57 protein-coding genes, 1 pseudogene and 1 riboswitch (1 of these 59 running past the window's edge) are annotated in these 55,367 nt (G+C 63.7%); of the genes and pseudogenes, 43 read left to right on the top strand and 15 right to left on the bottom strand.

What is annotated here, in order from left to right:
- The 12 genes from ACT6VE_RS13165 to ACT6VE_RS13110 all read left to right on the top strand — a co-directional run.
- On the top strand, positions 1-899 hold the 3' portion of the coding sequence (locus ACT6VE_RS13165) for a YcaO-like family protein (RefSeq protein ID WP_444799044.1). The gene continues 286 nt to the left of window position 1, outside the view; 899 of the gene's 1,185 nt are visible here — the last part of the coding sequence; its start codon lies off the left edge, out of view; its stop codon occupies positions 897-899.
- Positions 896-1,603, top strand: coding sequence for a TfuA-like protein (locus ACT6VE_RS13160; protein ID WP_444799043.1), 708 nt, complete (start codon positions 896-898; stop codon positions 1,601-1,603). Before ACT6VE_RS13165 ends, ACT6VE_RS13160 begins: the two co-directional genes overlap by 4 nt.
- Before the next feature lie 115 nt (positions 1,604-1,718).
- Positions 1,719-1,943, top strand: coding sequence for a hypothetical protein (locus tag ACT6VE_RS13155; protein ID WP_444799042.1), 225 nt, complete (start codon positions 1,719-1,721; stop codon positions 1,941-1,943).
- Between the two features lie 332 nt (positions 1,944-2,275).
- Positions 2,276-2,713, top strand: coding sequence for a YqaA family protein (locus tag ACT6VE_RS13150; protein WP_444799041.1), 438 nt, complete (start codon positions 2,276-2,278; stop codon positions 2,711-2,713).
- A 53-nt stretch (positions 2,714-2,766) separates the two neighbouring features.
- Entirely contained in the window at positions 2,767-3,312 is a 546-nt protein-coding gene (locus tag ACT6VE_RS13145; protein ID WP_444799040.1) for a sigma-70 family RNA polymerase sigma factor, read from the top strand.
- The gene (locus ACT6VE_RS13140; RefSeq protein ID WP_444799039.1) at positions 3,299-4,072 is read left to right on the top strand and encodes an anti-sigma factor family protein; all 774 of its coding nucleotides are present in this window, start codon (positions 3,299-3,301) and stop codon (positions 4,070-4,072) included. Before ACT6VE_RS13145 ends, ACT6VE_RS13140 begins: the two co-directional genes overlap by 14 nt.
- Positions 4,073-4,100: 28 nt before the next feature.
- Positions 4,101-4,817: a Bax inhibitor-1/YccA family protein gene (locus ACT6VE_RS13135; protein WP_444799038.1), complete on the top strand. Its 717-nt coding sequence runs from the start codon at positions 4,101-4,103 to the stop codon at positions 4,815-4,817.
- Positions 4,818-4,951: 134 nt separating this feature from the next.
- Positions 4,952-5,068, top strand: a riboswitch (TPP riboswitch).
- Between the two features lie 93 nt (positions 5,069-5,161).
- Positions 5,162-6,985, top strand: coding sequence for a phosphomethylpyrimidine synthase ThiC (gene thiC, locus ACT6VE_RS13130; RefSeq protein WP_444799037.1), 1,824 nt, complete (start codon positions 5,162-5,164; stop codon positions 6,983-6,985).
- A 2-nt stretch (positions 6,986-6,987) separates the two neighbouring features.
- Complete coding sequence (gene thiO, locus ACT6VE_RS13125; protein WP_444799036.1) at positions 6,988-7,968, top strand: glycine oxidase ThiO; 981 nt, start codon at positions 6,988-6,990, stop codon at positions 7,966-7,968.
- Positions 7,965-8,162: a sulfur carrier protein ThiS gene (thiS, locus tag ACT6VE_RS13120; protein WP_444799035.1), complete on the top strand. Its 198-nt coding sequence runs from the start codon at positions 7,965-7,967 to the stop codon at positions 8,160-8,162. Before thiO ends, thiS begins: the two co-directional genes overlap by 4 nt.
- A gap of 1 nt (position 8,163) precedes the next feature.
- Positions 8,164-8,937 (top strand): thiazole synthase, encoded by a 774-nt coding sequence (locus tag ACT6VE_RS13115; RefSeq protein WP_444799034.1) that lies wholly within the window; start codon positions 8,164-8,166, stop codon positions 8,935-8,937.
- Complete coding sequence (locus tag ACT6VE_RS13110) at positions 8,934-9,539, top strand: thiamine phosphate synthase (protein ID WP_444799033.1); 606 nt, start codon at positions 8,934-8,936, stop codon at positions 9,537-9,539. Before ACT6VE_RS13115 ends, ACT6VE_RS13110 begins: the two co-directional genes overlap by 4 nt.
- Here the strand turns inward: ACT6VE_RS13110 and ACT6VE_RS13105 are convergent, their stop codons facing one another.
- Positions 9,540-10,373 carry an amidohydrolase family protein gene (locus tag ACT6VE_RS13105; RefSeq protein ID WP_444799032.1) on the bottom strand — a complete coding sequence of 278 codons (834 nt, stop codon included), beginning with the start codon at positions 10,371-10,373 and terminating at the stop codon, positions 9,540-9,542. It abuts the gene before it with no gap.
- Between the two features lie 138 nt (positions 10,374-10,511).
- Between ACT6VE_RS13105 and ACT6VE_RS13100 the strand changes: the two genes are divergently transcribed.
- Complete coding sequence (locus ACT6VE_RS13100; RefSeq protein WP_069060988.1) at positions 10,512-10,721, top strand: TOBE domain-containing protein; 210 nt, start codon at positions 10,512-10,514, stop codon at positions 10,719-10,721.
- Here ACT6VE_RS13100 and tsaA read toward each other — a convergent pair.
- Positions 10,718-11,239 carry a tRNA (N6-threonylcarbamoyladenosine(37)-N6)-methyltransferase TrmO gene (gene tsaA, locus ACT6VE_RS13095; protein WP_444799031.1) on the bottom strand — a complete coding sequence of 174 codons (522 nt, stop codon included), beginning with the start codon at positions 11,237-11,239 and terminating at the stop codon, positions 10,718-10,720. The genes ACT6VE_RS13100 and tsaA overlap by 4 nt on opposite strands.
- A gap of 129 nt (positions 11,240-11,368) precedes the next feature.
- Here tsaA and ACT6VE_RS13090 point away from each other — a divergent pair, with 129 nt between their 5' ends.
- Entirely contained in the window at positions 11,369-11,926 is a 558-nt protein-coding gene (locus ACT6VE_RS13090; RefSeq protein ID WP_444799030.1) for a PadR family transcriptional regulator, read from the top strand.
- Positions 11,926-12,213, top strand: coding sequence for a DUF2218 domain-containing protein (locus tag ACT6VE_RS13085; protein WP_444799029.1), 288 nt, complete (start codon positions 11,926-11,928; stop codon positions 12,211-12,213). Before ACT6VE_RS13090 ends, ACT6VE_RS13085 begins: the two co-directional genes overlap by 1 nt.
- Here the strand turns inward: ACT6VE_RS13085 and ACT6VE_RS13080 are convergent, their stop codons facing one another.
- Positions 12,214-13,095, bottom strand: coding sequence for a helix-turn-helix domain-containing protein (locus ACT6VE_RS13080; RefSeq protein WP_444799028.1), 882 nt, complete (start codon positions 13,093-13,095; stop codon positions 12,214-12,216).
- Positions 13,096-13,187: 92 nt separating this feature from the next.
- On the opposite strand from ACT6VE_RS13080, the gene ACT6VE_RS13075 reads away from it, so the two are divergent.
- The 9 genes from ACT6VE_RS13075 to hpaI all read left to right on the top strand — a co-directional run bounded on the left by ACT6VE_RS13075 (position 13,188) and on the right by hpaI (position 22,271).
- The gene (locus tag ACT6VE_RS13075) at positions 13,188-14,747 is read left to right on the top strand and encodes a 4-hydroxyphenylacetate 3-hydroxylase N-terminal domain-containing protein (protein WP_444799027.1); all 1,560 of its coding nucleotides are present in this window, start codon (positions 13,188-13,190) and stop codon (positions 14,745-14,747) included.
- A 10-nt stretch (positions 14,748-14,757) separates the two neighbouring features.
- On the top strand, positions 14,758-15,270 hold the full coding sequence (locus ACT6VE_RS13070) for a flavin reductase (RefSeq protein ID WP_444799026.1): 513 nt from the start codon (positions 14,758-14,760) through the stop codon (positions 15,268-15,270).
- Between the two features lie 73 nt (positions 15,271-15,343).
- Complete coding sequence (locus ACT6VE_RS13065) at positions 15,344-15,730, top strand: 5-carboxymethyl-2-hydroxymuconate Delta-isomerase (protein ID WP_444799025.1); 387 nt, start codon at positions 15,344-15,346, stop codon at positions 15,728-15,730.
- Positions 15,731-15,740: 10 nt separating this feature from the next.
- A complete protein-coding gene (gene hpaE, locus ACT6VE_RS13060; RefSeq protein ID WP_444799024.1) occupies positions 15,741-17,258 on the top strand; it encodes a 5-carboxymethyl-2-hydroxymuconate semialdehyde dehydrogenase in 1,518 nt (505 codons plus the stop codon).
- A gap of 60 nt (positions 17,259-17,318) precedes the next feature.
- The gene (hpaD, locus tag ACT6VE_RS13055; RefSeq protein ID WP_069060981.1) at positions 17,319-18,299 is read left to right on the top strand and encodes a 3,4-dihydroxyphenylacetate 2,3-dioxygenase; all 981 of its coding nucleotides are present in this window, start codon (positions 17,319-17,321) and stop codon (positions 18,297-18,299) included.
- A gap of 62 nt (positions 18,300-18,361) precedes the next feature.
- Positions 18,362-19,762, top strand: coding sequence for a pyridoxal phosphate-dependent decarboxylase family protein (locus ACT6VE_RS13050; RefSeq protein WP_444799023.1), 1,401 nt, complete (start codon positions 18,362-18,364; stop codon positions 19,760-19,762).
- A 9-nt stretch (positions 19,763-19,771) separates the two neighbouring features.
- Positions 19,772-20,650, top strand: a complete 879-nt coding sequence (locus ACT6VE_RS13045) for a fumarylacetoacetate hydrolase family protein (RefSeq protein ID WP_444799022.1) — start codon at positions 19,772-19,774, stop codon at positions 20,648-20,650.
- Positions 20,647-21,450: a 2-oxo-hept-4-ene-1,7-dioate hydratase gene (gene hpaH / locus ACT6VE_RS13040; RefSeq protein WP_444799021.1), complete on the top strand. Its 804-nt coding sequence runs from the start codon at positions 20,647-20,649 to the stop codon at positions 21,448-21,450. Before ACT6VE_RS13045 ends, hpaH begins: the two co-directional genes overlap by 4 nt.
- A gap of 14 nt (positions 21,451-21,464) precedes the next feature.
- The gene (gene hpaI, locus ACT6VE_RS13035) at positions 21,465-22,271 is read left to right on the top strand and encodes a 4-hydroxy-2-oxoheptanedioate aldolase (protein WP_444799020.1); all 807 of its coding nucleotides are present in this window, start codon (positions 21,465-21,467) and stop codon (positions 22,269-22,271) included.
- Positions 22,272-22,274: 3 nt separating this feature from the next.
- Here the strand turns inward: hpaI and ACT6VE_RS13030 are convergent, their stop codons facing one another.
- A complete protein-coding gene (locus ACT6VE_RS13030; protein ID WP_444799019.1) occupies positions 22,275-23,756 on the bottom strand; it encodes an aldehyde dehydrogenase in 1,482 nt (493 codons plus the stop codon).
- 52 nt (positions 23,757-23,808) lie between these two features.
- The gene (locus ACT6VE_RS13025; protein ID WP_444799018.1) at positions 23,809-25,254 is read right to left on the bottom strand and encodes an APC family permease; all 1,446 of its coding nucleotides are present in this window, start codon (positions 25,252-25,254) and stop codon (positions 23,809-23,811) included.
- A gap of 204 nt (positions 25,255-25,458) precedes the next feature.
- Between ACT6VE_RS13025 and ACT6VE_RS13020 the strand changes: the two genes are divergently transcribed.
- From ACT6VE_RS13020 to ACT6VE_RS13005, 4 genes are read left to right on the top strand one after another with little or no spacing between them, the layout of a single operon-like run.
- Entirely contained in the window at positions 25,459-26,250 is a 792-nt protein-coding gene (locus ACT6VE_RS13020; RefSeq protein ID WP_444799017.1) for an IclR family transcriptional regulator, read from the top strand.
- A complete protein-coding gene (locus ACT6VE_RS13015; RefSeq protein ID WP_444799016.1) occupies positions 26,247-27,509 on the top strand; it encodes a Tm-1-like ATP-binding domain-containing protein in 1,263 nt (420 codons plus the stop codon). Before ACT6VE_RS13020 ends, ACT6VE_RS13015 begins: the two co-directional genes overlap by 4 nt.
- A complete protein-coding gene (locus ACT6VE_RS13010) occupies positions 27,506-28,150 on the top strand; it encodes an HAD family hydrolase (RefSeq protein ID WP_444799015.1) in 645 nt (214 codons plus the stop codon). The genes ACT6VE_RS13015 and ACT6VE_RS13010 overlap by 4 nt, the downstream gene beginning before the upstream one ends.
- Before the next feature lie 17 nt (positions 28,151-28,167).
- Entirely contained in the window at positions 28,168-29,523 is a 1,356-nt protein-coding gene (locus tag ACT6VE_RS13005) for an aspartate aminotransferase family protein (protein ID WP_444799014.1), read from the top strand.
- 3 nt (positions 29,524-29,526) lie between these two features.
- Here the strand turns inward: ACT6VE_RS13005 and hpaR are convergent, their stop codons facing one another.
- Positions 29,527-30,030 carry a homoprotocatechuate degradation operon regulator HpaR gene (gene hpaR, locus ACT6VE_RS13000; RefSeq protein ID WP_444799013.1) on the bottom strand — a complete coding sequence of 168 codons (504 nt, stop codon included), beginning with the start codon at positions 30,028-30,030 and terminating at the stop codon, positions 29,527-29,529.
- A 131-nt stretch (positions 30,031-30,161) separates the two neighbouring features.
- On the opposite strand from hpaR, the gene ACT6VE_RS12995 reads away from it, so the two are divergent.
- The 4 genes from ACT6VE_RS12995 to ACT6VE_RS12980 all read left to right on the top strand — a co-directional run bounded on the left by ACT6VE_RS12995 (position 30,162) and on the right by ACT6VE_RS12980 (position 34,825).
- Entirely contained in the window at positions 30,162-30,878 is a 717-nt protein-coding gene (locus ACT6VE_RS12995) for a fumarylacetoacetate hydrolase family protein (RefSeq protein WP_444799012.1), read from the top strand.
- Between the two features lie 99 nt (positions 30,879-30,977).
- A complete protein-coding gene (locus ACT6VE_RS12990; RefSeq protein WP_444799011.1) occupies positions 30,978-32,645 on the top strand; it encodes an amidohydrolase in 1,668 nt (555 codons plus the stop codon).
- 181 nt (positions 32,646-32,826) lie between these two features.
- Positions 32,827-34,257 carry an amidase gene (locus ACT6VE_RS12985; protein ID WP_444799010.1) on the top strand — a complete coding sequence of 477 codons (1,431 nt, stop codon included), beginning with the start codon at positions 32,827-32,829 and terminating at the stop codon, positions 34,255-34,257.
- Positions 34,258-34,378: 121 nt separating this feature from the next.
- Complete coding sequence (locus tag ACT6VE_RS12980) at positions 34,379-34,825, top strand: pseudoazurin (RefSeq protein WP_444799009.1); 447 nt, start codon at positions 34,379-34,381, stop codon at positions 34,823-34,825.
- 56 nt (positions 34,826-34,881) lie between these two features.
- On the opposite strand, the gene ACT6VE_RS12975 is transcribed toward ACT6VE_RS12980, so the two are convergent.
- Positions 34,882-35,805 carry a cation diffusion facilitator family transporter gene (locus tag ACT6VE_RS12975; RefSeq protein WP_069060965.1) on the bottom strand — a complete coding sequence of 308 codons (924 nt, stop codon included), beginning with the start codon at positions 35,803-35,805 and terminating at the stop codon, positions 34,882-34,884.
- Between the two features lie 228 nt (positions 35,806-36,033).
- Here ACT6VE_RS12975 and ACT6VE_RS12970 point away from each other — a divergent pair, with 228 nt between their 5' ends.
- A complete protein-coding gene (locus ACT6VE_RS12970; RefSeq protein WP_444799282.1) occupies positions 36,034-36,624 on the top strand; it encodes an ankyrin repeat domain-containing protein in 591 nt (196 codons plus the stop codon).
- Positions 36,625-36,699: 75 nt separating this feature from the next.
- Positions 36,700-37,536: a bifunctional allantoicase/(S)-ureidoglycine aminohydrolase gene (locus ACT6VE_RS12965; RefSeq protein WP_444799008.1), complete on the top strand. Its 837-nt coding sequence runs from the start codon at positions 36,700-36,702 to the stop codon at positions 37,534-37,536.
- 38 nt (positions 37,537-37,574) lie between these two features.
- On the opposite strand, the gene ACT6VE_RS12960 is transcribed toward ACT6VE_RS12965, so the two are convergent.
- Positions 37,575-38,768, bottom strand: coding sequence for a cyanate transporter (locus tag ACT6VE_RS12960; RefSeq protein ID WP_444799007.1), 1,194 nt, complete (start codon positions 38,766-38,768; stop codon positions 37,575-37,577).
- Between the two features lie 107 nt (positions 38,769-38,875).
- On the opposite strand from ACT6VE_RS12960, the gene ACT6VE_RS12955 reads away from it, so the two are divergent.
- Complete coding sequence (locus ACT6VE_RS12955; RefSeq protein WP_444799006.1) at positions 38,876-39,769, top strand: LysR family transcriptional regulator; 894 nt, start codon at positions 38,876-38,878, stop codon at positions 39,767-39,769.
- Here the strand turns inward: ACT6VE_RS12955 and ACT6VE_RS12950 are convergent.
- Positions 39,757-41,268 carry a malonate--CoA ligase gene (locus ACT6VE_RS12950; RefSeq protein WP_444799005.1) on the bottom strand — a complete coding sequence of 504 codons (1,512 nt, stop codon included), beginning with the start codon at positions 41,266-41,268 and terminating at the stop codon, positions 39,757-39,759. The two genes, ACT6VE_RS12955 and ACT6VE_RS12950, sit on opposite strands and share 13 nt — an antisense overlap.
- Positions 41,269-41,454: 186 nt before the next feature.
- On the opposite strand from ACT6VE_RS12950, the gene ACT6VE_RS12945 reads away from it, so the two are divergent.
- The 4 genes from ACT6VE_RS12945 to ACT6VE_RS12930 are packed head-to-tail and all read left to right on the top strand — an operon-like array spanning position 41,455 to position 42,634.
- Positions 41,455-41,661, top strand: coding sequence for a hypothetical protein (locus ACT6VE_RS12945; RefSeq protein ID WP_444799004.1), 207 nt, complete (start codon positions 41,455-41,457; stop codon positions 41,659-41,661).
- 13 nt (positions 41,662-41,674) lie between these two features.
- Positions 41,675-42,052 carry a CBS domain-containing protein gene (locus ACT6VE_RS12940; protein WP_444799003.1) on the top strand — a complete coding sequence of 126 codons (378 nt, stop codon included), beginning with the start codon at positions 41,675-41,677 and terminating at the stop codon, positions 42,050-42,052.
- Positions 42,053-42,069: 17 nt separating this feature from the next.
- Positions 42,070-42,330 (top strand): DUF982 domain-containing protein, encoded by a 261-nt coding sequence (locus ACT6VE_RS12935; RefSeq protein WP_444799281.1) that lies wholly within the window; start codon positions 42,070-42,072, stop codon positions 42,328-42,330.
- Between the two features lie 28 nt (positions 42,331-42,358).
- Positions 42,359-42,634 carry a DUF2934 domain-containing protein gene (locus ACT6VE_RS12930; RefSeq protein ID WP_444799002.1) on the top strand — a complete coding sequence of 92 codons (276 nt, stop codon included), beginning with the start codon at positions 42,359-42,361 and terminating at the stop codon, positions 42,632-42,634.
- A gap of 81 nt (positions 42,635-42,715) precedes the next feature.
- Here the strand turns inward: ACT6VE_RS12930 and glgX are convergent, their stop codons facing one another.
- Positions 42,716-44,800, bottom strand: coding sequence for a glycogen debranching protein GlgX (glgX, locus tag ACT6VE_RS12925; RefSeq protein WP_444799001.1), 2,085 nt, complete (start codon positions 44,798-44,800; stop codon positions 42,716-42,718).
- A 292-nt stretch (positions 44,801-45,092) separates the two neighbouring features.
- Between glgX and ACT6VE_RS12920 the strand changes: the two genes are divergently transcribed.
- Both ACT6VE_RS12920 and treY read left to right on the top strand, forming a co-directional pair.
- The gene (locus ACT6VE_RS12920; protein WP_444799000.1) at positions 45,093-45,464 is read left to right on the top strand and encodes a CBS domain-containing protein; all 372 of its coding nucleotides are present in this window, start codon (positions 45,093-45,095) and stop codon (positions 45,462-45,464) included.
- Between the two features lie 73 nt (positions 45,465-45,537).
- Entirely contained in the window at positions 45,538-48,159 is a 2,622-nt protein-coding gene (gene treY, locus ACT6VE_RS12915) for a malto-oligosyltrehalose synthase (protein WP_444798999.1), read from the top strand.
- Between the two features lie 27 nt (positions 48,160-48,186).
- On the opposite strand, the gene ACT6VE_RS12910 is transcribed toward treY, so the two are convergent.
- The 5 genes from ACT6VE_RS12910 to ACT6VE_RS12890 all read right to left on the bottom strand — a co-directional run bounded on the left by ACT6VE_RS12910 (position 48,187) and on the right by ACT6VE_RS12890 (position 53,827).
- A complete protein-coding gene (locus ACT6VE_RS12910; protein ID WP_444798998.1) occupies positions 48,187-49,818 on the bottom strand; it encodes an FGGY-family carbohydrate kinase in 1,632 nt (543 codons plus the stop codon).
- Between the two features lie 63 nt (positions 49,819-49,881).
- Positions 49,882-50,610, bottom strand: a complete 729-nt coding sequence (locus ACT6VE_RS12905; protein WP_444798997.1) for an SDR family oxidoreductase — start codon at positions 50,608-50,610, stop codon at positions 49,882-49,884.
- Between the two features lie 24 nt (positions 50,611-50,634).
- Positions 50,635-51,885 carry a sugar ABC transporter permease gene (locus ACT6VE_RS12900; protein ID WP_444798996.1) on the bottom strand — a complete coding sequence of 417 codons (1,251 nt, stop codon included), beginning with the start codon at positions 51,883-51,885 and terminating at the stop codon, positions 50,635-50,637.
- A complete protein-coding gene (locus ACT6VE_RS12895; protein WP_444798995.1) occupies positions 51,882-52,703 on the bottom strand; it encodes an ATP-binding cassette domain-containing protein in 822 nt (273 codons plus the stop codon). Before ACT6VE_RS12895 ends, ACT6VE_RS12900 begins: the two co-directional genes overlap by 4 nt.
- Positions 52,704-52,780: 77 nt before the next feature.
- Positions 52,781-53,827, bottom strand: coding sequence for an ABC transporter substrate-binding protein (locus tag ACT6VE_RS12890; RefSeq protein ID WP_444798994.1), 1,047 nt, complete (start codon positions 53,825-53,827; stop codon positions 52,781-52,783).
- Positions 53,828-54,107: 280 nt separating this feature from the next.
- Between ACT6VE_RS12890 and ACT6VE_RS12885 the strand changes: the two genes are divergently transcribed.
- Positions 54,108-55,127, top strand: a complete 1,020-nt coding sequence (locus ACT6VE_RS12885; protein WP_444798993.1) for a LacI family DNA-binding transcriptional regulator — start codon at positions 54,108-54,110, stop codon at positions 55,125-55,127.
- 57 nt (positions 55,128-55,184) lie between these two features.
- Positions 55,185-55,367: pseudogene (locus tag ACT6VE_RS12880) on the top strand (IS481 family transposase); the annotation flags it as partial.

The following is a 55,367-nucleotide window of genomic DNA, read 5'->3' as shown; positions in this document are numbered from 1 at the left end:
TCGCCACGGCCGGCGACGCCTGCCTGCCGCTCGACATCTTTGTTGCCGCCAACCGGGCATTCTTGACGGAAGACGAAACGCTCGAATGGTTTGCCGGCCATGATATCGTGACGGGCAAACGTGTCTGGGTGCCACGCGAAGCCGTGTGTCTCGACAGGACCGATACTGCGCCACGCTTCTGGCAATCCTCCGACGGCCTCGCTTCAGGCAACAGCGAGACCGAAGCCATTCTGCACGGCCTGCTTGAACGTATCGAGCGGGATGCCGACCGCCTCTGGCGCCTGCTGCCTCGAGCAAGGCGGCTCGCAACCGCCATCGACCCGACGGCCTTCGCCGACCCGGTCGTCGATGCGCTGGTCACCCGTTTCGGTCATGCCGGACTGGATCTGCGTCTTTTCGATATTACCAGCGACATTGCCATCCCGACCTATGCCGCCATGCTGGGCGACACCGGCCTTCTCGAAAAGAAACAGCCGCTCTTCCACGACGCGACGATCGGCTATGGCACGCATCCTGTCGCCGGGCGGGCCATCATCCGGGCGCTCACCGAAGTCGCCCAGTCGCGCCTGACCTATATCAGCGGCGCACGGGACGATCTTTTTGCGGAAACTTTTGTTCGCCCCCTGGCGGCAGAGACGCTTGCCCTGTTCGAATCATCGCCCAGCCCGGCAAAGACCTACACTGCACCGCAGGGCGACGCCGCAGCCCTCCTGGCCTATTGCCTGGAGCGGCTCACGGCATCCGGCATTTCACAAATCGTCGCCGTGCCCCTCGGCGACGCTTCGCTTCCCATTTCCGTGGTCAAGGTTGTCGCGCCTGCTCTGGAAAATCCGGAAGGCGCGCGCCGGCACGCCCTTGGGTCCCGCGCTTTGTCCCGCATGTTGTTCGGCACCCCATGAAAATTCTCTTCGTCGGTCCCAGCCTTCCCGACGCCGCCGCATTCTGCGGCGATGCAATCCATGCCCTCCCTCCCGCCGCGCATGGTGACGTCTTGCGCGCGGTGAGAGACGGCGCAACAGCGATCGGCATCGTCGACGGCAATTTCGAGCATGTGGCTCCCGTCTGGCACAAGGAAATCCTCCACGCGCTCGATCAGGGCGTGGCGGTCTATGGCGCCGCCAGCATGGGGGCTTTGCGCGCGGCCGAATGCGATGCCTTCGGCATGATCGGCGTCGGGCGCATCTATGAGGATTACGCCGCAGGCCGCCGGGTCGACGATGCGGATGTCGCCCTTCTGCACGGCCCCGCCGAGCTGGGTTATCCCGCACTTTCCCTTCCGCTCGTCAATGTCGACGCCACGCTGGATCGGCTGGAGGGTCTTGATAAGTCTATCATATCAACTTTTCGTGATGTTGCCGCGGCACTCTTTTACAAGAACCGGACCTGGCCTGCGATCATCAAGGCCGCTGGAAGGGCAGAAGATCGCGCTCAGATCCTACAACTTCTCCATGCAGCGACCGTGAACCAGAAGCGCGCGGACGCGCTCGCCCTTGTCCGTGCGATGGTGGATTTTTCCCCTCAAACCCCTGCAAAACGCGGAGACTGGTCATTCAGGGCAACCACGCTTTGGCGGTCTGTCGCCGATCAACCGGAAAAGCAATAGAACGTGCAATTTCCCATTCCGCGTGTGTCACGCTCAAGTCACGCGCAGAGCCCGAGAGTCACGCCTATACTCGCTGTCAGGGGTACAGAGTGAGCGTTGCTCCGGGGGCACGGACATGAACATCGACACCATTGAAATGGAAGACCGCGGTACGGAACTGCTGGCGCTGGCGCGTCTCGTCGCGTTTGCGCTGGAATCGGCCAAGTCGCTGGATGCCGAAGTCGTTGAATTCTGCCTGGACAAGGCGCTGAGAGCGGTGCTGGACCAGATCGACGAACCATCCCGCATGATGCTGACATCCAGTGACATCATGCTGATGAATCGTTCGGCACTCTGCTGAACAAAAGAGATCGGCCGGTCCGCCGGCCGAAGCCAAACCGCCGCCCTCCTCCGCGGCGCTGATCGTGCGCGCGGCCCGAACCTGCGGGCCGCCGCCGATCTTCGAGATCCATAGCCTGACACGCCGTCCATCCAGCCCGCGCGCTGGAAATGGCAATCCGGTCTTTTCCCGGCAGCCGGGAACCGTTACGCAGGAGCCGCAAGACGGCCATCCCGGCGTCTGGAACGGAGAACGGCATGTTCGGTTCAACGGCCATCATCCTCAACAAGGCACTCCATGCCCTGGCACCCCTGGTGTGCGCGGTGCTAAAGACGCGTCGGTCTGCATAGGCGGTGAGCGCTCTTGCAGCCTATGGCAGCCTCTTCCTTGCAGCATTCGTCGCCGCGACAATCCTGCCCGCCCAGTCCGAGGCGGTGCTCGCCGGATTGCTGGCCACCGGCCGCCATTCGCCAGTAATCCTGGTCCTTGTCGCCGGCATCGGCAATGTGCTCGGTTCCGTCGTCAACTGGCTGTTCGGCCGCAGCGTGGAACGCTTCCGCGATGCCCGCTGGTTCCCCGTCAGTGCGAAAAACCTCGATCGCGCAGGGCAGTGGTATCGCAGATATGGCTGGTGGAGCCTGCTTCTGAGCTGGCTGCCCGTCATCGGCGATCCGTTGACGGTCGCGGCCGGCATCATGCGCGAACCGTTCCCGCGTTTCCTGCTCGTCGTCTCCATCGCCAAATTCGGCCGCTATATCGTGCTCGCCGCGCTCGTTTTGCACTGGCTCTGAATTTTTTTCGTCGGCGATGGAATGAGAGCCACGCAGCGCTCGTATATTGGGACATGAACGGAAAGACACCCGGCTTCAACGTGATCGGACAGCTTGCGGCGCTTCGGCGCTATGCGCTGTCGCTCGTCCGCAATCCGGACGACGCGGAAGACCTCGTGCATGACGCGCTGGTGAAGGCCTATGAGCGCCAGTCCACCTTCCGCACCGGCGCGAATGTGCGCAACTGGCTTATGTCGATCCTGCACAATGCCCATATCGACCGCTTGCGCCAGCGGCATTCGCAAAAGCGCCGCCACGACGCCGCTGCCGAGATGGCGGAAACATCCTCGCCGGCAAACCAGGACCATTCGGTGCGCCTCACGCAGTTGCGCAACGCCTTCTTCACCCTGCCGGAGGAGCAGCGCGAAGCCCTGCACCTCGTCGCCATCGAAGAGCTTTCCTACCAGGAAGCAGCCGATACGCTCGGCATTCCGGTCGGCACGCTGATGTCGCGGGTCGCCCGCGCCCGCCAGCGGCTGCGGGCCTTTGAACAAAACGGCGCCGCCGCGCCGGTCACGCATCTCAGAATCGTCGGAGGTACTGGCGATGACCAGCAATGACCCCATCCTCGAATCCGATCTCAACGCCTATGTCGACGACCAGCTTACCGTCGGCCGACGTATCGAGGTGGAGGCCTATCTTTCGGAACGGCCGGAAATCGCCGCCCAGACCATGAAGGATCTTCGCGTGCGCGACGAACTGCGCCTGGCGCTCGCCGACCACCGCACGGTGACCCGGCAGGCAACGCGCGAAGCCGCGCGCCTGCTTGAGCGCGCGCTGTCGCGCCGTCGCATCTTCTCGGTCTTCCGCCGCGCCGCCACCATCGCGCTTTTTGTTGCCGCCGGCTGGATCGCGCATGCGACGCTCGGGCCGTTCGGCGCAACGGAAGTCATTGCCTCCACGCCACCGCCGGCCTTTGTCGAAGAGGCCGTCAGGGCGCACAAGACGACGCTGCTGCGCGACTCCATGGCTTCGCAGCCCGAAATCGAAATTTTCGATCCGGCCGAGATTCGCTCGGCGACAGCCATCGTGCTGCCGAACCTGCCGAAAGGCTGGACCGTGGTCGATACCCAGGTCTTCCCATCCGCCTACGGCCCGAGCGTCGAACTGGTGCTTGAACCCCGCAAGGGCGAACGCCTGTCGCTTTTCGCCGTGCGCCCCGGCTCCTTTGCCGTGCAGCACGTCCTGCTCTTCCACGCCGACAATGCCCGGGCCGCCTACTGGCAGATCGGCGAGGTCGCTTATGCGCTGGTGTCGGAAAGCCGGAAGGCCGACGACCTGGCGGAAACCGCGCGGGATCTCTCGCGCACGCTTTACTGATCAACCGTTCCACCGAAGGAGACCCATGATGGAACCCGTACAACAGCGATTTGGCTACGGCGCACAGGCGCAGTCGGCCGCCCTCTTCGACGAGGGCCTGCGCAAGCACATGCTGCGCGTCTACAACTACATGGGCGCAGGCCTGGTCATCACCGGCCTCGTCGCCTTCATCGTCGGCTCGACGCCGGCGCTTTACGTGCCGATCTTCTCGTCGCCGCTGAAGTGGGTGGTGATGCTGGCGCCGCTCGCCTTCGTCTTCTTCTTCTCGTTCAAGATCCAGACCATGTCGGCCAGCACGGCACAGATGATGTTCTGGGCCTTCTGCGCCGTCATGGGCCTGTCGCTCGCCTCGGTGTTCCTCGTCTTCACCGGCACGAGCATCGCGCGCACCTTCTTCATTGCAGCCACGATGTTCGGCACGACGAGCCTCTACGGCTACGTGACGAAGCGTGACCTGTCGAAGTTCGGCTCGTTCCTGATCATGGGCCTGATCGGCGTCGTCATCGCCTCGATCGTCAACATCTTCCTCGGTTCGAGCGCCCTGCAATTCGCGATTTCCGTGATCGGCATCCTCGTGTTCGTCGGCCTCACCGCCTGGGACACCCAGAACATCAAGTCGCAATATGCCGAAAACATCGACCAGGAATCGCAGCAGAAAATGGCCGTGTTCGGTGCGCTTTCGCTCTACCTGAACTTCGTCAACATCTTCCAGTTGCTGCTGAATTTCACCGGCGAACGCGAATAGTTTTCGCACTGATTTCAAAGGAAACGGCGGGGCAAAACCCCGCCGTTTCTGTTTGTGCGCACCGCAACAAAACGTAAGAAAAAACTTACATATTTTACCGTGTTGACAAATCGCCCCGTAGCGTCTTTGCTTAAGGCATTCACCAGGGGGGTCCCGACAAGGGGCTGAGATTCTGCTAGCTTTCGCAGCGCAGTGACCCGTTGAACCTGATCCAGTTCATACTGGCGTAGGGACGGTGCAAGCGCTGTTTTGACAGGTGGTCCGACGTCCGGATTCCGTGTCGGCGTCTTTCCATCATTCCGGCTCTAGGACTGGGTCTCCAAACGAAAACTTGGAGCCTCACGATGAATATTGCCGCCCAAAAGCTTACCCCCACCGTCACCACCGGCGCCCTGCCCGCCTCGCGCAAGATCCACATCGCCGGCGAACAGCACCCGCATATCCGCGTGCCGATGCGCGAGATTTCCCTGCACCCGACCTCCGGCGAGCCGCCGGTCGTGGTCTACGATGCCTCCGGCCCCTACACCGACCTCAGCCATGTCGTCGCAATCGAAGGCGGCTTGCCGCGGCTACGCGAAACGTGGGTTTCAGCCCGCGGCGACACTGTGGGCTATGAGGGCCGCCACATCCGCCCGGAAGACAACGGTTTTGCCACCGGCGAACGCCTGACGCCGGAATTCCCCGTCCGCAACCATCCCCGCCGGGCGACGGACGGCAAGGCGGTGACCCAGCTTGCCTATGCCCGCGCCGGCATCATCACGCCGGAAATGGAATTCATCGCCATCCGCGAAAACCTCGGCCGCAAGGCGGCAAAGGAGGCGCTTGCCCGCGACGGCGAGAGTTTTGGCGCACACATTCCGGATTTCGTCACGCCGGAATTCGTTCGCCAGGAAGTCGCGAGCGGCCGCGCCGTCATCCCCGCCAATATCAACCATCCGGAAGCCGAGCCGATGATCATCGGCCGGAATTTTCTGGTGAAGATCAACGCCAATATCGGCAATTCCGCCGTCACTTCTTCCATGGCGGAGGAGGTCGAAAAGATGGTCTGGGCGATCCGCTGGGGTGCGGATACCGTCATGGATCTCTCCACCGGCCGCAACATCCACAATATCCGCGAATGGATCATCCGCAATTCGCCCGTTCCGATCGGCACGGTGCCGCTCTACCAGGCGCTGGAAAAGGTCAATGGCATTGCCGAGGACCTGACCTGGGAAGTCTACCGCGACACGTTGATCGAACAGGCCGAGCAGGGCGTCGACTATTTCACCATCCACGCCGGCGTGCGCCTTCCCTACATCCCGCTCACCGTCAATCGCGTTACCGGCATCGTCTCGCGCGGCGGCTCGATCATGGCGAAGTGGTGTCTCCATCACCATCGCGAAAGCTTCCTCTACGAGCATTTCGAGGAAATCTGTGACATCTGCCGCGCCTATGATGTCACCTTCTCGCTCGGCGATGGCCTGCGCCCCGGCTCGATTGCCGACGCAAACGATGCGGCACAGTTTGCCGAACTTGAGACGCTCGGCGAGCTGACAAAGATCGCCTGGGCGAAGGACTGCCAGGTCATGATCGAAGGCCCCGGCCATGTGCCGATGCACAAGATCAAGGAGAACATGGACAAGCAGCTGCAAGTCTGCGGCGAGGCCCCGTTCTACACGCTTGGGCCGCTGACGACCGACATCGCTCCCGGCTACGACCACATCACATCGGGCATCGGTGCGGCGATGATCGGCTGGTTCGGCACCGCCATGCTCTGCTACGTCACGCCGAAAGAACATCTCGGCCTGCCGGATCGCAACGACGTGAAGGTCGGCGTCATTACCTACAAGATCGCGGCGCATGCCGCCGATCTCGCCAAGGGCCATCCGGCGGCAAAACTACGCGACGACGCATTGTCGCGCGCCCGTTTCGAGTTCCGCTGGGAGGACCAGTTCAACCTCTCGCTCGACCCGGAAACGGCGCGCTCCTTCCACGACGAGACGTTGCCGAAGGAAGCGCACAAGGTGGCGCATTTCTGCTCCATGTGCGGCCCGAAATTCTGCTCCATGCGCATCTCGCACGATATCCGCGCCGAAGCGCAGAAGGAGGGGCTGGAGGCAATGGCCGCAAAGTTCCGCGAGGGCGGCGACCTCTACATGCCGCTCGGTCAAACGCCGGCCGGAGAATGACCATGCGCGTTCTCGTCAAGGGGGCCGGCGTTGCCGGCCTGACGGTCGCCTGGCAGCTCTATCGCCACGGCTTCGACGTCACGATTGCAGAGCGCGCCGGAAAAGTCGGCACCGGCGCCTCCGGCTTTGCCGGCGGCATGCTGGCACCGTGGTGCGAGCGGGAAAGCGCCGAGGAGCCAGTGCTGACGCTCGGACGCATGGCCGCCGACTGGTGGGAGGCCGCCCTGCCCGGCCATGTGTACCGTCGCGGCACCCTGGTCGTCGCTGGCGGCCGCGATGCCGGCGAACTCGACCGTTTTGCCGGCCGCACCAGCGGCTGGGAATGGCTGGACGATGCAGGGATCTCGGCTCTCGAGCCGGATCTCGCCGGCCGTTTCCGCAAGGCGCTGTTCTTCCGGCAGGAGGCGCATCTCGATCCTCGCAAGGCGCTTTCCGCGTTGACCGCAGGCCTTGAAGAGGCGCGCATGCGTTTCCTCTTCGGCGCAGCCGGCGAGCCAGCCCGCTACGATCGGGTGATCGACTGCACGGGTGCTGCCCGGATCGGCCGCCTTCCGAACCTTCGGGGCGTGCGCGGAGAAATGCTGTCGCTCGAAAGCGACGAGATAACCCTCTCCCGCCCCGTCCGCCTACTGCATCCACGCCATCCGATCTACATCGTGCCGCGCGACAAGGGCCGCTTTATGGTCGGCGCGACCATGATCGAAAGTGAGGATACCGGCCCCATCACCGCCCGTTCGCTGATGGAGTTGCTCAATGCCACATACGCGCTCCACCCCGCCTTCGGGGAAGCGCGGCTTGTGGAAACAGGCGCAGGCGTGCGTCCTGCCTACCCCGACAACCTGCCCCGTGTGACGGAAGACGGCGACACTCTCCACGTCAATGGCTTCTACCGGCACGGCTTTCTGCTCGCCCCTGCCATGGCGGGCGAGGTCGCACGGCGGCTTCTGGCAGAACAGAGACAACCGGAAAGGCGGGCATCATGACCTTCATCATCAATGGCGAGGAACAGCAGGTTGCGGCCGCCACACTCGCCGACCTGCTCTCCACCCTCGACTACGAGGGCGAATGGCTGGCGACGGCGGTGAACGGTGAGCTGGTGCACCACGAGGATCGCGCCGGCTTCACGCTTGGAGACCGTGACCGCATCGAAATCCTGTCACCCATGCAGGGAGGCTGATGTGTTGAAGCTTTATGATATCGAGGTTCAATCCCGCCTGCTGCTCGGCACCGCGCGTTATCCTTCCCCCGCCATTCTGGCCGAGTCGGTGCGGCGCTCCAAAACGGAAATCGTCACCGTATCGCTGCGCCGGGAGACGTCCGGCGGCAAGGCGAGTGGCGCCTTCTTCGAGCTGATCCGTGAGCTCGGCGTGCGCGTCCTGCCCAATACCGCCGGCTGCCACAGCGTGCAGGAGGCTGTGCTGACGGCGAAGATGGCGCGGGAGGTTTTCCGCACCGACTGGATCAAGCTGGAGGTGATCGGCCATCACGATACGCTGCAGCCCGATGTCTTCGGCCTCATCGAGGCGGCCCGCATCCTGAGTGGTGAGGGTTTTCAGGTCTTTCCCTACACGACCGACGATCTCGTCGTGGCAGAAAAGCTGCTGGAAGCCGGCTGCCGGGTGCTCATGCCCTGGTGCGCGCCGATCGGCTCGGCCATGGGGCCGGTCAATCCGATGGCGCTGCGCACGTTCCGTGCACACTTTCCGGATGTGCCGCTGATCGTCGATGCCGGCATCGGCCGCCCCTCGCACGCCGCCCAGGTCATGGAACTCGGCTACGACGCCGTGCTCCTCAACACCGCCGTCGCCGGCGCCGGCGATCCGGCCGCCATGGCCGAAGCCTTCGCGCTTGCCATCGCGGCCGGCCACCTCGCCCACGCTGCCGTCCCGCTCGAGCCGCGCGACATGGCCGTTCCCTCCACCCCCGTCATCGGAAAGGCCGTCTTCTCATGAAGCTCGACCCGTTCTACCTCATCGTCGACAGCGCCGACTGGATCGAGCGCCTCGTGCCGGTCGGCGTGAAACTCGTGCAGCTGCGCATGAAGGATTTGCCGGAGGACCGGCTGCGCGCGGAAATCCGGCGCGCAAAAACGATCTGCGCCGAACACGGCTGCCAGCTGATCATCAACGACTATTGGCGGGTCGCCATCGAGGAAGGCTGCGATTTCGTGCATCTCGGCCAGGAGGATCTGGTTACAGCCGATCTCGCCGCCATCCGCGCCGCCGGCATGAAGCTCGGCCTTTCCACCCATGACGAGGCCGAACTCGAAATCGCGCTGGCGGAAAAACCCGATTATGTGGCGTTGGGGCCGGTCTGGCCGACGATCCTGAAAAAGATGAAATGGGCACCGCAGGGCGTCGAACGGCTCAGGGACTGGAAAACACGCATCGCCCCTCTTCCGCTCGTCGCCATCGGCGGCCTTAACCCGGGTCGCCTCTCCGCCGTTTTCGAAAACGGTGCCGACAGTGCGGCCGTGGTGACCGACATTACGCTCAATGCCGACCCGGAGGCGCGCACACGCGAATGGATCGAGCGTACCGCGCGCTGGCGCTGATCAAAGCTTCCAGAGGCGTTTGGCATTGTCCGCGAAAACGCGCGCCTTATCCTCCAGGCTGACGCCGGAGAGCAGCGCCTGCGTCGCGCCGATCCAGGTGGAGAGCCCGCCGCCGAGCGTGCAGACCGGCCAGTCGCTGCCCCAGACCATGCGGTCGAAGCCGAAACTGTCCGCAACATGGGTAAAATAGGGTTTGAGATCCTCTAGCGTCCAGTTTTCCGCGCCATAGGCCGGAATGCCGGAAAGTTTTACCGTCACGTTCGGCCGGCGCGCAATCTCCGCGACCGGTCCCTTCCACACGTCAAAACCACCGCCCTTGATGTCCGGCACGCCGCAATGGTCGAGCACGAAGGAGACATCGGGGGCGAGGTCGGCCAAGGCGATCGCCTTTTCGATCTGGTGCGGCAAGACGCAGAGATCGAAATTGAGCCCGGTTCCCGCCAGTCGCTTGATGTTTTCCCGAAACAGCACGCCCTCGGAAACATCATCCGGCACGACGTGCAGCACACGGCGGAAGCCGCGCACGAAGGGATTGGCAAGCACCGTTTCCAGATAGGCCGGGAAATCCTGCACCTCCGGCCGGCAGGCGGCGATGGCGCCGACGAGCAGACTGCCTTCCTCCCGCGCGAGCGCTTCGACCATCTCTGTTTCCCGCGGAATATCGCTCTCCGCGACATCGACTTCCATATGCAAAGCGGCGACGATGCCGACCCTGCGCGCTTCGCGCGCATAGATTTCTTGCGTGAAATCGGCATCGAGCGGCGGCACGCTGGCGAGCCACGGATAGGAGAGCCGATCCCGGTAGATGAGATGCAGGTGTGTATCGATGATCATCCGGGCCTCCTCCAAGAATGGCAAAGACTGCCACATAAGAATGATCCATTCAAATACGAATTGCCGATCTGATTGAGTCTCACCCTTCCAATCCCGCGCCACCCCCCTAGTTCTCCCTGCAGGCATAGGAGAAACAAGATGAAGATCAGCGCACGCAACCGCCTCAAGGGCAAGATCGTCGAAGTCGTTCTCGGCGCAACGACCGCCCATGTCCGTATCGATGTCGGCGGCTCGATCATCACCGCGGCGATCACCAACGATGCGGTGAACGATTTAGGCCTTGCCGCCGGGCAGGAAGCCTATGCGGTGATCAAGGCGTCGGACGTTATGGTCGCCATCGACGATTAGTCGTCGATCTTCTTGCACATATGCACCTGGCCGGTCTCGTAATCGCCCTTCTGCGGCGGTGCGATCGGCTTGAAAAGTGTGCGGTCGGGCTTGAGGTCGATGAGCGGCGTGCCGTCGAGGCAATCGAGGCCACGCACGAAGAGACGATTTCCCTCGATCTTCTCCAAGGCGACGATCGACGTGCCGATCGGATTGGGCCTGACGGGCGAGCGGAGCGAAAAGGTGCCGTGCACCTCGCCATTCGAGGCCGGACTTTGCAGCACGAGGTCGCGGCGCGACTGGTGCAACCAATAGAGCACCTCCAGCCGCTCGAAGCGCTCGACACCCGCAAGGGCCTGCACCCAGGGCTCGAAAATCTCGATCGTGCAAACCGGCCCGTCATGACGCCCCTGCCGCGGCGTTTCCATGCGCGAGGTCCATGGCGTCGAAATCCGGCCGATGAAGACGAGTTCCGCATCCACGGCGGCTGGTGGTGTGACCACGACCTCGTTTTGACGAATTTCGTTTAGCCGGACCATGCAAATCTCCATCGCTATATTCTTTAAGATACGACGATAACGACTGCCGAAATCTTTTTAAAGATATAAATCTCGATATATCTTGATTTTCGATATATCGAGATTTATATCGGCAATATGAGACACAGAATGGGATGCGGCCCTCACCGCCATTTTTCACCGCCCGACGATCACTCGGGTTCCCACCATCGCGGCCGGCACCATGGCCCTGGCCGAGGCGGCCGCCATGGCGGGCGCCTGTTCGACTATGGCGAACTGCGCCTGCTGCTGCTTGCCATCATCGCGGATGCGCCGAGCCACGGCTATGAGCTGATCAAGACCGTCGAAGACCGCTTCGGCGGCAGCTACACCCCAAGCCCGGGCGTCATCTACCCGACGCTCTCCTGGCTCGACGACATGGGCTATGCCGTGATCGAACCGGCGGAAGGCGGGCGCAAGCGCTACAGCATCACGCCGGAGGGGAAAGCCTTTCTCTCCGCCAACCGCGCCGCGATCGACGAACTCATGGCCCGCGCCGGCAAGGGACCGGGAGGTCGCGAAGGCGTACCGGCACCCGTCGTGCGCGCCATGGAAAACCTGAAACTCGCCATGCGGCTGCGCCTGCGTGGCGGTGACCTGAGCGAAGAGGCAGCCGAAGCCATTGCCGCCGCGCTCGATCTTGCCGCAAAAACCGTGGAGAAGAGCTGATGACGACGGCCAGCAAAACCGCCATTCCGACTGAACATGCCAGCCGCTACCTGCAGCAGCTCTGCAAGCACTTTGCCCACAAGCGGCCGGTGACCTTCGATGAACAGGCCGGAGAGATTTCCTTTTCGGTCGGCGATTGCCGGCTGAAGGCGGTCGGCAGCGCGCTGCACATCGATCTCACCGCACCGAGCGCGGACGACATGGAGCAGCTGAAGGACGTGGTCATCCGCCATCTCGTCCGCTTCGCCTTCCGCGAGGAACTCGCCGTCGACTGGCAGGATGCCTGATCAGCCGGCGCCGGCAGCTTCCGAGTTCTGCCGGCGCCAGTCCGTTGGCGAAAGGCCCATGCGCTTGCGGAAGAAGCGGGAAAAATAGGCCGGGTCCTCGAAGCCGATCTCCCGGCCGATATCCTCCATCGGGCGGATGGTGAAGCGCAACAGGCGCTTGGCCTCCAGCAGGCGCCGCTCCAGTACCATCTCCTTCACCGTCTGGCCGAAGACAGTGCGCGCCGCCTTGTCGAGCAGGTGCGGCGTCGTCGCCAGCCGCTCGACATAGCGTCCGACCGGCCAGTCCTCGCGGTAATGGCGGTCGATCGCCCGGCGCAGGTCCAGCCCCAGCGCCACCACAGGCGATGCCGCCTCAAAGCCGACATTGCCGCCAAGCCGGGCCATCAGCGACAGCACGGCGCCGACGAGGCTTGCCAGCATCCGCTCACTTGCTGCGGCGCCGCCGCGATATTCCTCCATCACCATGTCGAGCAGCGCGCCGATCCGGCTCCAGCCCGGAGCGCCCGCCTCACCGGCAATGAGCACCGGTGCGTCGAGCGCAAGATCGACCTGCGGCCCAATGGCCCGCAGCAGGTCGTCCGAAATCGAAACGACAATGGCATCCGACTGTTCGCCGACATCGAATCCATGCACCACATTGCTCGGCACGAAGCTGATCGCCGGAGCGGAAAAATTCCAAGTGCGATCTTCGACCTGATAACGCCCTCCCCCGGCGAACCAATAGGTGACCTGCCCCATAAATGGATGTTTGTGCGGCGCGACGCGGCCGAAATGCAGGCTTTTTCGCTCCATGACGGTTTCGACATGCAGGAAGCCGACGTCGAGCGCGCGGCTCGGCTCGCCATAGACAAAGAAGGTGGGGACGTCGCTGCGGTCCTTCATGCCGGAAAAAGTACCAGCGAATTGCCCGGTTTGTCCATGGCCATGCCCGCCTCCCCGACCTAGCATTTGTCAGGATTTTGAGGAGGATCACCATGCGTGCGGAAGACCATCGTAGCGACAAGACCCGGCCGTTCACCGGCGCCGAATATCTCGCCAGCCTCAGGGACGGACGCGAGGTCTATATCAACGGCGAGCGCATCGCCGACGTCACCAGCCACCCCTCGATGCGCAACTCGGCGCGTTCCATCGCCCGCATGTACGATGCGCTGCACGATCAGAAGCGTCAGGAACGGCTGACGTCTCCCACCGACACCGGTTCCGGCGGCTACACGCACAAATATTTCCGCGTCGCCCATTCCGCCGCCGATCTTGTCGCACAGCAGGGCGCCATCGCCGACTGGGCGCGCATGTCCTATGGCTGGATGGGTCGCACCGCGGACTACAAGGCCGCGCTGATGAACACGCTCGGCGCCAATGCCGACTGGTACGGGCCGTTCAAGGACAATGCACTTTCCTGGCATAAACGCGCGCAGGAAAGTGTGCTCTTCATGAACCACGCCATCGTCAACCCGCCGATCGACCGCCACAAGCCGGCCGATGCGGTGAAGGACGTTTTCGTGCACATCACCAAGGAGACCGATGCCGGGATCTACGTCTCCGGCGCCAAGGTCGTCGCAACGTCCTCGGCGCTGACGCATTACAATTTCCTCGCCCAGAGTTCGGCGACCGTCACCGAGGACCCGTCGCTCTCCGTCATGTTCATCGTGCCGATGAATGCGCCGGGCGTGAAGATGTTCTGCCGCACCTCCTACGAACAGACGGCGAGCACCGCGGCCCATCCTTTCGACTACCCGCTCTCCTCGCGCTTCGATGAAAACGACGCGATCCTCGTGCTCGACAATGTCTTCATCCCCTGGGAGGACGTGCTGGTGCTGCGCGACGCGGCGAAAATCCTCTCCTTCCATCCGGCCTCAGGCTTCATGCACGGCTATTGTTTCCAGGGCTGCACACGGCTTGCGGTGAAGATGGATTTTCTGGCCGGCCTGCTCGCCAAGGCCTTGCGCGCCACCGGCGGCGATGCCTTCCGCGGCAACCAGGCGATGCTCGGCGAGGTGATCGCCATCCGTCACCAGTTCTGGTCCTTCTCGAACGCCATGGCCTACAATCCCATCCCCTGGGCGAACGGGGCGGTGCTGCCGAACCTCGAAGCCGCACTTTGCTACCGCACGTTCATGTCGGAGGCCTATCCGAAGGTCATCGACATCGTGCGCCGCACGGTCGCCTCCGGCCTCATCTACCTGCCCTCCTCCGTGAAGGATTTTGCCAATCCGCAGATCGACCGCTATCTCGCGCAATATGTGCGCGGTTCGAACGACATGGGCCATATCGAGCGCATCAAGATCATGAAGCTCTTGTGGGACGCGACCGGCACGGAATTCGGCGGCCGCCACGCACTCTACGAGCTGAACTATGCCGGTGCGCCGGAAGAGGTGCGCCTCCAGGTACTGAAGGGCGCCGAGCGCGGCGGACGGCTGAAGGAGATGGAAGCGCTCGTCGACCAATGCATGGCCGACTACGACGAGAGCGGCTGGACGGGGGATACCTGGCTGCCGCCGCAGGGTGGCGACGCTGTCCGCGACGCGGCCGAATGAGGGCCGCGCCATGGACACCCATATCTCGAAAACCGAGTTCCGCAACGCGATGGCGCGGGTCTGCGCGCCCGTCAATGTGATCACCACCAAGGGAGACGCCGGTCGCGGCGGCTTTACCGCCACCGCCATGTGCTCCGTAACGGACGAACCGCCGACGTTGCTCGTCTGCATGAACAGCCGGTCGGCCCAGACGCAACTGTTCATCGAGAACCAGCGCTTCTGCGTCAATGTGTTGACGCAAGAGCACAAGGCGCTCGCCGCCTCTTTCGCAGGACAGCAGACGGACATGGCGGCACGTTATGCCGATGCCAACTGGACGGACCTGCCCTCGGGCAACCAGGCGCTGGCGGACGCCATCGTCTCCTTCGATTGCCGGTTGACGGAAGCCCGGCTCGTCGGCACCCATAACATCTTCATCGGCGAGGTGGTGGACATCCGCTGCCGGCGCGACGGGCATGCACTGCTCTATTTCGATCGCAACTATGTGCATGTGCCGACGCAGACGGGAAGCTTTGGCGGCTGACACGCGACAGAAGCCTCTTGACAAACGGCCATATATTTAACACGTTAAATAAAAAGCTGCACCGGGAGGAACGATGCCGCACCTGATCGTCGAATACTCGGCCAATCTCGAAGGCCGCACCGATCTCGACGCGCTCTGCGCGGCGCTGTTGGAAACGGTGCTGGAAACCGGCCTTTTCGAGGTCGGCGCGCTGCGTGTGCGAGCCCTTCGCTTCGATCACTATGCGATTGCCGATCGGCTGCCGGAAAACGCCTTTGTCGATCTCAACTTCCGGATCGGCAAGGGCCGCAGCGCGGAAGAGAAGAAACGCACCGGCGAGGCACTCTTCGCTACGGCAAGCCGGCTGCTCGCCCCCCTCTTCGAGACGCCGCACTTCGCGCTTTCGCTGGAAATCCGCGAGATCGACGCGGAACTGAGCTGGAAGAAGAATGCCATTCATCCGCGCCTGCGCGGCAAGTAACGGGACTCCCATGACGAAACTTCAGGAAAACATCACGAAGGCGGAGGCCTACCTCGCCCGCTTCAAGCAAAACGGCGTGCTGAACCGCATAGCCGGCGAGGACGTGCCGGCTGCGGATGGCGCTACCTTCGAGACCATTTCTCCCGTCGACCTGAAGCCGCTTGCCAAAGTGGCGCAGGGCAAGGCCGCCGACATCGACCGCGCCGCCAGGGCCGCCAAGGCCGCCTTCGCCGACTGGGCGACGATGCCGGGCGATGCCCGGAAAAAACTGCTGCACAAGATCGCCGATGCGATCGTTGCGCGCGCCGAAGAAATCGCCTTCGTCGAATGCATGGATACCGGGCAGTCGCTGCGCTTCATGGCGAAAGCCGCACTGCGCGGGGCGGAGAACTTCCGCTTCTTCGCCGACCGCGCGCCGGAAGCGCGTGACGGCAAGACGCTGCGCACCGAGGGCCAGGTCAACATGACGACCCGCGTGCCGATCGGTCCGGTTGGCATCATCACTCCGTGGAACACACCCTTCATGCTCTCCACGTGGAAGATCGCGCCGGCGCTCGCGGCGGGCTGCACCATCGTGCACAAGCCGGCCGAGTTCTCGCCGCTGACCGCGCGCCTGCTCGTCGAGATCGCCGAAGAGGCCGGCCTGCCGAAGGGCGTGTGGAACCTCGTCAACGGTTTTGGCGAGGATGCCGGCAAGGCGCTGACCGAACACCCGCTGATCAAGGCGATCGGCTTTGTCGGTGAAAGCCGCACCGGTTCGATGATCATGAAACAGGGCGCCGACACGCTGAAGCGCGTGCATTTCGAACTCGGCGGCAAGAATCCCGTCATCGTCTTTGCCGATGCCGACCTCGAACGCGCGGCCGATGCCGCCGTCTTCATGATCTATTCGCTGAACGGTGAGCGCTGCACCTCCTCCTCCCGCCTGCTGGTGGAAGAGAGCATCTATGAGACGTTCACCGCACTCGTCGCTGAAAAGGCGAAACGCATCACGGTCGGCCATCCGCTCGATCCCGAAACCGTCGTCGGCCCGCTGATCCATCCGGTGCACGAGAAGAAGGTGCTGGAATATATCGCGATCGGCCGGGAGGAAGGCGCCACGGTTGCCGCCGGCGGCGAAAAATTCGAAGGGCCGGGCGGCGGATGCTACGTCTCGCCGACACTCTTCACCGGCGCAAACAATGCCATGCGCATTGCGCAGGAGGAAATCTTCGGCCCGGTGCTGACGGCCATCCCCTTCAAGGACGAAGCGGACGCTTTGGCGCTCGCCAATGACGTCCAGTATGGCCTCACCGGCTATCTCTGGACGGCGGACGTCACGCGCGCCTTCCGCTTTACCGATCATCTCGAGGCCGGGATGATCTGGGTGAATTCGGAGAATGTGCGCCACCTGCCGACGCCCTTCGGTGGGGTCAAGAATTCCGGCATCGGCCGCGATGGCGGCGACTGGTCCTTCGACTTCTATATGGAGACGAAGAACGTCGCCTTCGCCACGAGCGCCCACGCCATCCCGAAACTCGGCGGCTGATCGCCCAAAGACAAGACTGCGCCCGTCCTCGTTTGCCGAGGCGGGCTTGAGGAGGACCCCATGCCCGTACCCCAGCCTAATCTCTACCCGCCCTTCAACATCATCCGGCTCAGCCACGTCGAGTTTGGCGTCACCGACCTCGCAAAATCCCGCGCCTTCTATGTCGATACGCTCGGCCTGCAAGTGACGGACGAGACGGCGGACACGATCTACCTGCGCGCCATGGAAGAGCGCGGCCACCATTGCATCGTGCTGAAGAAATCGGAGAAGGCAGAAGCCCGCGACCTCGGCTTCAAGGTGTTCGACGACGAAGACCTCGACAAGGCGGTGCATTTCTTCAAGGGCAAGGGCCTGCCGGTGGAATGGGTGGAGCGCCCCTACCAGGGCCGCACTTTCCGCACGCGCGATCCGCATGGCATTCCGCTGGAATTCTACACGAAAATGGACCGCCTGCCGCCGATCCACCAGAAATATGCGCTCTATCGCGGCGTCAAACCGCTGCGCATCGATCATTTCAACTGCTTCTCGCCGAATGTCGACGAAAGCGTCGCCTTCTACAACGAGATCGGCTTCCGCGTGACGGAATATACCGAGGATGAAGAAACGGGCCGGCTTTGGGCGGCCTGGACGCATCGCAAGGGCGGCGTGCACGACATCGCGTTCACCAACGGCCGGGGCCCACGCCTGCATCACACCGCCTTCTGGGTGCCGACACCGCTCAACATCATCGACCTGCTCGACCTGATGGCGACGACCGGCTGGGTCGCCAATATCGAGCGCGGCCCCGGCCGACACGGCATTTCCAACGCCTTCTTCCTCTACATCCTCGATCCGGATGGCCATCGCATCGAGATCTACTGCTCGGACTACCAGACGGTGGACCCGGACCTCGAGCCGATCAAATGGGACCTGAAGGATCCGCAACGCCAGACGCTGTGGGGGTCTCCGGCGCCGAAATCCTGGTTCGAGCACGGTAGCCTGTTTGCCGGCACCGAGGTGTCGGATTCGCAGCTCAAGGCGCAGCCGATTATCGCCCCCTGACGGGCATTGCAATCGGGCGCCCGAGCGCCGAGAAGAGTGCAGCGCCGTCAAGGGAGTGAGACATGGACAGCGAAGAATTCCGCCAATGGTCGCGTACGGTTGCCGATTGGGGCGCCGATTATCGCGCTGGCCTGCGTGATCGGCCGGTGCGCGCGCAGACCAAGCCGGGCGACATCATCAAGCAGATCGCCGATGCGGCCCCGGAAGCCGGCGAAACGATGGAGACGATCTTCGCCGATTTCGAGCGCATCATTCCCGATGGCCTCACCCATTGGCAACATCCGCGCTTCTTCGCCTATTTCCCGGCCAATGCCGCCCCGGTCTCGGTGATCGCGGACTATCTTGTCACGTCCGTCGCCGCCCAGTGCATGCTGTGGCAAACATCGCCGGCCGCAACCGAGCTGGAAACCCGCGTTGTCGACTGGCTGCGCCAGGCGCTCGGCCTGTCGGACGGTTTTGCCGGCGTCATCCAGGATTCCGCCTCGACCGCGACGCTGGCCGCCGTGCTGGTGATGCGCGAAAAGGCGCTCGACTGGAAGGGCAATAGCGAGGGGTTGTCGGCACACAAGGCGGTGCGCGTCTATGCGTCGAAACAGGTGCACACCTCCATCGACCGGGCGATCTGGATATCAGGCATCGGCGAGGCGAATCTCGTGCGCATCCCGACCAAGGGGCCGCTGAACGGCATGGACCCGGATGCGCTCGATGCCGCGATCAAAGCGGACATTGCTGCTGGCCACATCCCGGCCGGCGTCATCGCCTGCACCGGCGGCACCTCGATCGGCGCCTGTGACCCGATCCGCGACATCGCGGCGGTCGTGAAGGCCCATGGCCTTTACCTGCATGTCGATGCCGCCTGGGCGGGCTCCGCCATGATCTGTCCGGAGTTCCGTGACCTCTGGGACGGTGTCGAGGCGGCGGATTCCATCGTGTTCAACCCGCACAAATGGCTCGGCGCCAATTTCGATTGCTCGGTGCAGTTCATCCGCAGCCCGGCCGACCAGGTTCGCACGCTGGCCATCCAGCCGGAATATCTCAAGACCCACGGCCATGACGGCATCATCAACTATTCCGAATGGTCCGTGCCGCTCGGCCGCCGTTTTCGCGCGCTGAAACTGTGGTTCCTGCTGCGCTATCATGGGCTCGAAGGCCTGCGCACGATGATCCGCAACCATGTGACGTGGTCGGAGGAACTGGCGAAGCGGTTGGCCGCCGAGGCGGATTTCGAGATCGTCAGCCAGCCGGTGCTCTCGCTCTTCTCCTTCCGCCACAAGGGTGGCGGGGATGAGCACAACATCGCGCTGGTCAACGCCATCAACGACGACGGCCGCATCTACCTGACGCAGACGCGCGTCGACGGCCGCATCGCCATCCGCTTCCAGGCGGGACAGTTCGAGATGATCCGCGACGACGCCGACACCGCCTTCACGGTGATCACCGAGATCGCCCGCACGTTGAAATAGGAGACAACCGTGACCGAACGGCCCCGCCTCGCCGGCTTTTCCCATCAGGGCATCCTGAAATACGGGCTCGTCAAATCCGATGGCATCGTCGACCTTTCCGCCCGCCACGGTGAACGCTGGCCGACATTGCGCGAGGTGATCGAGGCGGGTGCCCTGGCCAGCCTGGCGGAGGAGGCGGCGTCGCTTCCCGCCGACCATGCGTTCGCCGACATCGTCTACGAAATCCCTCTCCCCGCGCCGGAAAAGATCATCTGCGTCGGCGTGAACTTTCCGGACCGCAACGAGGAATACAAGGACGGCCAGGCCGCCCCTTCCAATCCCTCCCTGTTCATCCGCTTCCCGCGCTCCTTCACCGGCCACGACCGCCCGCTGATCCGCCCACCGGAAAGCCCGCAGCTCGACTATGAGGGCGAAATCGTCATCGTGATCGGCAAGGGCGGCCGGCGCATTTCGGAAACCGATGCGCTGAACCATATCGCGGCCCTTTCGCTCTGCAACGAGGGCACGATCCGCGACTGGGTGCGGCACGCAAAATTCAACGTCACGCAGGGCAAGAATTTCGACGCGACCGGCTCCATCGGCCCCTGGCTGGTGCCCTATACGGATGAAAGCCAGCTGGCCGATATCAAGCTCGAAACCCGCGTCAACGGCGAGGTGCGCCAGAGCGACCGCACCAGCCGGATGATCTTCTCCTTCCGCAAGATCATCAATTACATCTCCACCTTCACGACGCTGGTGCCGGGTGACATCATCGTCTGCGGCACGCCGACCGGCGCCGGCGCACGCTTCGAGCCGCCGATCTGGCTGAAGCCCGGCGATGTGGTCGAGGTCGAGGCCGAGGGCATCGGCCTGCTGCGCAACACCATTGCCGACGAGGTTCAACCATGATGACGCCGGACGACATCCGACTTGCCGCAGAAAGCCTCGACGCGGCCGAACGCACCCGCGTCCAGATCGGCCTGCTCTCGCTGAAACACCCCGCGATCAGCATGGACGATGCCTATGCGATCCAGGGCGCCTGGGTGAAGAAGAAGATCGCCGACGGCCGCAAGGTCATCGGCTGGAAGATCGGCCTCACCTCCAAGGCCATGCAATATGCGCTGAACATCGACATCCCCGATTCCGGCGTGCTCTTCGACGACATGGTCTTCGAGGACGGCGCGACGGTGCCGGCAGGCCGCTTCATCCAGCCGCGCGTCGAGGCCGAGATCGCCTTCGTCATGAAGGCGCCGCTGAAAGGCCCCGGCGTCACCGTCTTCGATGTGCTGAACGCCACCGACTATGTGACGCCCGCACTCGAAATCCTCGACACCCGCATCCTGCGCGTCGATCCCGAGACGAAGAAGGCCCGCACCATCTTCGACACGATTTCCGACAATGCCGCCAATGCCGGCATCGTCATGGGCGGCCGTGCAGTGCGGCCTGGTGAGATCGACATGCGCTGGATGGGCGCCATCGTCAGCCGCAATGCGGAGGTCGAGGAAACCGGGCTCGGCGCCGGCGTGCTCAACCAACCGGCCCGGGGCGTCGCCTGGCTCGCCAACCGGCTGGCGCAATACGGAGACGGTATCGAAGCGGGACAGATCGTGCTGGCCGGCTCCTTCATCCGCCCGATCGAAGCCCGCCATGGCGATACGATCGTTGGCGATTTCGGTCCCTACGGCACCGTCAGCCTGTTCTTCGCATAGAAGGAATTTGCCCCATGCCCGCTCCAAAAAACCGCTTCAAGCAGGCGCTGAAGGAAGGCCGTGCGCAGATCGGGCTCTGGCAGGCGCTCGCCAATGCCTACACGGTCGAGATCTGCGCGGACGCCGGCTACGACTGGCTGTTGCTCGACGCCGAGCACGCACCGAACGACGTGCCGCTGCTCGTCTCGCAGCTTCAGGCGATGAAGGGCACGGCGAGCCATGCCGTCATCCGCCCGCCGATCGGCGAGACCTGGATCGTCAAGCAGCTGCTCGATATTGGCGCCCAGACCCTGCTCATCCCGATGGTCGACAGCAAGGCGATGGCGGAGACGATGGTGAAGGCCTTGCGCTATCCGCCGCATGGCGTGCGCGGCGTTGGCGCAGCCCTTGCGAGAGCCTCCGCCTTCAACCGCACGACGGATTATCTCCAGACCGCCAATGACGAGGTCTGCCTGCTGCTGCAGGTCGAAAGCCGCGCCGGCCTCGACGCGCTCGATGATATTGCCGGCACGGAGGGCGTCGACGGTGTCTTCATCGGCCCGGCCGATCTTGCCGCCGACATGGGCTTTCTGGGCAGGCCCGGTGCGCCGGAAGTACAGGCCGAAGTGGAGAAGGCACTCCTCAAGATCCAGTCGCACGGCAAGGCGGCGGGCATCCTGATCGGCGATCTCGGCCTCGCCAAACGCTACCTCGAGCTTGGCGCCACCTTCGTCGCCATCGGCAACGACGTGACACTGCTCGCTAATGCCACGACGAAGCTGCTCGCCGATTTCCAGGCCGCCGAGCCGGCCAAGGCCCCGGCGACCGCCAAGGTCTACTGATCCTCAGAGCTGGATCCAGGCGGTCTTCAGCTCGGTATATTTGTCGAGCGCGTGCAACGACTTGTCATGGCCGTTGCCGGATTGGCGCATGCCGCCGAGCGGCACCGTATTGTCCGCGCCGCCATAGGTGTTGACATGCACGACACCGGCCTTGACCTGCCGCACCATGCGGTGGGCTCGGGAAAGGTTGCCGGTCCACACCGCCGAGGCGAGACCGTAGTCCGTGCCATTGGCGATCCGCACGGCCTCCGCTTCGTCCTCGAAGGGAATGACCGACAGGACCGGGCCGAAAACCTCCTCGCGGGCGATGCGCATATCCGGCGACACGCCGTCGAAGATCGTCGGTTGGAGGAAATAGCCGCCCGTCTCCTCAAACAGCCGCTTGCCGCCGGTCCGCAACGTCGCGCCCTCGCGCGCGGCATCCTCGATGAAGGCGATGTCCTTCAGGAGTTGCGCCTCACTCGATACGGCACCGGCTTCGGTTGCCAGATCCAGCGGATCACCGAGCTTCATCGCCTCGGTGATTGCGACGAGACGGGCGGTGAACTCCGCGTGGATCGATTTTTCGACCAGCAGCCGTGAGCCGGCGACGCAGACCTGTCCGGCATTGCGAAAAATTCCGTAGGCCGAGGTTTTTGCCGCCTTGTCGAGGTCCGGCGCATCGGCGAAGACGATGTTCGGCGACTTGCCGCCAAGCTCCAGATAGACCCGCTTCAGGTTGGAGCGGGCGGAATATTCGAGCAGCCGCCGGCCAACCGGGCCGGAGCCGGTGAAGACCAGCACGTCGACATCCATGTGCAGGCCGAGCGCCTCGCCCGCCACCTGCCCGCGACCGGTAACGACATTGAGAACGCCGTCCGGTAATCCCGCCTCGGCGCAGAGTTCGGCAAGGCGCAGCAGGCTGAGCGAAGCGATTTCCGCCGGTTTCAGCACCACGGAATTGCCGGCCGCAAGCGCCGGCGCGATCTTCCAGGCGCCGATCATCAACGGGAAATTCCACGGCACGATAGCGCCGACCACACCCACCGGTTCGCGATGGATGAGGCCCAGCACGTTTTCTGCCGTGGGCGCGATCTCGCCATAGACCTTGTCGATCGCCTCGGCATAGTAGCGGAACGTGCCGGCAGCGCTGCCGGGCTCGGCCTTCAGCGCCATCTGGATTTCCGTGCCGTTGTCGCGCACGCCGAGCACAGCCAGTTCCAGGGCATGTTTCTCGATCAGCTCGGCAACGCGCAGCAACACCTTCCTGCGCTCGGCGGGGGCTGCGCGGGACCAGACGCCCTTGTCGAAGGCCGCCCTAGCCGCCCGCACCGCACGATCGACATCCTCCGCCCCGCCATCGGCGATGCTGGTCAATTCCCGGCCGTCGAGGGGGGATATCGTCGGCAGGCGGCGGCCGTCCGCCGCATCGGCCCAGGCGCCGCCGATGAAGAGTTTTCCCGGACTGGCGGGGCGCTGGCGTTCCTGGTCGATGCGGTCCTGCATGGTCTTCCCTTTCCTTCGGGCGGGCGGCTCGGAACAGCCGCCCGCGATCTTGTCAGTTTGCCTGGCCGAGGCCAAGGCGGGCATAGGATGCCGGATCGGCGCCCTTGAGACGCATGGCAAGCACCAGGCCGAGCAGCGCGGCCAGCAGGACAAGGCCCGGCAGGATGACCGCAAGCGCTCCGCTGGCGCCGGCAAGATCGCCGAAATTGCGCACGATCGTGACGATGACGGCCAGCAGGATGAGGCCCGTGACGGCCGGCACCACCTTTGTCGTCAGCGCATTCTTTTCGAGCCCCGGATTGCGGCTGAAGAAGACGACGATGGCGAAGGCCGTCATCGCCATCAACACGATGACGCCGAGCGTGCCGACATTGGTCATCCAGGAAAACAGTGCCAGCACCGGATCCTGCCCCGTGACCGCAAAGAGCGCGATGACGGCAACGGCAATCGCCGTCTGGACGAGCGAGGCGACATGCGGGCTCTGGAAGGCCGGATGGGTGACGCCGAGGCCGGCAGGCAGCAGCCGTTCGCGACCGGCGACATACATGTAGCGTGCGACACCGTTGTGGAAGGCCAGAACGCCGGCAAACAGGCTGGTGATCAGCAGGATGTTCATGATCGGCGACAACCAGGCGCCGACATAGCGCTCGGAAATCACGAAGAGGAAGGTCGTCGGATCAGCCAGGCCCTGCAGTTCCGGCAGGAGCTTTTCGTAACCGGCGGCATTCACCATCAGCCAGGAGGTGAACATGTAGAAGACGCCGATCAGCAGTACCGAAGCATAGGTGGCGATCGGGATGGTACGGTGCGGCTCGCGTGCCTCTTCGCTATAGATCGTCGTCGCCTCGAAACCGATGAAGGCGGCGAAGCCGAACAGCAGGCCGATTGCCGGCGAGCCGGAGAAGAAGGCATCCGTACTGAAGGGCGCAAGCGAAAGACCGCTGTCTCCGCCCGTGCCGATCACCGCGAAATCGATGACCAGCACGACGAGATATTCGAGCACGACGAGCACCGTCAGGATCTTGGCCGAAAGATCGACCCGGCGGTAGCCGAGCACCGCGACGGCGGCGATGCCGAGGAACGTATAGACCCACCACGGCAGGTCTATGCCGAGGCCAGCGAAGAAGCCGGCGGTGATGGCGCCGAACAGGCCGAAAATACCGATCTGCATGGCATTGTAGGACAGGATGGCAATGAGCGCCGCCGCCCCGCCGACATAACCGCCGAAACCCTGCGTCGTATAGGCGTAGAAGGCCCCGGCATTGCGGATATGCCGCGCCATGGCGACATAGCCGACGGCAAAGAGCAGCAGGATGACCGTCACCGCCAGGAAGGTGGCCGGCATGCCGGCGCCGTTGCCGAGCAACATGGCGAGCGGAACACCGCCCGCGACCGCCGTCAGTGGTGCGGCGGCGGAAACGACGAGGAAGGTCACGGCCAAAGCGCCGAGACTGTCCTTTCTGAGGCGGTTGTCGCCCGATGAAATGCTGTCTGTCATGATACGTTCCCCTTCATGCAGTGGTGAAGCGCGACCGGAACCTCCTTTCCGGGCGCGGGGGCCGATTGGCCAAAACGCTGCAAAAATGTCCGGTTTGCCGGATCTGATTTCGGTTCAAATATTAAACCGGTGGTTTAAATATAGACTTGCAAACTTGCCTGACTGCTGTCAAGTTATTTCGCATGTTAAGTAATTGGAGGGGTCGTGAGCACTGTCGCAAAGGCCCTCGCGCTGCTGAACCTGGTGGCCGCCGAGGAGGAGGAAAAGGGACTTTCCGAGCTTGCCCGGCTCGCCGGCATGGACAAGGCGACGACGCGGCGCATGCTGGTGGAACTGGAGGCACACGGCTTTCTGGAACAGGACACCGTGACGCGCCGCTACAGGATCGGTGCTACCCCGGTGCGGCTCGCCCGCATTCGCGAGGCCCGCGTGCCGCTGCTGCGCGCCGCCATTCCGTTCGTAAAGGAATTGGCGCAAGCGACCGGCGAAACCTGCCATCTCGCGGAATTTTCCGGCGGCGCACTGCATTCGCTGCATGTCGAGGATTGCCCCAAGGCGCACCGTGTTATCGTCGATGTCGGCATCATCCTGCCGCTGCACGCCACTGCTTCCGGCCTCGCCTTCCTTGCGCCTTTGCCGCACGATGCCGCCGAGGCCTTGCTCAAGGAACCCCTCGAAGCCTTCACGGATGCCACCGTCACGGATCTCGCAACGCTTCGCCAGCGCCTCGACGAGACCCGCAAACGCGGCTGGTCGATCAACCGCAACGGGCTCGAAGCCGGCGTCGTCAGCGTCGCGGCGGCCGTGCTCGGCGCCGATCGCCGGCCCATTGCCACACTCGCCATCGCCGCACCGGACGTGCGCATCGACGCGCCGCATCTTGAGGAACTGGGCCTCCAGGTGGCGGACGCCGCCAGCCGGCTTTCGGCGCGATTGAACGGAAACGAGGGTGCACCAAGCGCCCCGCTCAAAATGATCAGGGGAATGAGACCATGAGCGACGAACCCAAGGTGCCGAACATCCTCGTCTTCGGCACCGGCGATACGAAGGCCGACGAGTTGCAGTTCATGGCGGAGGTGATCCGCACCGCCGGCGGCCGGCCGGTGCTGGTCGATGTCAGCGTGCTTGCCGACCCGCCCTACCAGCCGGATTTTTCACGCCACGACATCGCCGCAGCAGCGGAAACGACGATCGAAGCGATCGCGACGAGCGGCGACGAATACAGTGCCATGGCCTTGATGGCCAAGGGGGCCGCAACACTCACCCGCAAGCTGTTCGACGACGGCAAGGTGGACGGCGTCATCCTGCTCGGTGGCTCCATGGGCACGGACCTGGCGCTGGATGTCGCCGCCTGCCTTCCGCTCGGCGTGCCGAAATTTGTCGTCTCGACCATCGCCTATTCCCACCTCATCCCGCCGGAACGCATCGCTCCCGACCTGATGATGATCCTCTGGGCCGGCGGGCTGCATGGCCTCAACCCGATCTGTAAGTCCGTGCTTTCACAGGCCTGCGGCGCCGTCGTCGGCGCCGCCCGGTTCAGTGTCCGCCCGGCGGGCGACCGGCCGCTCATCGGCATGACCTCGCTCGGCTCGAGCTGCCTTAAGTATATGAAGCACCTCCAGCCGGCGCTGGAAAAACGCGGCTACGACGTCGCCGTCTTTCACGCCACCGGCATGGGCGGGCGCGCCTTCGAGGCGATCGCCGCCGAGGGCGGTTTTGCGGCGGTCTTCGATTTCTGCACGCAGGAGGTCAACAACCACCTGAACGGCACCTGCGTCACTTCAGGTCCGGATCGACTGGAAAATGCCGGCCGGCGGGGCATCCCGCAGATCGTTGCGCCCGGCGGTCTCGACATGGTGGACCTCCAGGCCTGGCACGACCTGCCTACATCGCTTGCCGACCGGCCGTACCACGCGCACAACCGCCTGCTCGGCTCGGTCACAACCGACAATGACGGCCGCCGGGATATCGCCCGCGTCGTCGCGGAAAAACTTGCGGCTGCGGCGGGCGAAACGGCCTTCATCCTGCCTGCCGGCGGCATTCAGGAATGGGACAAGCCGGAGGAGCCGTTGCACGATCCGGATGGGCTTGCGGCGCTCATCGAGGCGTTCCGTTCGGCGCTACCCGCATCGGTCGTGCTGCACGAGATCGACGCCCATATCAACGACCCTGCCTTTTCAACGAAAGCGCTGGAAATTTTCGACGGCTGGGTAGCACGCGGCGTGGTGCCGGGTGGAAAGGCGGAAGCGGCATGACGAAAGCGCTGATCCTCGATTTCGGCGGCGTCGTCACCCGAACGCTGTTCGAAACGCATGGCGTTACCGAGCGCGCTCTGGGGCTCGCCCCCGGCACGCTCACCTGGAAGGGACCGTTCGATCCATCGACCGACCCGCTCTGGCAGCGCATGCAGAACCGCGAAATCACCGAGCGCGATTACTGGATGGAACGCACCCGCGAGACCGGCCGGCTGATCGGCGAGGACTGGACGGACATGAAGACCTTCGTCCAGCGTGCCCGCGGCGCCGAACCGGACCTCGTCTTGCGCCCGGAAGCGCGTGAGACGATCCTTGCGGCAAAGGCCGCCGGCGTGAAGCTCGCCATCCTCTCCAACGAACTCGATCTCTTCTACGGCGTCGATTTCCGCAAGCGCTTCCCGCTGATCGACCTTTTCGACGTCATCGTCGACGCCACCTATACCGGCATCCTGAAACCCGACCCGCGCGCCTACGAGCAGGCGATCGCCGAAATCCAGGTCGCAAAAGAGAACTGCGTCTTCGTCGACGACCAGAAGAAGAACATCGAGGGCGCCGACGCGGTCGGCCTGCCCAATGTGCATTTCGACGTCACCCGCCCCGCCGAAAGTTATGCCGAAGCCAGAGCGATGCTCGGCCTCTAGAAAACCGGAGAAGCACCATGCGTGAAACCAATTTCCTCGTCGAGAACAATGCCCGTCATCTCTGGCATCCCATGGCGCACCCGGCGGAAATGCGCGCCAACCCGCCAAAAATCGTCAACGCCGCAGCGGGCGTCGAGATCACCGACCTGCAAGGCAAGACCGTGCTCGATGCGGTCGGCGGCCTGTGGAACGTCAATCTCGGTTATTCCTGCGAGCCGGTGAAGGCAGCGATCCGCGACCAGCTCGACCAGCTTCCCTACTATTCCACCTTCCGCGGCACGACCAATTCTCCGCTGATCGAACTGTCCTACGAGCTTGCCGAATGGTTCAAGGAAGACGGGCTGACGCGCGCCTTCTTCACCTCGGGCGGCTCGGATTCGGTGGAAACGTGCCTGCGCCTCGCCCGCCAGTATCACAAGATCAACGGGCAGCCGGAACGCACGAAGTTCATCGCGCTGAAGAAGGGATATCACGGCACTCATTTTGGCGGCGCGTCGGTCAACGGCAACGCCAATTTCCGCCGCAACTACGAACCGCTGCTGCCCGGCGTTACGCATCTGGCAAGCCCCTATCTCTACCGCAATCCCTTCGGCACCGAGGATCCGGCGACACTGGCAAGCCTCATCGCCAAACAGTTTGAGGATGAGATCGCCTTCCAGGGCGCCGATACGATCGCGGCCCTCATCATGGAACCGGTGCTGGGTGCCGGCGGCGTGATCGTGCCACACGAGACATTCATGCCGCTGATGCGCGACATCTGCGACCGGCACGGCATCCTGCTGATCGCCGACGAGGTGATCACCGCCTTCGGCCGCACCGGCGCCTGGACCGGATCCCGCCTGTGGGGCGTCAAGCCCGACTTCATGTCCACCGCGAAGGCCATCACCAATGGCTATTTCCCCTTCGGCGCGGTGATGATCGCCGACAGGATCGCGGAAGCCTTCGAGGCCAACAAGAACAGTTTTGGCGCGATCGGCCACGGCTACACCTATTCCGGCCATCCGGTGGGTGCGGCGGCGGCTTTGGCGACGCTGAAGGAAACCAGGCGCGCCGATGTCGCGACGAATGCCGCCGCGCGCGGCTTGGAACTGATGGCCGGGCTCGAAGGACTGAAAGCGAAACACGAGATCATCGGCGATGTGCGCGGCAAGGGGCTGATGTGCGCGCTCGAACTCGTCGCCGACCGCAAGACCAAGGCGTCGGCTGCAAAGGATGTCGTCGCGACGATCTATGAGGGCACCTACGATGCCGGTGTGATGGTGCGCACCTCCGGCGCCAACATCATCCTGTCGCCGCCGCTCATCATTACTGCGACGGATGTGGAGCGCATCGTCGCAGCACTCGATGCCGGTCTCGGCAAGGTCGCGCGTTGACCGCTATTCCTCGCCGCCCGCCTTGCCATCGAGCTTGAGGGCGGCGAGTTCCTCCAGCATGTCGAGAAGCGCATCGACACGCTTGGCGCCAAAGCGCGCATCGATATCCGCATAGACGCGGCGCGAATCCGGCATCACCTCGTCGATGACGGCCTGACCGGCGGGTGCGAGTGCCAGCAGCACCCGGCGACCGTCTGCCTCGTCCTTCTCCCGCGTGATCAATCCGCGCTCTTCTAGGGAGCGCAGCATGCGCGTGAGGCTGGGTGCGAGAATGAAGGCTTTCTCCGCCACCTCCGTGGCATCGAGCTGGCCTGCCTCGGACAGTGCGCGCAACACCCGCCATTGCTGCTCGGTGACGTCGTGATCGGCAAGGATCGGCCGGAAATGGCTCATCACCGCCTCGCGCGCCTTCAGGAGGCCGATCGCCAGTGAACGCCGGCGCTCGCGCGGCGCAGTGTCCTTCGTTTTTTTGGGATTGTTCATGTCCGCCGGGGCATCCTTCGTCATCCTGCCTCTATCCGTGATTTTTCAAGTTCATGCAATCGCGAGGCGGTATCAGACAGAGGACGGATCGATTGCGGCCGGCCGGCATGCTAGCGTCCGCGTTCAGATCACGACCTTTGAAAGTGCGGCCTCTCATGACGTCAGAACCTTCCAACGCAGCCTCGACCTATATTTTTGCGCCCGCTGCCATTCCCACCCTGCCCATCAAGGCAAGCGACGCGCTCTTCCCGGTGCATCGCATCTATTGCGTCGGCCGAAACTTCGCCGATCATGCCATCGAGATGGGTCATGACCCCGACAAGGAGCCGCCCTTCTTCTTCCAGAAGAACCCGGACACCCTGGTCCTGCCCGGCGAGGACTTTCCCTATCCCTCGGCAAGCACGGACGTGCATCATGAGGTCGAGCTGGTCGTCGCACTGAAGAGTGGCGGCAGCGATATTCCGGTCGAGCATGCGCTGGATTGCGTCTACGGCTACGCCGTCGGCCTCGATATGACGCGGCGCGATTTGCAGGCGGAAGCCAAGAAACATGGCCGGCCCTGGGAGGTCGCGAAAGCCTTCGAACGGTCCGCGCCCTGTGGTTTCATCCACCCCGCAGCCGAGACCGGTCACCTGAGCGAGGGCGCGATCCGGCTTACCGTCAATGGTGCGGTTCGCCAGAACGGCAACCTCAACCAGATGGTCTGGAAGGTGCCGGAGATGATTGCCTATCTGTCCCGTCTGTTCACGCTGCAACCGGGCGACCTCATTTTCGCCGGCACGCCGGCCGGAGTGGGTGCCATCGAAAAGGGCGATACGATGGTCGCGCATATCGATGGGCTCGATGAGATAACGTTTAACGTCGCCGGATAGATCTGACACGGCGCAGGCGGGCACCTATCCCTTTGGCGTATTCCTTCGTCTTTCGGCCTGCGCCAAAGGACGTAGGGGTGGCAAGAGGAGGAGACCTGCATGCCCGTATCCGCCGATCTCATTGTTATCAACGCGCGCGTCCTCACCATGGACGAGGCCAATCCGCGTGCCGAAGCCATTGCGCTTGCCGGCGGCCGGATCGCTGCCGTCGGCAGCGAGCGCGATATCCTTGCGCTGAAGGGCGAAGAAACCTGGATTATCGATGCGCGCGGCGCTTCGGTGCTGCCGGGCTTCATCGAGAGCCACATCCACATGTTCGGCGGCGCCGAGGAGCTGGGACACCTGCAGCTCGCCGGCATTGAAGGTTTCGAGGCGCTGAAGGCGAGCCTGCTTGCCCATGCCGCCACCCATCCCGACGACGCGCTTTTGACCGGCCACGGCGCCGGTTACACAATGATTTCCGAAGACGAGCCGCTGACGCGACACCATATCGACCGCATCATCGCGGACCGACCGGTCGTGCTGGTCGGCGCCGACCATCACACCAGCTGGGCGAACACCAAAGCGCTCGACATGGCCGGCATCCTGCGCGGCAAGGCGGTCAATCCCGGCAACGAAGTGGTGATGGGGCCGGATGGCCTTGCGACCGGCGAGCTGCGCGAATCCGAAGCCATGTCGCCCGTCCTGCATCTCGGCGGCCCGAACCGCACCCATCTCGGCATCGAGACCGGCGGCGAGCCCGACCCCGCGCCAAGTGCTGTGGAATGGGAGGCCGACAAGGCGATCATGCGCCGCGGCCTGGCCCACGCCGCCAAACACGGCATCACCTCGTTTCACAACATGGACGGCAATTTTTACCAGCTCCAGCTGATGGCGGCGCTGGAAGAGGACGGCACGATCACCGTGCGCGGCCAGGTGCCCTATCATTTCAAGAAGCCGATGATGCTCGCCGATCTCGAAAAGGCAAGCGAGATGGACCGGCGCTACCGCAGCGACTGGGTTTCCTCCGGCATGGTCAAGGTGTTCATGGACGGCGTGCTGGAATCCGGCACCGCCTTCCTCGTTGAGCCCTATGCGGACCGGCCGGATTGGTATGGCGAACCCTATTTCAGCAACGAGGACTTCGCCGAACTCGCCACCGAGATCGACCGTCGCGGCCTGCAGATCGCAGTGCACGCCATCGGCGACGGCGCCGTGCGGCGCGTGCTGAACGGCTACGAGGCCGCGCAGAAGGCCAATGGCGCCCGCGACAGCCGCCATCGCATCGAGCATGTCGAGCTGATCACCGAAGAGGACATGCCACGCTTTGCTAAGCTCGGCGTCATCGCCTCCATGCAACCGCCGCATCCGCCGGGCGGCATGTGCTTCCCGCTCGAACCGACCCTCTCGCGCATCGGCGAGAAGCGCCGTTATCTCGCCTATGCCTGGCGGCGCATCAAGGAAACGGGCGCAGCATTGGCCTTCTCCTCCGACTGGCCCGTCTCGCCGATCGACCCGATCGCCGGCATCCAGGCCGCCGTGACACGAACGGTCTGGCAGGAGGGCGATCCGGATCATTCCGTCAGCCTGCACGATGCCATCGCCGCCTATACGATCGGCAGCGCCTACGCGGAGTTTGCCGAAGACCGCAAGGGCATGCTCAAGCCCGGCTACTTCGCCGACCTCGTCATCCTTGACGATGACATCGAGGTGGTCGAGCCGGAGCGTATCCGTGAGGTCCGCCCGAAGATGACGATCTGCGGCGGCCGGGTGACCTACGAGGCCTGAGGCTTTCATCCGTTCCAGATGAGACGCAGCCATCAGGCAGCAGACATTCGCCCGTCGGCTCTACGATCTGGAACGGCCTGCTGAACAAGGTCTGCCGGGCGCGCCTCGCAAGCGTCGCGCCCTTGCCGCCCGCACCAAAAACCCTTTCAATGCCTGCACCCGTTTCAACCAGGTCTTTCCCATGAACCTTTCCGACTATGTCAGCCACGACGCCACCAGCCTTGCCCAGCTCGTCAAGCGCGGCGAGGTGACCGCCGCGGAACTTGCAGGCCTTGCCCGGCAGGCCTTCGAAAAGGTCGATCCGGCGATCAATGCCGTCGTTGAGTTTTATGACGATGCGGAAAGCGTGCCCGGCCCGGTGGAGGGCGCCTTCAATGGCGTGCCGTTCCTGCGCAAGGATATCGGCGCGACGGAGGAAGGCCGCCTGCAGGAATGCGGCAGCCGGCTGCTGAAGGGCAGCGTCAGCACCCACGACGCCTACTATACAAAGCGCGCCAAGGCAGCGGGCCTGCGTATCGTCGGCCGCAGCGCCGTGCCGGAACTGGCCTTTGCCGGCTTCACCGAAACCATTCTGGAAGGCATTACCCGCAATCCCTGGAACCTCGACGCCTCGGCCGGCGGCTCTTCCGGGGGTGCGGCGGCGGCGGTTGCCGCCGGCATCGTGCCGATCGCCCATGCCTCGGATGGCGGCGGCTCGATCCGCATTCCCGCCGGCTGGTGCGGCCTCGTCGGCCTCAATCCCTCGCGCGGCCGGGTTTCCGGCGGGCCGGACGGGCAGGATTCGCTGTTCGGCCTGGCGCGCGAATTCGTGGTCTGCCGCACGGTGCGCGACATGGCCGCCGCGCTCGACGTCTTTGCCGGCCCGGAGCCGGGCGATCCGTTCATCATCCGCCAGCCGGAACGGCCCTATCTCGACGAGCTGACCCAGCCGACCGGCAAGCTGCGCGTGGGCCTTGCCCGCACCGCCTGGGGCAGCGTGTCGATCGCCGAGGACGTGCTGGCAACGCTCGATGCGACGGCCGCCCTACTCGCATCGATGGGCCATACGATCGAGGAGATCGCTCCGCCGGTGAATTCGCACGACATCATGATCGGCGTGATGGGCGGTTTCAATCTCGGCCTTGCCGAACTGCCGGCGCGCGCCGCCGCCCTCGGCCGCCCGCTGGACGACACGACGCTGGAGCCTGTCATCCTCAAGCTGATGCACCAGACGCTTGCCATGTCGCCGGCCGAAATCGTCACCATTTTCGAGACCATGCGAAAAATCCGCCACGATGTCGCAATGGCAACCGCGAGCTACGACATCCTGCTGACGCCGACGACGCCGGTGACGGCGCCGGAACATGGCCGCTTTTCCACCACCCGCTCCGACCTTACGGCCACCGGCTTTGCCGAGGGCGACACCACCCTCTTCACCTTCCTCGGCACGTTCAACGCCACCGGCCAGCCCTCCGTCAGCCTGCCGCTCGGCCTCGACCGCAACCATATGCCGGTCGGCATCCAGATCGTCGGCCGCTTCGCCGACGAGGCGACATTGGTGCGCGTTGCCCGCGATCTCGAAGAGGCGCGGCCCTGGAGCGCCATGCTGCCACCGGTGCATGCAAGACAATAACCTGCGACAGCACGCCACGCATGCCCCTCCCCGTTGTTTGATCAACGTCAAAGAAGGAGGGGCGCCGCGGGTCTACCCCTTGCGCATGAACGATTGACGTTCGTCAGCAAGGAGACTTCCAGTGCGTATCATGGCAAAGAGCATCGTCGGTGCAGCAGCGGTCATTCTGGCGCTCGCGCTTCCCGCCGCAGCGGCAGATTTCGAGGTGCATATGCTCAACAAGGGCGCCGAAGGCGCCATGGTGTTCGAGCCGGCCTTCGTGAAGGTGGCGCCCGGCGACACGGTCACCTTCATCCCGACCGACAAGGGGCACAATGTCGAGACGATCAAGGGTATGATCCCCGACGGTGCGGAAGCCTTCAAGAGCAAGATGAACGAGAACTACAAGGTCACCTTCGACAAGCCGGGCGCCTATGGCGTCAAATGCACGCCGCATGTCGGCATGGGCATGGTGGGTGTCGTGGTCGTCGGCGACGCGCCGGCCAATCTCGACGCCGTCAAAACCGGCAAGCTGCCGAAGAAGGCCCGCGAGCGCATGGACGGCGCGATCACGGCTCTCGGTCTCTAAGAGGTCGGTTCTAAGTGGAGACGAAACCCGGAGTGGAGCGATCCGCTTCGGGCTTTTCAGTCTGCCCATTCGGGATCGGTGGTGAAGGCGATCGTCAGCCAGCGATCCGGGCCCTCGTCGCCGATGGCGATGCCGATCTCGTCGCGGATATCGTCCCACTCCTGCAGCTTCCGCGGCGGAAAATCCTCGGGCACGATGAAAAAGAGCTCGATCTGCCGGCCACGGCCGACGCGGGCGACATAGGCCCGGTAGGAGAGGAAGCCGTGTCGTTCGACGATGGTTTTGGCGATCGCATCGACATGGCTTTTCAGGTCCCCGGGCGTGACGAGCAGGATATCGGCCAGCGCCTGCCGGATGGTGCCGGCAGGGATCGGGATGATGACAAGGCAAACGAGCGCCAGCGCCACCGGGTCGATATAGGGCGACAGCCATTCATGGGCCGTGCCCTGGATGAAATAGCCGATGACGAAGGCGACCAGCAGCGCGCTGGTCAGGCCCGCGGACATCATCCAGGCCTTGGCGTCGAGCGCCACGAAATCCGACTGGAGGGTGCGGTTCGCGCGGGTGGCGATGATCGCCATGGCGACCGTCACGATGATCGTCACCACCGCGTAGATGATCGCCTGGTCGAAATCGAGCGGCCTGCCACCGTCCATGATGCTGCCGATGGCGTTGATCAGTGCGTAGATCGCCGCACCGGTCAGAAGGATACCGTTGAGGCCGAGCACCATCGGCTCCAGATGCCAGAAGCCCATGGTGAAATGCTTGACGAGCCGACCTTTGCCGCCGCCCGTCGCCGAGGACGCGATGAGGTTCGAGACGAGCAGGGCGAGCACGGTCATCGCCGCGTCGGTCAGCGCATAGACGCCATCGAAGACGATGGCGAAGGAACCGGAGAGAATGCCGAACAGGATGCCGACACCGGCAAGCACGATGGTGACGGCAATGGAGATGCGCAGAAGTCCCTGTTCCGTCCTCATGGATCGGCCCTTTCTCTCGTTCTGTGGCCCTTTCGGCTTATAGCCGGCCCCTCACATGAATTCCAACTTCTGAATGATAGGGATTTGCACATTTAATTTCCTAATGCCGCAGGCCGCTGTTAATTTAAGACCACAACCAACGGGATCCGCATGCTGAAACTCGTCCTGCTCTCGGCCTGGCTCTTCCTGACCGCGCTCGCATCTCCCCTTCTTGCCACAGACAATGCCATGACCCTCGACCTGCACAAGGCTGCCGCAGCCGACGACGCCGTTGCCATCAAGGCGCTTCTGACCAAAGGCGTGGCAATCGACGCGCGGGACGGCAGCGGCGCGACGGCCCTGCTCGTCGCAACACACGCCAACCGGATGAACGCCGCCCGCGCGCTGATCGAGGCCGGCGCCGACGTCAATGCCAAGGACGCCATCAGCGACAGTCCCTATCTCTATGCCGGCGCACGCGGGCATCTCGACATCCTCAAGTTGACGCTTTCCCACGGCGCCGACCTCAAGAGCATCAACCGCTACGGCGGCACCGCCCTTATCCCCGCCGCCGAACGCGGCCATGTCGAGACCGTCGATACGCTGATCAAGGCCGGTATCGACGTCGATCATGTGAACCGGCTCGGCTGGACGGCGCTGCTGGAGGCGATCATCCTCGGCGACGGAGGAAAGCGCCACGTCCAGATCGTCGATCTCCTGATCAAGGCCGGGGCCAACGTCAATCTCGCGGACGACGACGGCGTGACTCCGCTCCAGCATGCGCGCGGCCGCGGTTTTGGCGAGATGGTCGCGCTCCTGGAAAAAGCAGGCGCGAAGTGACGCCATTCACGAACAAGGCGGAAGAGAAATCCGTCGGGAAACACTGGAAACACTCAAGACAAAGGGCCTGAGACGATGCAAAGAAGCTACTATTCCTCCCTCGGCGGCCACCCGCCGCAGAGCGACCTCCTGACCGGGCGTGCCGTCTTCACCGAGGCCTATGCCGTGATTCCGAAGGGAACCATGCAGGATATCGTCACGAGCTTCCTGCCCTTCTGGAACGACACGCGTTGCTGGGTCATTGCGCGTCCGCTTTCCGGCTTTGCCGAGACGTTTTCGCAGTACATCATGGAAGTGGCGCCGGGCGGCGGCAGCGACAGGCCGGAGCAGGACCCGGACGCCGAAGGCGTGCTCTTCGTCGTCGATGGCGAAGTAGAACTGACATTGCCGACCGGCAAGCACACGCTCGAGCCGGGCGGCTATGCCTTCCTGCCGCCGGGCCTGAAATGGTCGCTGCACAATCGCTCCGGTGCGCATGCCCGCTTCCACTGGATCCGCAAGGCCTACGAGGCGGTCGATGGACTTCCGCATCCGGAACCCCTGATCCTCAACGAAAAAGACATCAAGCCGTCGGAAATGCCCGGCACGAATGGCGGATGGGCGACGACGCGCTTCGTCGATCCCAACGACCTTCGCCACGACATGCATGTGACGATCGTTACACTGATGCCCGGCGCGGTCATTCCCTTTGCCGAAACCCATGTCATGGAACATGGCCTCTACGTGCTGCAGGGCAAGGCCGTCTACCGCCTCAACCAGGACTGGGTGGAAGTCGAAGCCGGCGACTTCATGTGGCTGCGCGCCTTCTGCCCACAGGCCTGCTATGCCGGTGGCCCCGGCCCGTTCCGCTACTTGCTCTACAAGGACGTCAACCGCCACATGGCGCTGAAGCCTTTTGGTTCCCGCCGCTAAAACCGCCTAGAAACCCGCGCCCGACCGGCGCGGGTTTTTCATGAGGGTAACGGCATCGCGTCCGGATAGGATCGCGGATCGAAGCGCAAATAGAGCAGCGCGGTCACCAGCACACAACCGAGATGCAGCGCCCAGCCGGCGGCAAAACCACCCGTCCAATCGTGCAGCACTGCCATCACATAGGGGCCGATGGCAGCGATGAGGAAGCCGCCACCCTGCATCAGCGCGGCAAGCGCGCCGGCCTGTTCCGGCCGCGGCAGGTGATCGAGCGCGGTGACGATGGCAAGCGCGAAACTACCGCCAAGGCCGGCGCCGCAAAGCCCCGCCCAGACTGCCGGTGCCAGGCCGGGAAGGCCCGCAAGACCGAAAAAGCCGATGGCCTGGAAAGCAATGGTCAGCCAGAGCCAGCGGCGGCGGTCGACATTGCCGCGCGCCAGAAAAGGAAGCCCGAGTGCGGCCATCGCCTGACAGATGGCCATGACGGCGACGAGGCCGCTGCTGTCGGCACTCGTCCAGCCCTGCGCCTGATAGTAGGGCGCAAGCCAGGCGATCATCGAGGTATAGCCGGCATTGATCAATCCGAAGGCCGCCATCAGCACCCAGGTGCGCCGCCGGCCGAGAAGCTGGCGCATGAGCGCGCCGTCCGGCTTGTTCGATTGCACATCGGACAGGATGCGCCAGGCAGCCGCCAGCGCGATGACGACCGGCAGCGCCAACCACGCAAGTGCCGCCCGCCAGCCGAAACCGGCATGCACAAGCACCGGCATCAGCCGCGCGCCAAAAGCGCCACCAGCCATGATCATCGCCGAATAGAGGCCCGTGACGACAGGGACATGGTTCGGGAAGCGGGCCTTGATGATGCCGGGAACGGCCGCCTGGATGAAGGCGACGCCGATGCCGCAGAGCGCCGCAGTCGCGATCAGCGACACGCCGTCCATGGCAACCAGGCGGAGCGCCGAACCGAGCAGGAGAATGCAGAGTGCCATCAACAGACCGCGCCTGGCGCCGATCTTCGCCTGAAGGCCAGGCGCAATGAACGCGCCGAGCCCCATCAGGAACATTGGCAGCAGGGTGAGCATCGCAATGCCGCCATAGCCGAGGCCGGTATCCGCGACGATCTCGGCGAGGATCGGCGCCGGGGCTGCGAGGAAGGGACGCAGGTTGAGCCCGATCAGCACGACCAATGCCAGCATTGCCCAATCGCGGCCGGGGCGCGCCTCAACGGTATCCATCAGAATTGACTCTCGTGCTGAAAATGCCTGTTCGCGGCAGGGTGGGGGCCTGCCGATCGTTGCTATCGCTACCACCGGCTTGAATCATGCGCAAATTAGATGTTTAGATGCTGACTATTCTGATTTTCGATGGAGATACCGTGCTCGACCCGCGCCTGCTTCGGGCCTTCGTGGCAATCGCCGACGCCGGGAGTTTCACGGCCGCCGCCGATCGCCTGCATATGACGCAATCGACCATGAGCCAGCAGATCGCCCGCCTCGAGGAGGCGATCGGGCGGGATCTGGTCGACCGCGCCGCGCGGCCGGTGCGCCTGACCGTGACGGGCGAACGCCTGCTCGGCCACGCCCGCCGCATCCTCGCCCTCCAGACCGAAGCACTGACGCTGATGGCGGAAACCTCCGGCACCACCTCGGTGCGCATCGGCATGCCGGATGACATCGCCACGCCGGAAATGGCCCGCGCCTTCGCCGCCTTCACCAAGCGCCACAAGGAAGCCCGCCTCGACGTCACCACCGGCCTGCGCGCCGACCTCAACCGCCGCTACCGCGCCGGCGAACTCGATATCGTGGTGCTGAAGGAAGACACGCCGAGCGCCGACAGCTGGGCGAGCTTCGAGGAGCCGATCGCCTGGTTCACCGCAATGGATGCGGCGCCCGACCTGCCCGACCCGACGCCGCTTGTCACCTTTCCGCCCGGCGGGCTCTATCGCGATGCCATGTCCGAACGGCTGGAGCGAGAGCGCCGCCGCTGGTACGTCGCCTTCACCTCCGCAAGCCTGCGCAACGTGCTGATGGCCGTCGAAGCCGGCCTCGGCCTCTCGCTGCTGCCGATCGACGCGACGAAGGGGTGGCGGGTCAAGCAGCTTGCCGATTTCGGCGCGGAACCGCCGGTCGTCGCCTCGCTCTATGCCTGGGAACGCAACGGCATCGTCGGCGAACTGGCAAGCGAGGTGCTCGACATCCTCAAACGGCACTTTGCCCGGAGTGATCAGACTTTATAGAGATCCGCGTAGGTCTCGCGCAGGACGTTCTTCTGCACCTTGCCCATCGTGTTGCGCGGCAGGTCATCGACGAAGAGCACGCGCTTGGGCTGCTTGTAGCGCGCCAGCCGGTCCTTCAGCCCGTCGAGCACGGCCTTCTCGTCGAGCGCGGAGCCCTTTGCCCGCACCACGACGGCCGTCACGCCCTCGCCGAAATCCGGATGCGGCACGCCGATGACCGCGCTTTCGATGACGCCCTGCATGCCGTCGATCTCGGTTTCCACTTCCTTCGGATAGATGTTGTATCCGCCGGAAATGACGAGATCCTTGCCGCGTCCGACGATGTGGACGTAGCCGCGCTCGTCGATCTTGCCGAGGTCACCGCTGATGAAGAAACCGTCGGTGCGGAACTCGGCGGCGGTCTTCTCCGGCATGCGCCAATAGCCCTTGAAGACGTTCGGCCCCTTCACCTCGATCATGCCCGTCTCGCCATCCGGCACCGGTGTGCCGGTTTCCGGGTGGGTGACCCGAAGCGAGACGCCGGGCAACGGAAAACCCACCGTGCCGGCGATCCGGTCGCCATCATAAGGGTTGGAGGTGTTCATATTGGTCTCGGTCATGCCGTAGCGCTCGAGGATGGCATGGCCGGTCTTTTCCGCAAAACTGCGATGGGTTTCGGCAAGGAGCGGCGCCGAGCCGGAAACGAAGAGCCGCATCCTTGCGGTCGCCTCTCGTGTCAGGCCCGGGTGCTGCACGAGCCGGACATAGAAGGTCGGCACCCCCATCATCACGGTCGCGTTTTCCATCAGCCCGAGCGCCTGGTCGGCATCGAATTTCGACAGCAGATACATCGAGGCGCCGGAGAGCAGCGTCACGTTCGAGGCAACGAAAAGACCATGCGTGTGGAAGATCGGCAGGGCGTGGATCAGCCGGTCGGCGCTGGTGAAGCGCCAATGGTCGCGCAGCGTCAGCGCATTGGAGAGCAGGTTGTCATGCGTCAGCATCGCACCCTTGGAGCGCCCCGTCGTGCCGGACGTATAGAGGATCGCGGCCAGATCATCCGGGCCGCGATCCACGTCGGTAAAATCCGCCGCCTCGCCGCCTGCCCGCTGGAGAAGGCTGCCGCCACCGGTCGCATCCAGCGTCTCGACCACGCTGCCATGGGTTTGTGCGATCGCCGCGATACCCTTTTCGGATTTCGGATCGACGACCACCAGGCGCGGCTGCGCATCGCCGATGAAGTAATCCAGCTCCGCCAGCGTATAGGCCGGGTTGAGCGGCAGATAGACCGCGCCGGCACGCAGGCAGGCGAGATAGAGCATAAGCGCCTCGGGGCTCTTGTCCACCTGGACCGCCACCCGGTCGCCCGGCTGCACGCCCCGAGCACTGAGCGCGCCAGCGAGTTGCCCGGAGAACCGGATCATTTCGCCATAGGTCCAGCACCGTCCCTCGGCCGTCTTGATGAAGATCGCCTCCGGCGTCGCAGCTGCCCGGATGGCGTCGAAAAGATGGTTGGCCATGGATGATCCCCTCTCCCGTTCGCCCGCACAATGTCACACCGCCGGGCGAGGATGCCAGAGGGAAAAGCAGAAAGAAATCATCGAAACAGGCCCTGCCCGGCGGGCAATTGCGTTCCCGGTTTTACGGAACCAAGCAGGAGGTTTCGCGTTGGCTCAAAAGACAAAGCCAGTTCGCAGGAGTCCGACGTGCGCCAGAAGAACAAGCCGCTTGCCCGCAAACCCGCTGTCATCCCGGGTGCCAATCCCGGCGATACACGCAAACGCCGCAATGCCTGGGAGCCGCAGGTGATCGTCCCGCACCAGATTGACTTGCCGCTCAACCAGCCGGGAAGCCACGAGGTTGTCGTGCCCGCAGCCCCGAACGGCCGCAGCCTCGTCAATGGCCGGCTCTGAAGGGGGCGGCCAGATGCGTGTGAAAGACGTGATGTCCGCCCAGATCGTGACGGTCTCTCCCAACGACACCGCCCAGTCGGCCGCCCGGTTGATGCTCGAAACCGAAGTCGGCGCATTGCCGGTCGAAGTGCCCGGCGTCGGCGCCATCGTCGGCATCATCACCGATCGAGACATCGTCGCATCGGTTCTGGCGCAGGGGCTCTCGACCTCGACGGCGATTGCCGAATTCATGACCGTGTCACCTGAAGTGTGTAACGAAGAAGACGACACGGCGACGATCGCGGCCCGCATGCGTCACTTCGGCGTGCGCCGCCTCGTGGTGGTGAATGACGACCGGCGTGTGGTCGGCATTGTCAGCCTTGTCGACCTGCCGGTCGAAAAACCAGCGTAGGAGGGTGTGCAATGACCATCTTTGCGACTGACCGCCTGTGGGACGAGGCCGTCGTGCTTGAAGGCGACCAGCGGGTGCTTCGTGTGCAGAGCACGCGCGATGCCCTGCTCTGCCTGAAGAACCATTGGCCGATCGAAGACGGCCCTGCGGCGCTGACGGCGAAAAGCGTCTGCGAACAGGGGCTGGCCAGCGACGACGACCCGGCCTTTGCCCGCCGGGCCTTCATCGAAGCGGCAAAGGAAGCCGATTTCCGTGTGAATTCGTGGACGGCGGCATAGACCGTCGCCACCTCGAAGGGACATCGCCGTGAACGAAGACGAACGCCAGGAATGGATCAGCAAGCGCGCCTATGGCCTGTGGGAGGCGAACGGCCGCCCGCACGGCAAGGATCACGAGCATTGGGAACAGGCGGCGCGCGAACGCGCCGAACTCGAAAGGGTCGCTCTGCCGGAGCATCTCAGGAAGAGGCGCAATTCGGATGAAGCCGACGATGCCACGCGCACGGCCGTCAACCTCGCCCGCGAGGCGCGCTTTCGCAGAACGGCAACGCGGAGCCTTCCATCCACAATCGAAACGAGCTAGCGAAGGTTTTTCGCGAGCCCTCCAAGCGCGCCCCCTTTCTCATCCTATCCCCTGGTGTTTTCCGGCGCCATGTCGGGCAGATCACCCCAGCGCTTCGAAGACGGCGACGCTGGCGCCATAGACCATGACAGCGCCTTCGGCGGGATGCTCCGCGAAGGCTTTGTCCTCGGCACCCGTATCGAGCACCCGCTTCCACGCCTTGATGCCGTTCACTTCCGGGAGCTTCACCTGGCAATCACCGCCGGCATTGACGACGATAAACAGCTGATCCGGCCCCTCGCCATTCGCCGGCTTCGACAGGAAGAGACCGAGCGCCTGTAGATTGCCGTCCTCCCAGGCACCGTCGTCCATGAAGGCACCGCCGGGTTTGTACCAGGCGATGTCGATCGTGCCGTCCTCTGCGGCATCGCCTGTGAGGAACCGTTCCTGCCGCAGCGCCGGATGGGACTTGCGGAAGGCGATCGCGCCCTTGCAGAAGGCGAGGAACGGATCGTCAAGACCGCTCCAGTCGGTCCAGCCGATCTCGTTGTCCTGGCAGTAAACATTGTTGTTGCCGTTCTGGCTGTTGCCGACCTCGTCGCCACCGAGCAGCATGGGCACGCCCTGACTCAGCATCAGCGTCGCGATCATGTTGCGCCGGCGGCGGTCGCGGGCGGAGAGGATGTTCTGGTCATCGGTCGGGCCTTCGGCCCCCATGTTGTGCGAATGGTTGTCGGAATGGCCGTCGCGGTTATCTTCGCCGTTTGCCTCGTTGTGCTTGCCGTCATAGGAGACGGTGTCCATGAGCGTGAAGCCGTCATGGGCGCTCAAGAGGTTGATCGACGAGGTGGCGCCGCGGTCGGAATGGTTGAACTGCGGCGCAGAGCCGGTAAGCCGAGCTGCAATGTCCGACACGAGCCCGCCGTCGCCCTTCCAGAAACGGCGCACGTCGTCGCGGTACTTGTCGTTCCACTCGCGGAACGGATGCGGAAAACCGCCGACCTGATAGCCGCCGTCGCCCACATCCCAGGGTTCTGCAATCAGCTTCACGCCGGACAGCATCGGATCCTGCCGGATCGCATCGAAGAACGTGCCGTCGCGGTCGAACTCGATGTGCCGCGTGCGGCCAAGCGTGCTGGCAAGGTCGAAGCGGAAGCCATCGACATGCATGACGCCGACCCAGTAGCGCAGGCTGTCGAGCACCATGCGCAACACCATGGGATGGGCGATATTGACCGTATTGCCGGTGCCGGTCGTGTCGTAGCTGTGGCGCAGGTCATCCGGCGACAGGCGGTAGTAACTGAGATTGTCGAGGCCACGGAAACTCAGCGTCGGTCCGCGCTCCGAGCCTTCGGCGGTGTGGTTGTAGACGACATCCATGATCACCTCGATGCCGGCGGCATGGAAGCGTTTGACCATGGCCTTGAATTCGGTGACGGCGCGGCCGGAAAGGAACCGTGGCTGCGGCGAGAAGAAGCCGAGCGTCTGATAACCCCAATAGTTGCGCAGGTTCTTTTCCAGCAGATAACGATCATCCGGGAAGTACTGGATAGGCAGGAGTTCGATGGCAGAAATACCGAGATCGACGAGATGCTCGACGATCGGATCGCTCGCCATGCCCATGAACGTGCCGCGCAGCTCTTCCGGCACGCCGGGATGGGTCATCGTCATGCCGCGCACATGCGCCTCGTAGATGATCGTTTCGGTCCATTGCCGGCGGATCGCCGCATCGCCCGCCCAGTCGAAATCCGGATCCTGCACCACGCCCTTCACCATGAAGGGCGCGCTGTCACGTTCATCGAAGGACAGGTCTTCCGCCGGGTCACCGATGCGGTAGCCATAGAGCGCATCGTCCCACTGGATTTCCCCAAGGATCTGCTTGGCATAGGGGTCGAGCAGCAGCTTGTTCGGGTTAAAACGGTGACCGGCCTTCGGATCATAGGGGCCGTGCGCGCGGTAGCCGTAGATCGTGCCGGGCTTCAGGCCGGCAATGTAGCCGGACCAGATGTCGCCTTCGCGCTTGGGCAGCGGCAGGCGGGCGGTCTCTTCCCTGCCGTCCTCGCTGAAGAGACACAGTTCCATCTGCTCCGCATGGGCGGAAAAAACGGCGAAATGCGTGCCCTCCCCGGTGAATTCGGCGCCAAGCTCCGGCTTCATGAAATCAAGTTCGGAAAACGAATAGCTCATGCGGCCTGTCCCCTACGGTCGAGCAACGCGCCCTCGCAACGAGGGCGCCATCGCAATCGCTTCATCGCACCGGGACGACGAACCTTCGTCGAAAGAACGGGAGGCATCTTATCGCGGCTCGAGAAAGCCATGGTGCAACGCGAAAAGAAACGGATTGTTCCGGAACCTTTTCGCAGCCGGACGGTTTCAGCGCCAAAGACACACTTCAGCGCTCGAAACTCGACTGGTCCCGCATTTGGAACCAATGGCGCGTTCGCCGGTTCTTGAAACAAACTGTCAGAAAGAGGCTCCCATGCTCATCGGCGACATCATGACCCGCAATGTCCACCTCGTGCGACCGGAGGAGGCCCTGCACTACGCCGCAGGCCTAATGGCGCAATGGGACATCGCCTTCCTGCCGGTGGCCGATGCCAGCGGTCTCATCGGCACCCTGACAGACCGTGACATCATTCTTCGCGCCGTAGCACCCGGTCTTGATGCGGGAACCACCAAGGTCAGCGACATCATGACGAGCAACATCACCTATTGTTACGACGACGAGCAACTGGACGGTGTACTGGGCAACATGGAGGCTCTGCAATTGCGCCGGCTTGCCGTGCTCGACCGGCAGGAACGACTGGCGGGCGTCGTTTCGCGAACGGACTTCGCGCGGCATGGCGCTTGAACGGGGCCTGATGGAACAAATCGGGAGGATATGCGTTTAGGGCGCGGCTGAAACCCGCACTCTCCAGGGCCTTATGACATATCCCAGCTCGACCTATCGCCTCCAGTTCCGAAACGGCATGGACTTCGGGAGGGCACGTAAACTTGTGCCCTATCTTCACGAACTGGGCATCAGCCATCTCTATGCCTCGCCCGTCATGACCGCGACCAGCGGGTCCACCCATGGCTATGACATGACCCGGGCGGACGAAATCGACCCTGGCCTCGGCGGCCTTGAGGGCCTGCGCGCGCTGGCCGGCGCCCTTCATGAATGCGGCATCGGCCTCATCCTCGATATCGTGCCCAATCACATGGCCGCAAGCCTCGAAAACCCCTGGTGGCGCAGCGTGGTGACATGGGGTGCCGAAAGCCCCCTTTCGCACCATTTCGATATCGACTGGTCGCAGAAACTGACGCTTCCCTTCCTGGGCAAGGGTTTCGAGGAGGAACTATCGGAGGGCGCCATCAGCCTGGTCCTCGATCCGGTCTACGATGCCCTCGCCTTGCGCTACTATGACAGCTTCTATCCTCTGCATCCGGGCACCTACCGGGACGTGCTGGGTGGGCACGACAATCTCGCCATCACGGCAACCCCCAAGAGCGCCCCGGACGGCAAGGCGATTCTTTCGTCCACACTGACGCCCACCGGCGCGCGCGCGGCTCTGGAAAAATACCTCGCCGCTGTTTCCGCCGATCCTGTGCGCATAGCTGCCATCCACGCGGCGCAGCCGTGGCGTCTCACGGATTGGAAGACGGCAAGCCGCCATCTCAGCTACCGCCGTTTCTTCGAGATCGCCGGCCTCGTGGGACTGCGCGCCGAAGATCCACGCGTCTTCGACGACAGCCATCGCCTGATCCTCGATCTCGTGCACGAGGGCACGGTGGATGGCCTGCGCATCGACCATATCGACGGCCTTGCCGATCCGCAGGGTTACCTGGAGCGCCTGCGTGCCGCCGTCGGCCCGGATGTCTATATCGTCGTCGAAAAGATCCTGGAGAAAAGCGAAGCCTTTGCAACGGATTGGCCCGTCCAAGGCACGACGGGCTACGAATTCATCGCAGCACTTGCGAACGCGCTCGTCGACGAGCGCGAAGGCGGCCGGCTGGCGCATGCCTTCAAACCGCTGAAGGGCGAGGAGCATCGGGGAAGCTACACACAGGAGATGCGGGCCAGCAAGCGGCAGATGCTCGCGGACAACTTTACAGGCGAAGTCCGCCGCATCGCGCTTCTGGCCAAGGGCATGGCCGATCACGCCAATGCCGATCTCTCCCGCAGCACGCTTGCCGAAGCGATCTGCGCCCTGATCATCGCGCTACCCGTCTACCGCACCTACCTGACCGCAACGACCGGCATCACCGAACGCGACCGCCAGCTTCTGGCATCAGCACGGCTCGAGGCGCAGGAGGGCGTGCGCCCGGAGGTCCGCGAGGCGATCGATTTCATCTGGGAACTGCTCGCCGACGACAAGACCTGCAACACGATGCCCGACTGCGTGGAATTTCGCACCCGCTTCCAGCAACTGACCGGCCCGATCATGGCCAAGGCGCTGGAGGACACGCTCTTCTACCGCGAAAACGCCTTCATCGCGCTGAACGAGGTCGGCGGCGATCCAGGCAAACCGACCGACGGCCCCGCCGCCTTCCACGCCGCCATGCAGGCGCGCGCGAAAACGCTGCCACACAGCCTGTCGGCGACCTCGACCCATGATACGAAACGCGGCGAGGATGCGCGCGCACGCCTGTACACGCTCAGCGAGGCGCCAGACCGGTGGATCGCCGCGACACAACGCTGGTCCTCCCTCAATGCCCGGTTTCGCCGGCCGCATGCCGAACGGCAGGTTCCGGAGCCCGATGTGGAGTGGCTGATCTATCAATCCTTCGCCGGCATCTGGCCGACGGGTGGACTTGACGATCCTGCGGCAATCGGTGCGCTTGGCGAACGGACAAAGGCGTATGTCGAAAAGGCGTTGCGTGAAGCGAAGATCGGCTCGAACTGGGCCGCGCCGGACATCGATTATGAAAAAAAGGTGACCGGTTTCGTCGACGACCTGCTGCGACACGGTGCGTTTTTCGACGATTTCAACGAAACCCTGTCCCCCTTCATCGATGCCGGCCTGATGAATTCGCTGGCTCAAACGCTGATCAAGCTCACGGCGCCGGGCATTCCCGACATTTATCAGGGCAGCGAGCGCAGCGACTTTTCGCTTGTTGATCCTGACAATCGGCCCCTGCTCGATGTTGTTTCCCTGCGCGTGCCGGAGAAACCCCAGCCCTATCGAACGCATTTCATGGACTACAAACAATGGCTGACCGCCACCGTGCTCGCCGCGCGAAACGAGCGCTCTGATCTGTTCACCGGGCCCTACATGCCGCTCGGCTTTTCCGATGGCGACAGACAGGCACTGGCCTTCCTGCGCGGCACGCCGGAGGCTTTTGCCATAACGATCGTCCTGCGGCTGACGTTCGGAAGGACGCTGCCGAATGCGCTGTGCCTGATGGATGACGCGGCATTCGGTATCTCGCTCTTGCTTCCCCCGGCTTTCGAGGGCCGCACCGTACGGTCCGTCCTGGACGGCCGCACGCTGACGCTTGGCCGTGAACTTCCGCTTGCCGAAGCCCTCGCATCCGAACCGGTCGCTCTGCTTCTCAGCGACTAGAGCATGCTCAGCCGAAGCGGGATCGCTTTAGCGGATCTCCCGCGCCAGGGCCTGGAGCCGCGTGAAAGCATCGTAGCGCCTTGCGTGAAGGGCGACCGCATCGCCGCTGGCGGGATAGTAGGTGCGATCCGTCGCCGAAAGTGCTGTCATCGCCGCGCGGACATCCGAAAAGGCCCCGCCAGCCACACTGCCGAGAATGGCAGCACCAAGCAGAACCGGCTCCTCCGCCTTCGTCGCAAGCAGCGGTTTTCCCGTCGCGTCGGCGAGAAGCTGGCGGACGAGATCGAGCTGGCCGGCACCGCCGCTGATGACGATCTTGTCGATCGGCGCGCCGGCCGATGCCTGCGTTTCGATGATCTGGCGAAGACCGTAGCCGATGCCACAGAGCCCGGCGATGTAGAGCGAGACCAGATTGTCGAGGCCGCGCTCCATGCCGAGACCGACAATGGCTGCACGGGCATGCGGATCGGCAAAGGGCGCACGGTTCCCGAGGAATTCGGGTACGACGTGCAGGCCGTCTGCCAAAGCAACAACGGCGGTGAGCGTTTCAGCCGTTTCAGATGCCAGGTCGGCAAGCAGGACAGGGAGCGAGACGCCGCGCGTCTTTGCCAATGCAGACGCTTCGCCAGCTGCCGGATGAAAGGAGAGAAGCTGCTCGATCGCCGCACCGGCCGCCGACTGTCCGCCCTCGTTCAACCACATGCCCGGCACCATCGCCGAAAAGTAGGGTCCCCACACGCCCGGAACGAAGACCGGTTCATGCGTCGAGGTCATGGTGCAGGACGAGGTGCCGAAAACATAGCCGAGACTGTTTTCCGGTGGGCCATCAACGCCCACTGTGCCGATGCCGCCCGCATGGGCATCGATCATTCCCGCCCCGACAGGCGTGCCGGCAACAAGGCCGAGTTCCATCGCAGCCTGCTCCGTCAGGCCGTCGCCGACAGGCGTACCCGGCTCGACGACATGCTGGCCGATACGGGCAAAATCCTCGTCCGCCAGAATGCCGAGGCCGATGCCCTGGAAATAGGTCGGGTCCCAGCGCTTCTCATGCGCCAGATAGGTCCATTTGCACGTCACCGTGCAGGTCGAGCGGGCGAGATCGCCCGTTGCGCGCCAGGTGAGAAAATCGGCAAGGTCGAAGAACTGCCAGGCCGCCTCGAAAACCTGCGGGCGGTTTTCCTTCAGCCACAGGAGTTTCGGCGTCTCCATTTCCGGAGAGATACGACCGCCGACATAGCGCAAAACCTCATGGCCCTGCGCATTGATGCGCTCGACCTGATCGACCGCGCGGTGGTCCATCCAGACGATGATGTCACGTTCCGGATCCTCCGACGGACCGACCGGCAGCGGCGCACCACCCTTGCCGAGCACGACCAGCGAGCAGGTCGCATCGAAGCCGATGCCGGCGATCTGCTCGGGCGCAACACCCGCCTTGCTGACGGCATCACGCACGGCGGCGCAGACCGCGGCCCAGATTTCCGTGCTCGACTGCTCCACTATCGCGCCCGCCTCGCGGAACAGCGAAATGTCGCGTTTTCCCGAGGCCAGCATGCGGCCGGTGAGGTCGAACAGGCCGGCTCTGGCGCTTCCCGTGCCGACATCGACGCCGACAAGGTAGCGTTCGCCGCCCGCGGGACGTGCGGAGGAAATGTTGCTCATGGGTCTACCGCCTGCAATCAGGATTATTTCTTGCGGGCGGCAGCATGCCGCCCGCCGTTTATCTTAGAGATCGACGCTGTTGGGCAGGATCACCAGGTCGCGGATCGTCACGTTGCGCGGCCGCGTCAGCATGAAGAGCACGGCATCAGCCACTTCCTTCGGCTGCATCAGGCTGCCATTGGCGAGCGCCTCGTCCATCTTCTCCTTCGGCCAGTCGTCGAGCAGCGCCGTCACCACCGGCCCCGGCAGGACCGCACCGACGCGCACGCCATGCTGCGCCACCTGGCGCCGCGTCGCGTGCACGAAGGCCTGAACCGCGAATTTAGAGGCCGTGTAGATCGGCTCCCAGACGACAGGCACGACACCGGCAATCGAGCTGGTGAACAGGATATCGCCCGTCTTCTTCTCGATCATGTAGGGCAGTACCGCATGGACGGAGCGGAAGGCCGCATTGATATTGAGGTTCAGCATGCGATCCCAGGCATCCGGGTCGCCCTCCGCCACCGGCCCGCCGATATAGGCGCCGGCATTGGCGTGGAAGACATCGAGCCCGCCGGCAATCTCGAGGATGCGCGGCATCATGCCGGAGACATCCGACGGCTTCAGCAGATCGACGACGAGCGGCAGGGCATTCGGTCCCAGCTCCCTGCAGAGCTGTTCCAGCTTGTCCTGCGCCCGGTCAACGAGCACCACCTTCGCCCCTTCGGCAAGCAGCGTGCGGGCGCATTCGAGGCCGATGCCGGATGCGGCACCCGTGATGGCGGCAATCTTGCCCTTCATGAGGTCAGCCATAGTAAAAACTCCATTCCAGTGGTGTTACGCGCGGCCGTGGCTGACACGGGAGCGACGGGCAAGCGAATCGACGATGACCGCGATGGCAAGAACGCCACCGGTGATCATGTAGCGCAGCGACGAGCTCAGGTTGAGCAGCGTCAGGCCATTCGAGATCGCCTGGATGACGATGATGCCGAGCAGAGCCGAGTAAGCGCTGCCGCGTCCGCCGAACAGGCTGGTGCCGCCGATGACCGCAGCCGCGATGGCGTTGAGGTTTACGTCGCCCGTACCGGCCTGCTGGCTCGACGAGGCAAGACGCGAGGCCGAGAGGATGCCGCCGAGTGCGGCGAGCGTCGAGCAGAGCATGAAGGCGCTCATATAGATGCGGCGAACATTGATGCCCGAGCGCCGCGCGGCTTCCTTGTTGCCACCGACGGCAAACATCGAGCGGCCCCACTTGGTGCGCGTCAGCCCGTAGTTGAGGAGGACGGCAAGCGCCACGAACAGCGCAAACATCCACGGAATACCGCGGCCGAGATTGAGGTAGAAGACGGCGGCCTCCAGGGCGACGGTCAAGGCGACGGCCTTGAGGATCAGCGCCCGCATCGGCTGGGCTGAAAGGTTCGCGGCAAGACGCTGGGTCCGCGTCCGCAGCCCTCGGCCGATCATGACGAGGCCGGGCACGAGCGCCAGTGTGTAGGACAGCCAGTCCGGCATGATGAGAATCTGGCCAAAGCGCACGAGCGGCGAGGCATAGGGCAGGTTTATCGAGCCCGTCGGGCCGAGAATGTAGAGCTGAAGGCCGAGAAGCGCGAGCAAACCGGCAAGTGTGGCAACGAAGCTCGGCATGCCCAAGCGGTTGTAGAGTGCGGCGTAAAGCATGCCGACACCCGCGCCAACCACCAGCGCCGCAATGATTGCGCCGGCGAGCGGCCAGCCCATATTGACCCAGATGACGCCGACCATGGCGGAGGCAAGCCCGCTCATCGAGCCGACGGAAAGGTCGATTTCGCCGAGCACCAGCACGCAGACGATGCCGAGCGAGATGACGCCGACCGTGGCGCAGTCGAACAGCAGGTTCACAAGGTTGTTGGGGGCGAGGAAGATCGGGTTGAGTGTCGAGAAGACGATGGAGATGACGACGAGGCCGACGGCGACCGGCAGCATGCCGAGGTCACCCGAACGCACGCGGTCGAAAAAACCTTTTGCCATCGCTGCGAGGCTATCGTCATGGCGCACGCGCTCGTCGCTACGGTCCAGCGTCGGCTGGTTGTTGGAAGGGTTCTGGCTCATGCGGCTCCCCCGTGATTGTCCTGGACATGGCTGGCCTTGCGGTCGGCGCGGCGCGAAACGGAATTGTCCGTTGCACCGGTGATGGCGGAGACGAGCTCCTGGTTCGACGAATCCGGCGTGAAGATGCCATTGTTGCGACCAAGCCGGAGCACGACGATACGGTCGGCAACGGCGCGAACGTCTTCCATGTTGTGGCTGATGATGATGACACCGAGGCCGCGGTCGCGCACGCGCTCGATGAGGTTCAGCACCTCCGCCGTCTGTGCAACGCCGAGGGCTGCGGTCGGTTCGTCCAGCATGATGAGCCTGGGATTGAGCAGCAGCGAGCGTGCGATAGCGACGGTCTGTCGCTGGCCACCGGAGAGCGAGGCGATCGGCTCCCGGACGGAGGGAATACGCGCGGCAAGCTCGCGCAGCAGCGTCCAGGCACGCACTTCCATGGCGACTTCGTCGAGCGCCCAGGGCGACATTTCATGCCCGAGGAACAGGTTTGCCACGACATCAAGGTTTTCGCAGAGCGCGAGATCCTGGAACACGGTGGCAATACCCAGCTCCAGCGCCTTGGCGGGGCTGTCGAGCGTCACCTTCTGGCCGCAGAATTCGATCGTGCCGGAGGATGCCTGATGCACGCCTGCCAGCACCTTGACCAGCGTCGACTTGCCGGCGCCATTGTCGCCGACGAGGGCGACGACTTCGCCGGCCTTCACGTCGAGATCGATGTCCGTCAACGCGGACACCGCGCCGAAATTCTTGGATATGCCGCTAAGGCGCATCACCGATTCCCCCTTGGCGGGGATATTTTGAAGCGTGGCTGTCATGGCCCTGAACCCTCTAGGCTGACCTCGACTATCGGGGTGTCCGGCCGCGTCAACGGCCGGACACCTAATGGGCTGGATTAGTTGATGATGCCGAGTTTGCGGCAACCTTCAACATATTCGCCGGTGCAGACTTCTTCCGGCTTGTTGATGCCCTTGTCGAAGATTTCAGCCTTGATGTTCTCCGCCGTCACCACCGCCGGTACGAACAGCTGCGATGGCGTTTCGTAGAGCTTGTGGGTCGCTTCCGGGGTTTCGCCCTTGAGCAGCTTCACCGCTACGCCGGCCGCAGCCGCCGCGACGATTTCGGAGGGCTTGGAGATCGTGTTGTATTGATCGCCCGAGATGATCAGCTGAAGCGCCGCGATCGTCGCGTCATTGCCGGTGACCGGCGGCATGACCTTGACACCGGCTGCCTTCAGCGCAGCGATGGCGCCTCCACCCGTGCCGTCGTTTGCCGCGACGATACCGGTGATCTGGTCGCCGAAGCGGGTGATCTGGCCAGCGGCCCATTCCTGCGCCTTCGGCGGCGCCCAGTCCGGCGTGTCGAATTCGGCAAGCGTCTTGTAGGGCGAAGCGTCTAGCGCGGAATCGATGCCGTCGCGGATGAGGCCGGCAGCCGCATCGGTCGGTGAACCGTTGATCTGGAGAACGCCGGCACCGTCCGGAACGCCCTTGGCCTTCAGGTGGTCGACCAGCGACTGCGCGATGGCCTTGCCGATGCCCTGGTTGTCGAAGGAGACGTAGTAGTCGGCCGGCTTGTCAGGGATCGGACGGTCATAGGCGATAACCTTGACGTCCTGCGACTGGGCGATTTCGACAAGCCCTGCGGCAGCGGCGGAATCGACCGGGTCGAGCACGATGACCTTGGCGCCCTGCGCGATCACCGAGTTGAACTGCTGCTGCTGGAGTGCCACGTCGGCATTGGCGTTCTGGTAGATCACCGTGCAGCTCGGGCAAAGCTTCTCCATCTCGGCCTTGAAGCCGGGATAGTCGTGCTGCTCATAGCGGGTCGAAGCCTGGTCGGGCATCAGGAAGGCGACGGTTGCGTTTTCCTGAGCGAAAGCGGCGCTGCCGAGCGACAGGGCGAGGCCGGTCGATGCGAGCAGAAGGGTAAGCGTTTTCATTGGGTTCCTCCACGGTTGATTTTCAATTCGGTTCGCCGGCGACCTCAAGCCGCCAAGGGCGACAGAACCGACGCAGTCCGAGCGCCAAAGCGCGCAGTTCATCGTTCGCTGCGGGGATGCCGCAACGTCCGGTTCGTCGATGCTCCGTCTGACTCCTCCCTTGGGTCAGCCTTGCTGTTCAGGCAACTTCATCGATGGAGCATGCTTGCTCAATCGATGAAGCAAGAATTGCCACCAATCCCCATTGGTGTCAAGGTGGCTCTCGAAATGGAGATGAAATGTGAATCGGACGACGCAGACGAAACGGACGACGATCTATGATCTGGCGGAACTGGCGGGCACCTCGGCCAGTGCCGTGAGTGCTGTCCTGAACGGCAACTGGAAGAAGCGCCGCATCAGCGCCAAGCTCGCCGAAAAGATCACCAAGCTCGCCGAAGAACAGGGTTACGCCCTCAACATGCAGGCGAGTGTGCTGCGCCGCGACCGCTCGAAAATCATCGGCATGATCGTGCCGAAATACGATAACCGCTATTTCGGCTCGATCGTCGAGCAGTTCGAGGCGCTGGCCCGCGCGCGCGGCCTCTTCCCGATCATCACCTGCACGATGCGCGATCCGGCGCTGGAACTGGAAGCGGCGCGCGCCATGCTGTCCTACCAGGTCGACTGCCTGGTCGCGACCGGCGCAACCGACCCCGACCGCGTCATGGACCTCTGCGCCGCCGCCGGCGTGCGCACCATCAACCTCGACCTGCCCGGCTCCCGCGCGCCTTCCGTTATCTCCGACAATTACGGCGGTGCGCTGGAGTTGACGCGGCGCGTTCTCGCCAATTGCGAGAAGGAATATGGCGAGAAGACACCCTTGCTCTTCGTCGGTGGACGTGGTTCGGATCACAACACGATGGAACGTGTGCGCGGTTTTCGCGACGCCCATGCCGAAGCCGGCGTCACGGTCGACGAAACGCTGGTGCAGACCTGTGGCTACGCCCCCGAAAAGGCGGAAAACGCCATGCAGCAGCTTGCCGCGCGAACAAGCAACCTGCCGCGCGGCATGTTCGTCAACTCGACGATTTCGCTGGAAGGCGTGATGCGCTGGATCCGCCGCTCGGGCCATTATGCCGACCGAGTGCCACAGCTCGGCTGCTTCGACTGGGATCCGTTCGTCGCCATGCTGGGCGACCATATCGAGATGGTGCGGCAGGACGTGCCGAAAATGCTGGAGGCCGTGTTCGGCATCATCGATTCCGGCGCCACGGACGTTACTGTCGTGCAGATCCCACCGATCGTCGAGAAAATCGGCTAGGTGTTTGATCCCGTGCTTTGATGGTGCAATGTTGTCCATTGAATGGAGGGAAGCGCTATTTGGCAGGTTCTTCACGGCAGGGCCACGACGACAGAGGCAGGCCGTCGAGCGATACAACATAGTCAAGAGAGCCTGAGAGCGCTGGCCAAGCGCTACGGCATCAATCAGAAGACGGTTGCCAAGTGGAAGAAGCGAACCTCTGTCGCCGATCTGCCGACCGCTCCAAGCGAACCGAAGTCT

It is taken from the genome of Shinella sp., from assembly GCF_052438155.1.
Taxonomy (GTDB): domain Bacteria; phylum Pseudomonadota; class Alphaproteobacteria; order Rhizobiales; family Rhizobiaceae; genus Shinella.
Note: the sequence above shows the minus strand (reverse complement) of the source record. Positions and strands in the feature narration are given on the sequence as shown.

What these genes read in the sequence shown, in the direction of transcription:
- thiO (WP_444799036.1), top strand. Translation starts at nt 6,988, where the DNA reads ATGCGCGTTCTCGTCAAGGGGGCCGGCGTTGCCGGCCTGACGGTCGCC.
- ACT6VE_RS12905 (WP_444798997.1), bottom strand. Translation starts at nt 50,610, where the DNA reads ATGGCTGACCTCATGAAGGGCAAGATTGCCGCCATCACGGGTGCCGCA.
- ACT6VE_RS13005 (WP_444799014.1), top strand. Translation starts at nt 28,168, where the DNA reads ATGCGTGAAACCAATTTCCTCGTCGAGAACAATGCCCGTCATCTCTGG.
- ACT6VE_RS13025 (WP_444799018.1), bottom strand. Translation starts at nt 25,254, where the DNA reads ATGACAGACAGCATTTCATCGGGCGACAACCGCCTCAGAAAGGACAGT.
- thiC (WP_444799037.1), top strand. Translation starts at nt 5,162, where the DNA reads ATGAATATTGCCGCCCAAAAGCTTACCCCCACCGTCACCACCGGCGCC.
- ACT6VE_RS13050 (WP_444799023.1), top strand. Translation starts at nt 18,362, where the DNA reads ATGGACAGCGAAGAATTCCGCCAATGGTCGCGTACGGTTGCCGATTGG.
- ACT6VE_RS12995 (WP_444799012.1), top strand. Translation starts at nt 30,162, where the DNA reads ATGACGTCAGAACCTTCCAACGCAGCCTCGACCTATATTTTTGCGCCC.
- ACT6VE_RS13105 (WP_444799032.1), bottom strand. Translation starts at nt 10,373, where the DNA reads ATGATCATCGATACACACCTGCATCTCATCTACCGGGATCGGCTCTCC.
- ACT6VE_RS12970 (WP_444799282.1), top strand. Translation starts at nt 36,034, where the DNA reads ATGACCCTCGACCTGCACAAGGCTGCCGCAGCCGACGACGCCGTTGCC.
- ACT6VE_RS12975 (WP_069060965.1), bottom strand. Translation starts at nt 35,805, where the DNA reads ATGAGGACGGAACAGGGACTTCTGCGCATCTCCATTGCCGTCACCATC.
- ACT6VE_RS13010 (WP_444799015.1), top strand. Translation starts at nt 27,506, where the DNA reads ATGACGAAAGCGCTGATCCTCGATTTCGGCGGCGTCGTCACCCGAACG.
- ACT6VE_RS12965 (WP_444799008.1), top strand. Translation starts at nt 36,700, where the DNA reads ATGCAAAGAAGCTACTATTCCTCCCTCGGCGGCCACCCGCCGCAGAGC.
- hpaR (WP_444799013.1), bottom strand. Translation starts at nt 30,030, where the DNA reads ATGACGAAGGATGCCCCGGCGGACATGAACAATCCCAAAAAAACGAAG.
- ACT6VE_RS12890 (WP_444798994.1), bottom strand. Translation starts at nt 53,827, where the DNA reads ATGAAAACGCTTACCCTTCTGCTCGCATCGACCGGCCTCGCCCTGTCG.
- ACT6VE_RS13030 (WP_444799019.1), bottom strand. Translation starts at nt 23,756, where the DNA reads ATGCAGGACCGCATCGACCAGGAACGCCAGCGCCCCGCCAGTCCGGGA.
- ACT6VE_RS13140 (WP_444799039.1), top strand. Translation starts at nt 3,299, where the DNA reads ATGACCAGCAATGACCCCATCCTCGAATCCGATCTCAACGCCTATGTC.
- ACT6VE_RS13135 (WP_444799038.1), top strand. Translation starts at nt 4,101, where the DNA reads ATGGAACCCGTACAACAGCGATTTGGCTACGGCGCACAGGCGCAGTCG.
- ACT6VE_RS12910 (WP_444798998.1), bottom strand. Translation starts at nt 49,818, where the DNA reads ATGAGCAACATTTCCTCCGCACGTCCCGCGGGCGGCGAACGCTACCTT.
- ACT6VE_RS13090 (WP_444799030.1), top strand. Translation starts at nt 11,369, where the DNA reads ATGGGATGCGGCCCTCACCGCCATTTTTCACCGCCCGACGATCACTCG.
- hpaI (WP_444799020.1), top strand. Translation starts at nt 21,465, where the DNA reads ATGCCCGCTCCAAAAAACCGCTTCAAGCAGGCGCTGAAGGAAGGCCGT.
- ACT6VE_RS12985 (WP_444799010.1), top strand. Translation starts at nt 32,827, where the DNA reads ATGAACCTTTCCGACTATGTCAGCCACGACGCCACCAGCCTTGCCCAG.
- ACT6VE_RS13070 (WP_444799026.1), top strand. Translation starts at nt 14,758, where the DNA reads ATGGACACCCATATCTCGAAAACCGAGTTCCGCAACGCGATGGCGCGG.
- treY (WP_444798999.1), top strand. Translation starts at nt 45,538, where the DNA reads ATGACATATCCCAGCTCGACCTATCGCCTCCAGTTCCGAAACGGCATG.
- hpaH (WP_444799021.1), top strand. Translation starts at nt 20,647, where the DNA reads ATGATGACGCCGGACGACATCCGACTTGCCGCAGAAAGCCTCGACGCG.
- ACT6VE_RS13085 (WP_444799029.1), top strand. Translation starts at nt 11,926, where the DNA reads ATGACGACGGCCAGCAAAACCGCCATTCCGACTGAACATGCCAGCCGC.
- ACT6VE_RS12895 (WP_444798995.1), bottom strand. Translation starts at nt 52,703, where the DNA reads ATGACAGCCACGCTTCAAAATATCCCCGCCAAGGGGGAATCGGTGATG.
- ACT6VE_RS13155 (WP_444799042.1), top strand. Translation starts at nt 1,719, where the DNA reads ATGAACATCGACACCATTGAAATGGAAGACCGCGGTACGGAACTGCTG.
- ACT6VE_RS12940 (WP_444799003.1), top strand. Translation starts at nt 41,675, where the DNA reads ATGCGTGTGAAAGACGTGATGTCCGCCCAGATCGTGACGGTCTCTCCC.
- ACT6VE_RS13080 (WP_444799028.1), bottom strand. Translation starts at nt 13,095, where the DNA reads ATGAAGGACCGCAGCGACGTCCCCACCTTCTTTGTCTATGGCGAGCCG.
- ACT6VE_RS12955 (WP_444799006.1), top strand. Translation starts at nt 38,876, where the DNA reads ATGCTGACTATTCTGATTTTCGATGGAGATACCGTGCTCGACCCGCGC.
- ACT6VE_RS13160 (WP_444799043.1), top strand. Translation starts at nt 896, where the DNA reads ATGAAAATTCTCTTCGTCGGTCCCAGCCTTCCCGACGCCGCCGCATTC.
- hpaE (WP_444799024.1), top strand. Translation starts at nt 15,741, where the DNA reads ATGACGAAACTTCAGGAAAACATCACGAAGGCGGAGGCCTACCTCGCC.
- tsaA (WP_444799031.1), bottom strand. Translation starts at nt 11,239, where the DNA reads ATGGTCCGGCTAAACGAAATTCGTCAAAACGAGGTCGTGGTCACACCA.
- ACT6VE_RS12950 (WP_444799005.1), bottom strand. Translation starts at nt 41,268, where the DNA reads ATGGCCAACCATCTTTTCGACGCCATCCGGGCAGCTGCGACGCCGGAG.
- ACT6VE_RS13075 (WP_444799027.1), top strand. Translation starts at nt 13,188, where the DNA reads ATGCGTGCGGAAGACCATCGTAGCGACAAGACCCGGCCGTTCACCGGC.
- ACT6VE_RS12960 (WP_444799007.1), bottom strand. Translation starts at nt 38,768, where the DNA reads ATGGATACCGTTGAGGCGCGCCCCGGCCGCGATTGGGCAATGCTGGCA.
- ACT6VE_RS13065 (WP_444799025.1), top strand. Translation starts at nt 15,344, where the DNA reads ATGCCGCACCTGATCGTCGAATACTCGGCCAATCTCGAAGGCCGCACC.
- ACT6VE_RS12990 (WP_444799011.1), top strand. Translation starts at nt 30,978, where the DNA reads ATGCCCGTATCCGCCGATCTCATTGTTATCAACGCGCGCGTCCTCACC.
- ACT6VE_RS12900 (WP_444798996.1), bottom strand. Translation starts at nt 51,885, where the DNA reads ATGAGCCAGAACCCTTCCAACAACCAGCCGACGCTGGACCGTAGCGAC.
- hpaD (WP_069060981.1), top strand. Translation starts at nt 17,319, where the DNA reads ATGCCCGTACCCCAGCCTAATCTCTACCCGCCCTTCAACATCATCCGG.
- ACT6VE_RS13110 (WP_444799033.1), top strand. Translation starts at nt 8,934, where the DNA reads ATGAAGCTCGACCCGTTCTACCTCATCGTCGACAGCGCCGACTGGATC.
- ACT6VE_RS12920 (WP_444799000.1), top strand. Translation starts at nt 45,093, where the DNA reads ATGCTCATCGGCGACATCATGACCCGCAATGTCCACCTCGTGCGACCG.
- ACT6VE_RS13145 (WP_444799040.1), top strand. Translation starts at nt 2,767, where the DNA reads ATGAACGGAAAGACACCCGGCTTCAACGTGATCGGACAGCTTGCGGCG.
- glgX (WP_444799001.1), bottom strand. Translation starts at nt 44,800, where the DNA reads ATGAGCTATTCGTTTTCCGAACTTGATTTCATGAAGCCGGAGCTTGGC.
- ACT6VE_RS13015 (WP_444799016.1), top strand. Translation starts at nt 26,247, where the DNA reads ATGAGCGACGAACCCAAGGTGCCGAACATCCTCGTCTTCGGCACCGGC.
- thiS (WP_444799035.1), top strand. Translation starts at nt 7,965, where the DNA reads ATGACCTTCATCATCAATGGCGAGGAACAGCAGGTTGCGGCCGCCACA.
- ACT6VE_RS13100 (WP_069060988.1), top strand. Translation starts at nt 10,512, where the DNA reads ATGAAGATCAGCGCACGCAACCGCCTCAAGGGCAAGATCGTCGAAGTC.